Raw genomic sequence first — 57671 nt, forward strand, 5'->3', positions numbered from 1 at the left:
TTTTAATTTTTTAGTTTTATAAATAGAATAGATTATTCTAAACAAAGTAATTTGATGTGGTAAATGTGAAATCTGAAAATAAGAGTTCAAACAAAAAGAAATCAGAGGTTTCCATTAAAAACAAGCCAAGTTTCAATGAGATTGAAACTAAGGTTCTTGTATTGGAAACTGCAGGTTATCCTTTTAATTTTGGTCTATTGGAAGGGCCTAATTTAGAGATATCCGATAAGGTTCTTTTTGAACAGTATGCTATAGATCAATGGAGCGGAACAAATGTAAAAACAGGTTCTTTCCTTTTCGATCAAAAGATCATTCCAGATTTTGCATTTAAAATCATTACTGCATATCCTGAAGACTCTGTAATTGGGGAAAACACTTCCATTACAATAGTCACTCCTGAAAATGAAAGTCAGGATTCTGTAAAGAGAGTCAAATCCAATGTTTTCTTTGAGGATATTGTAGGTCAGGAAAATGCAAAGAAAAAGTCAAGACTAATATACAAGTATCTTCAAGACCCTGAGAAGTTTGGCAATTGGGCTCCTAAAAACGTTTTGTTCTATGGCCTTCCAGGTACCGGTAAAACTATGATGGCTAAAGCGTTATCAAATGAGTTGAACATCAATCTCTTCCTGATTAAAGCTACATCATTAATCGGAGACCATGTTGGAGATGCAGCAAGCAAGATTCATGATTTATATGAAACCGCTTCAAAATCAGCTCCTTCTTTAATATTCATTGATGAAATTGATGCAATTGCATTGCATAGGTCTTTCCAATCATTGAGAGGGGATGTTTCTGAAATTGTAAACTCCCTTTTAACTGAAATGGATGGTATCAATCCAAATGAAGGTGTTGTAACAATTGCAGCAACCAATAACCCATCTTCAATTGACTATGCAATCAGAAGCCGTTTTGAAGAGGAAATTGAATTCAAATTGCCAAATGATGAGGAAAGAAAGGAAATTTTCAACTTGTACCTGAATACTTTCCCAATCGCTTATGATTTGGACATTGAAAAATTAGTAAAGCTTTCCAAAAGAATGTCTCCAAGGGACATTAAGGAAAAGATATTGAAAACAGCTCTTCATAATGCAATTATTAATGATAAGGAAAAAGTAACAATGGATGATGTTTATTTTGCATTAGAGCTTAATAAATATGAAAAAGAAGAAGTTAAAGGAATGTTTGAATAAAAACATTCTCTTTTTAACATAATTTTATTTATTTTTTATTTAAATCTATTATTATTTAAATTATTATTTTTAATTAATTTAATCTATTTTTTAATTTAATCTCTTTTTAAAATAGCTTCACACATTTTTATGGCATCTTCCTCGTTGTCTTTTGCTGATTTTTTAATGCCTTCAGAAATGTCATAAAATATTTTATTGACTATGGACTGAGTCATCTTATCTATGACTTTTATGTCCTTTGCATCTACCGCATTTAGTTTAACTATGCCCTTTTGACTCTCACGTTGTCTTATCTCTTCCATAGACTCTCTTAAACTACCGAGTAATGAATTTATTTCAATTAAATTAAAGGATTCTTTAAGCAAATCAAACTCACTTTCGATGATCTTTTCTGCTTCGATGACTTCTCTTTCACGAAGCTTTTTATTTTTTTCTGCAATTCCTCTCAAGTCATCGATGTTAAATAGGTCAATGCCGATTTCCTTTACATCTTCTGCAATGTCTCTTGGATTTGCAATATCAATGAAAATCATTTTATTTGGTATATTCTCATCAAATACTCTTAATAATCTTTCTTTATTGATGATTGCGTGTGGCGCTCCAGTGGAACTAATCACTAAATCTGCATTGAGCAATTTCTCTTCTAAGTTGTCAAAGAGAATCGCTTCACCTTCAAGTTCCTCTGCCAATTTGATTGCTTTGTAGTAAGTTCTGTTTGCAACAAAAATAGCTTTCAAGTTCTTTTCAGCTAATGCCTTTGCAACGAGAGTTCCCATTTTACCTGCACCAATAACGAGAACATGCTTGTCCTGCAAGTCTCCAAGATGCTCTTCTGTAAGGTCAACAGCTGCTGAACCGATTGAAATTGAACCTTGATTGATTTTGGTCTTGTTTCTTACAACTTGGCCTACATGGATTGCCTTAGTGAAAACAGCATCTAATTTCTTTCCGCAATGGCCTTCCCTTTCACTTTTCCTTTTGGCATCCTTTACTTGGCCTAAAATTTGGTCTTCTCCAATGATCATGGATTCCAAACCTGAAGTCATTCTGAATAAATGCAACACTGCTTCATCATTGTATTGAATTATTACATACTTGTTTTCACAGTCTAAATCAAGTTTATTGTAATCATCAGTATAAAGGAAATATTCATATCTGTTGCATGTATTGATTTCAATATATTCTTTAATGTCTATATTTTCTTTTAATGTGGAAAATAATTCTTTTAAGTCTTTTGATACATTTTCCATAGTTTCTATGTCTGCAAGAGTGTGGTCTACACGTATATTGATTATCAATTTTGATTCTCCTTTATATTATGATAATTTTATGATAATTTAGAGTTAATAATATTCTCTACAAGTTCTTTAGCTTCATCCAATTTATTTTCCTTTAGGCAATTCCTTATTTCCTCATCTGCTAAAATCTTCTCAAGATATTCTCTTCTATCCTTTTGGCTATCTATTTTTTCCTTTAGTATTTTTCTTGCATGGTCTTGAATCTTTATTTCGAGAATATCCTCTTCTGTAATGATGGATTGGATTTTTTTTCTAAGTTCTCTTGCCATTAAAGGGCTTTGTCCATTTGTATAAATGGATATTTCTATATCATCTATCAAGAAACTTGTAGGTGCGATTATATTGCCTTTTTCTGGTTTATCTGCCCTATTTATTAATTTTCCTTGACTGATGGATGCTATGTATTCACATAATTCCTCATCACCACTTGCAGTGATTACTATATCACTCCATTTAACCATTTCATCAAGGTCTTTTAACGGGGTTAAAATAGCTCCTTTTTCAGTCAATTCCTCATCAATTGAATTTCCTGCCAAAATAACATTTGCACCTTTGTCTAAAAAGCGATGAGCTCTTCTTGTAGCTACTTCTCCAGTGCCTAAAATAAAAACATTCTTGTTTTCCACTTCAAAAAAGAGAGAAGTCAATCCCATAGTATCACGTTATTCTGCTTCAATTGATAAATTTTGATAAATAGAATATTTTGCAATATTTATTTTTCTTCCAATTGTTTAAGTTTTAATAATTTAACTGCCATTCTTAAATCATTGTTACAGTCTGCAAGTACCTTTTCAGCTTCAGCTTCGCTGATGTCAAATGTTTGTGAAAGTGCAAATACCGCTTCATTTGATGTTGGTGGGGTGCCTGCATTTAAGATTACTTCAGATAATTCCTTTTTAAGGTCCATGTATTCTTCTTCAGTCATTCCTATTTGATTTAATGTCATGTCCCTTAAAGGACAAGGTTTTGAAGTCTTGCAGCACCATACTAGTGAACCGAAACAGGTTGCTGGGCCTTCCCCTAATCTGGTTTCCCTTGCAAATTTTTGTTTGATGTCCAAGAATTCCTGAGGAGTCAAGCCCACTTCCCTTAAAGCTCCCATAATAGGGCAAGGCTTTACAGGGGGACAACAGAATGCGAGTCCTCTCACATCTCCTCCTCTACAAATATGTGACGGTGAATTTTCCCATACCATAGTTTTTCCTCTAATCTCTAAATAATAAATATAAAATATGTTTTAATTTTATTTAATTAATATTATAACATAAATAATTTTGTTTGTTTATATTAATATAAGTTTTTAATTATATTTGAAAATCTTTATAAAAATAGTTTATTAAATCTAAAATTTTCTTTAAATCTTAAAGAATTATTAATAGAAAAATAGTTAAAAAAGTAAAAAAAAAAATAAAAAAGAAAAGAAAAAGACCTAATGGTCTTTAATCATGTCAGCTTTTTCTTCACCAGTCAATTCTGCAACGATTTCTTCTGGAGTTCCAGTACTGAGGAGTTTTCCTCCTCTCATTAGGCTTGCCTTGTCACAGACATCCAATACGAAATCCATATCGTGAGAAATGATTACAAAGGTTTGATCCAATTCGTCTCTTGCCTTCAAGATGGAATTGGTTACAATGATTCTTGTAACTGGGTCCATTGTACCTGTAGGTTCGTCCAATACGACAATATTCGGCTCTTTAATGAGAACTTGTGCAAGAGCGACCCTGTGTCTTTCCCCTCCACTTAACTCATCTTGCCATTTGCTTAATATGCTCATGGATTTGTCTTTCTCGAATCCTACAGTTTCAAGAATGTGAGCCGCCTTGATTTTTGCAAATTCTGCAGGCAAGTTCAAGCTGATAGCATCGGTTAAGTTTCCTAATATGTCTCTGTGTGGGTATAATGAGTATTCTTGGTGCAACAATCCTAAGTATGGAGTTACACGGCCTCTGTTTAATGGGCCTGGCTTTTTCATGTCAATCCATTGGTCACCTAATCTTATTTCAAGTTCTCCGGCACTTGGTTCAGTGAGTCCAATCATCATTCTGGTCAAGGTAGTCTTTCCGGATCCACTAAGACCTACAATACCGTAAATCTCTCCTTGGTTGATTGTTAAGCTTACGCCGTCTACAGCTTTTACCACTCCTCTTTCAATGGAATAGTAATGCTTTTTAATGTCTTGAACTCTAATTATCTCTTCGGTGTGTTCAACTTTTTCAACCTGTTCAGCTTGTGGGACAGTTTCAAGGAATTTTGGAACAATAACGTCAGGGTGGCCATGTTCAATGATTTCTCCATGGTCCAACCAGATTGCATCATCAGCCAAGTGATTCATAACTTCAGGCCAGTGGGAAGTGATTACCATACTGATTCCTTCATCCTTTACACCTTCAATCAGGGTTTGGTGAAGCTTTTCAGCGGTTTGTGGGTCTAATGTACCTGTTGGTTCGTCTGCTAAAAGCAACATAGGGTTTTTAGCCAATTGTCTTGCAAGCACTACCCTTTGCTTTTCTCCTCCACTTAAGTCACGTGCAACGTGAGTTACCCTGTGGCTCATTTGAACCATTTCCAATAAGTCAATAGCATTGTAGATATTCTCTTCTTCGTATCTTCCTTCGTCACCCATTGCATTCAATACGTTGTCAATTACAGTCTGTTCATCGTATAATGCAAAGTTCCTTTGGAGCATAATGGAAATTCTTCTTCTGATTGCAGCTTTTTCCAACCTTCCTGCATTCCAGAAGTCAATTTCTTGAGGTTTTAATTCAGCTCCACATTCCGGACATTTTCCGCCGGCCTTTGAAGCAGGTTCAACATGCAAACATTTTTTGTTCTCACAGATTGCCAAGTCAAAGATAACTTGCCCGCTGTCTGGAGCATATTCCTTAGTACCTCTTAGCATGTTGATTAAAACAGATTTTCCACTACCACTTCTACCGAGAATACCTAAAGTGGAACCTTCCTCTATAGTTAAGTTAATATCTTTGAGGACCGGTTCCCCATTAAATGACTTATTAATATTTTTTAAAGTTATGAAAGACATAAGCCCACCTTGATAATTAGTTGATTATTATTAATTTTATTTTTTAGATTGTTATTATTGATATTTAATTGAATTCAATATCAAAAATTAATTTATTAAATTATATGTATATTATTTATAAACGATATTATTAATATAAATTTTGATATTTTTTTATATTCTTATTACTTTTTTCTTTTTGAATAATTGGATTTTTTTTAATTCTTATGTTTGGATCCACATAGGGGAGTTCCGCATTCGGGACATTTGATGTTTCTGCATGGGAAACCTCTAATCTTCGGTGCTATGTAACCGCAATTAGGACATTCGCATGCTTTTGATGGTCCCCTGCCGCTTCCGGGACCTCCGAATGATTTCCTTTCATTCAATGGAACATCTTCCTCTCCAATATCGCAAATTTGAGTTTTTGATGATTTGATTTGCGCATTCTTATTCAAATCAAGATCATTCAAATTTTTAATTATTTCAATATTTTCAGATTTGCAGTCTGGACAGTTAGTGTATTCCTTTTTTGGATTGTTCCATTGGAATCCACAGTTCTTGCAGATATAAATCTTATCTTCGCTATAAAAATTTTCATTGTTTATTTCAATTTTCTTACCTTCTATCAAAGACATTGCTGTCTTCTTTCTTGCAGAATTGATTATTCTATGGAATGTCGGCTGTGAGATTCCCATTAATTCCGCAGCTTCCTTTTGCTTTATATTGTGATAATCACCTAATCTGATTGCTTCAAACTCATCAAGATTCATCTTTATGGCTTCAAAATCATCTTCCCTTGAGATGTCCCCATGTTGAAGGCAAGTATAGTCAGGTTTCTTCACAATTCTTCTTTCAATCTTTGGCCTAACCATTTATTCTCTCCTTATTTCTTTGGAATTTCCTTAATTTGATATATTGATAATGATTTCATTATGAATATATATTTATTATGAATATATATTCATAACATTTAATATATAGTTTGTCTTTTGAAAATGTGCGATCCATCCCTAAAGCAAAATTTTATTAACTAAAAATACAAATTTAAAATAAATAGATTTCTAGGATAAAATATTAAAAATCAATTTTTTTCAAACAATTTTTTGAGGGATTTGAATGGGTGAACTATCTAAACTGCCAAATATTGGTAAAGTAGTGGAAAAGCAATTAAATGATGTTGGAATAGATACTGTTGATGAATTGATTGATCTTGGCAGTAAAGAGGCATGGTTAATAATTAAGGAAATAGATGATAACGCATGTCTAAATAGATTGATGGCATTGGAAGGAGCCATACAAAATATTCGTTGGCATAGCTTATCTGATGAAGATAAGGATGATTTAAGGTATTTTTATAATTCCCAAAAGTAAATAGTTGAATTTAAAATAATAATCTTGGTAAAAACACTTTGAGAATTTATAAAAAAGAGAAAAATAATTAAAAATAGTAAAAATGAGAATAATTAGATTCTAATCTCATTTAAATCAAAATTCAATTTTCCACCAATGGCTGCTCTAGCTATTGAAATTCCATTTGCTCCGGCTTTTAACATTTTTTCTGCTTGTGCAATGGAATTAATTGAGTTGTTTCCAATGATGAAGATATTGGCATTTTCTGATATTTGTTTTATCAAATCAAAATCAGCATCCCTTACACCTTTTTTCATGGCATCTATGTGCAAGTAGTCCACTCCACAATCCTCTGCTAGTTTAGCTATTTCAAGGTTGTCCACTCCTTCGACATTGGCTCTCATTTTCATGGATACTTGGGACTGGGATCTTTTGACAACTTCCTTGATGTAGTCTTCCAGATCTGCTCTTAAAAGCATTGCTTGTCCGCAACCGGCTTCAACAAGTTCCTCTTGTCTGCAATGGCAATTGATTTCAATGATGTCAAGATTCGGTATTTTGCTGATTTCGATAAGAGGGTCTGGAGTGCTTCCTCTTAAGTTGGCGCTTACGCTTACATCAAAATTGTCTTTTATGGTGTTAACTTCGTTTTCAATTACATTATAGATTTCATCTTTAGGGTAATTGAACTCTTTCCTGCCTCTGGCTATGATTCTTTCACAGGCGTCTATTGATTCGTTGTCAGTATTGTATCCTCCAATAGTGACTGTGTCAAATCCGTAAGGTATAAGTTTCATTGCAAATTCCGCATTTGTAATTCCTGCCATCGGTGCAAGCACTTTAATGTTAACACTTCCTTATTGATATCATTATTCTAAAAATAGTTAAAAAAATTGAAAATAGAAAATAAAAAGGAAATAAAAAAGGTATTAAGTGAAAATAAGATTTGTTTAAAGTTCATCAATTACGTGTATCCATTCCTTATTATTTCCTGCACGGATTATTTCAAGTCCGATGTCTGCCATATAAGCGGCATCTTCCATATTGTCCGCTCTGCCGATTCCCGCTTTAAGGCCAATTCCTATTTCATCATAGATTTCCTTAAGTATTTGAGTAATGTCCTCTTCACTTAAGCCATTGCATGGGGACATGAAATTGTCTCCGCCGATGAAGAACAATAATGCTCCTTTTTCTCTGAGTTTAGTCATCAAGTAATGTTGTGCCTTATTTACCATAAAGCTTGTATCGAAAGCAGATTCGATATCAGTCAATGTTTCGGTAACGCTGTTGATATCAATGTGTGCAGCTTGTACGAAACTGTCTTCCGGGTCTTCAATGAGGTTGTTGATTGCTAAAATTTCTTTTCTGCCAGAAGATTGAGCTCCACCTTCCTTTTGAAGTGCGATTGTTGCGAGTCTTTGAGCTTCGTGTGCAGTTTCTGCTGCCCCTACACCCATACTGATTGTGATTGGGTATCTGTTTCTAATAGATCTTTGAATTCTCATGTGGTCCTCTTCGTTAAGACCGTTTGTTACTGCGAGTAAGTTATCAAATCTTGTAAAGAACACTAAACCTTTTTTAGCAGCTATTAATCTTTGCACATCTGCAAAAAGCTCTGCTTGTAAGATTTGAAGGTCAGATTCTGTACGTGGTCTTGGAGTTACTGTCCATGGACCATAATTGTCGATTTGTATCAAAGTCATTTGTATCATATATTTTCACCTAATATTAATATATTTAGTTATAACTAAATTAGTATTTAAACTTTAAGCATTTAATTATTGATTTTTTAAATATTTTATAGTTTTTAATAATTATTTTTGGTTTTTTATTAATTATTTTTTAATATGAAGTATTTTGTAATAATTTTTTTTTAAAAAGTTTTGTAAAGCTAAAATTAACTATTCTAAAACAACTTTGGCAAGATTGATCTTATCTTCAATTGTTTTCATGAATGTGTTGGTTACAATGACATTTGGAATGATCTCTTCAATTTCCTCTTTAAATTCTGCATCCTGATTATCAATGACAAATTTGCTTAAGAAAGGCTTGTAAATCTCTGCCACACCGATTGAAGAGCTTTCATAGCCAAAGGCATTCATGAATTGTCCTGCAGGGCCACTGAATGCAGATTTTCCTACAAATGGTGAAACTGCAATGACCTCTTTCTCTTTTAAAGCCTCCACAACACCATCTAGGGAGACAATCGGTCTTATTGATGTGATTGGATTTGAAGGGCCAATGATAACCTTGTCAGATTCATTGATTGCCTCAATGAGTTTTGGACTAGGCTTTACATTGCCATATTTCACTTCAAGAACTTCACACTTGCATTGGTATTTGATTAAAAAGTCATGGAACTCGATTTCACCATATTCTTTTGTGACGATTGTTATTTCAGACTCTTCATCGCTCATAGGAATGATGGTTGCCTTTACACCTAACTTTTCTTTTTGAAGTTCCACAATTTCAGACAGTGTCCAGCCTTCATCTAAAAGAATTGCCTTTTGAAGTTTGGTTGCCCTGTCCCTATCTCCCAATTTAAGCAGTTCAGTGGTTCCCATTTCAATTAGCTGTTCTCTAACTATGAATGTGTCTCCCTTAATTCCGTACCAGAATTCATCGTCTATCATATCTGCAAAGGTATACATTACAGTATCAATGTCTGCTGCAATGTATCCTCCGGACATGTAAAGGTTTTCCACGGTATTCACTATAACGTTGATTTCCTCTTCAGGATAGATTTCCTTTATTCCTTGGATAAGTTTTGGAGTTCCAGTGCCTCCAGAAAGTATGGTTATCATGTTAACACTCTTGCCAGTATTTTTATTTTTTCATTATTTGCATCGTTTATAAGTTTTAGAAATAATTTCGATAAGTATTTTTAATTTTTAACTTTAAAATTCTTCTTTTAATGGAGCTCCACATTCAGGACATGGAGTCTTTTCAGAAATTACTAAAGACATTTCACCATTGCAGTTAGGGCAATTGTTATTTTCAAGAATCTTTCGTCTGTCCTTGTAAAATGTCTTTTTAAAATCAAAAAACAGTATTTTGTAATTATGATTATTTATGGAAATTTCTTTAGTCAATATATCTTCAATTTCATCCTGATTAAATAGTTCATTGTCTTCTGGAACATAGGTTTTAATTAATTTTTTACAATTCGGACAATAGTTTTCATAAAGGAATCCTGAAATCAGTGATTTGGTCATCTTATCTGAATTTTCCTTGTTGTGGCTGTCTTCAATAAGATTCAGATAATGGGATTTTGAATCATCTTCATCATTTGAATAAAAATTTAAGATTGATTCCAAATCATCCAAATCAGTATCCAAATAGAAAATCAGATTCTTATCTAAAAATGAGAAATCACAGCTTTCACATTTAAAATTAATTTCAACCATGTTACCCTCTGGATTATTGTAATTATTTTTTGAATAGAATTATGAATTAAGAAAATAATAATTATTGATTTATGATTTGATTGATTATTTTCTGAACACATCAAACTCTTTTGGTCTAAGCAATGGCTTGATTCCAGTTTCAGTGTCTCTTAAGTGATCAAATGCTGCAAATCCTCTGATTAGGACTATTGGGATTCCTTCATTTGCCTGTCCCATCAATAGGGATGCGGCAGCTGCAAGCTCATCCGCTGTAGCGACTTCAGTTGTTTCAAGAGCTCTGCCGAAGAGGTCTTCCTCACCGATTCTAACCCAAATGGGATTGATTCCAGAGCAGCCAATTGCTGTTCCGATTGCACCTACTCTAAATGCCCTTCCTTGTGTGTCTGTAATAATCACTGCAATCTTCTTGCCGGTTTTCTCTTCCAGATATTCCCTTATGTTCTTAGCGGATTCGTCAGGATTTTCAGGTATAGGTGTTGCAAGTCCCGCTTCAACATTGGATTCATCAATACCTGAATTTGCACAGACAAAGCCATGCTTGGTTTCGGTAACAATGAAATTAGGTCCCACTGCAACAATTTCATTTGATTGGCGAAGTACGATTTCCACAATCTTAGGGTCCTTCTTACATTTTGCTGCAACTTCAATGGCTTCTTCGGAAGGAACGATATCATCGATTTTTATGATGTTTCCTTCTGCCTTTGAAATCAATGTTTCAGCAATGAGAAGAATGTCTCCATCTTCAAGGCTCATCTTTTCCTTTTCCAAATCCTCTTCAATAATCTTGGCTATATTGTCTCCCTTTTGAACTAAAGGAATTTCTTTCAATCCATATAATTTTAAAGTCATAATTAAATGTTGTAATAATAAAATATAAAAAACTATTGATATAAGTTTTAGAAAATTATTATCTGCTTTAATAATTAACTTATTTTAAAAAATGTGATTTCATTTGAATTTTTATTAAAAAATTAAAATAATGCTTTATTTTTTCTATTTTTTCTTAAAAATTAACAATATGCTTTTATATTAAAAATAACAAAAATTATATTAATATTAATTAATAATTGATGATTTTTTCATGAAAAAAACTTAAATCATTATTCTATTATTTAATCATTGAATTAATTTCTTAAGAGGATACTATGATTATAGAAATGCTTACTAGTGGATTTGACATGATTATGGAGATGCTCCAAAGTGGGGGAATCATTACCTACATCATTCTCTTGCTTGGTATCTACGGTCTGTTGATATCCATAAGAAAGATATTTTACCTTAGAAAAATAAGTAAAATCGACGCTACAGAGATTATGGGGACAATCACCTCATCCATGGAACAGGGAGGAGCCATTGAAGCTTTGAAAAACATCAGTCACTATAAGAACCCTGTTTCAAGAATCATGTCTGAAGCATTGAAAATCGGTTATAAAAACAAGATTGAAGTAGAAGAAAGTATGGAGCAGATCTTCATTGTCGAGCTTAGTAAAATGACCAATGGTATCAGCGCTTTGAAAACCATCATTGAGCTTGCTCCATTTTTAGGATTGATCGGTACTGTATTGGGTATTTGGATGACCTTTAAGAACTTAGGTGTAAATCCTGATGCTGCGGCAATGGCTGAAGGTATCTATTTGGCTCTTATCACTACCATTGCAGGGTTGACAGTAGCTATTGTTCTCATGCCTTTGTATACTTACATCAAAGGTTTGATTGACCAAGAGATGGATAAGATTGAATTGGCTACTAAAATGACCAATTGGAGCTATGCTGTAATCAAGATAAGAGTTTATGAAAAATTGCCTTGTGTGATTGAAGCTCTTCAAGAGGCAGAAGGTATTGTTAGCGTAAAGGAAATCTCTGACCCTTATTCTAATATTCAAATTTCATTCAAGCCAAGTATGCTTGAAAAGAGTATCAGCAATATCATATTGGAAAAATGTGATGTGAAATCTGAAATTACAGAAAGTAAGTTAAGACAATAATCAAGGGGCTGTTAAATTGGCAATTGACATCAAGCGTCATAAAGAGAAGATGAATCGGGATGAACCTGAGATCAAGCTTGTTCCTTTTATTGACATCTTATTTACTTTGCTTATCTTTTTAGTGGTCACCAGTACTTTTGGTGCTGCTGCAGTGGATAGCGATGATACCGGAACCGGTACCGGAAAGCCGAACATGACTGACTCCACTGGAGATGCGGAATATTATCTGATTCCGGTTGCAGGCTTGCAGAAAGTTGTTGTGAATGGTGTGGACATGTCTTCCGAGATAAAAGGAAACGCTATCGGTGTTCATGCAAGAGTGCTTGATCAAGGGGACGTTCAGATTAAAACGAGCGAACATGCGATATATATTGAAGCGCCACCGGGAATGCTTCCTCAACAGGCAGTTCATAGTCCGGATTGATTTTAAATTTAATTATTTTTATTTTTTTAATTTTTTCAAATATTTTAAAATATTTTTTAATGGTCTTTAAATTTTTTTATTAAAATTTCAATTCTTTCTTATAAGAAATATTTTAATTTTTTCAAATAGTTAATTGGGGTAAAAAGAATGTATTTAGGCAGAATTATTTCAGCAGGAAAAACAGAAGATGGAAAACCATATGTTGCTTATAGGGTTTCAAGCAGATCCTTCCCAAACAGGCAAGTGAAGGTTCTTGAAAATGAAGCGGCTATCATTCCAAAGGAAGGATTTGAAAAGGATATTTTCAAAAACTCCTACATCGCTTATGACTGTGTAAAGACTGTAGGGGACATTGCAATCATTTCAAACGGTTCCCAAACCAATCCGATTGCAGACAAGATATCCATTGGCATGAACATTAGGGATGCAATGGTATACTCCTTAACCACTTTGGATTATGAAAAGGATGATTATAACACTCCAAGAATTGCTGCAGTTGTGAAAGGTGGTGAAGATTACGAAGCTTACATCGGTATTGTAACTGACAGTAAAGTATTGGTTGAAAAAATAGAAGATGGAAATGCTCAATTCATTTCCACTTATGAGAAGAATACACCTGAAGATGTGATTTATTCTGCAGACACTCCAGATGATGCATGCAAGTTTATTTTCGATGAAGGTGCATTTGCTGAATTTGAAAACCCTGTATGTTCAGTGGCAGCTATTTTTGATGGAAAATGGAATATTTCTGGTTTAAATCCGGAATAATTCTATTTTATTTTTTTCTTTTTTTATTGTTTCTTATTCTTTTTATAGATTTCACTGCTTTTTTCACTGATTTTAAGGGTTAAAAAAATAATTTTTATTCAAACTTTTCAGCCTCTTCGGCCTCTTTTATTTTCTGGACTGTTCCCCAGCTTCTTCTGACAAAGTCAGGCATTTCATCATATCTGTATTTCTTCAGGAAGTTCTTGGTTTTCGGATCACTTGGGTAACCTGAGCCAATTCCATCCCTATCCTTTGTGGCTCTGATATACTCCTTATTGATTTCACTGATAATCCTATCCCTTTCTGTTTTGGCAATGATTGAAGCGGCTCCAACAGCCAAATATTTGTCGTCTGCCTTATGTTCTGCAATTACTTCACAACTATGGCCTACATATTCTGCCATTTCCTCTTGAAGTCTTCCTTCCTTAACGTCCAAGGCATCTATAATGATTCTATCCGCTCGAAGATTGTTTATGATTTTCTTCATTGCCAGTTTTTCAATCTGGTTAAGATTGATTCCTTTTGCCCTTAAGTTGTCAATGTCCTGTGCGGTGATAACCACAGTTTCGTAATCGAACATCTTGGTTAATTTGCGATATAGGACAGCTCTTCTGTTTGGAGTCAATCTTTTAGAGTCCTTCACTCCCATTCGTTCAATGATCTTTTCTTTATTTTCAGGTATGACAACTCCAGCCATTACCATCGGGCCTAGAACAGGACCTCTTCCAGCTTCATCTAATCCTAGTGTATCCATATTATTAAATCCGGTTTTATTATTTTTTTATTCAATAATTTTTTTAATTATTTTCAATAATTTTTTCAATAATTTTTTCAATAATAAGTTTGTAATTATTTATTTATAATCATTTTTAAAATAAGTTTAAGATTTTGAAAAATAGTAAAGAGTTTAATGGTGTATAGGTTATGGTGTCAAAAGGAATATTATGGATTGTAAAGACAATCCATAGTATTTATACGTATAAATAACGCTTGAAATTGCTTAAATTTATTTCATAGCTTTTAAACGTACTTCCGGTTCTAAAGCTAATGGTTCAGCAGCTACGATTGCAGTTCCTTTTGCGACTACAGTCATAGGGTCATCAGAAATTTGGATAGGAATATCTGATTCGTCGAAGATTCTTTCTTTAAGGCCTCTTAATCTGGAACTTCCTCCCACTGCTACAGTATTTTTGTAGACTCCCATCATCAATTCTGCTGGCAATCTTTCCAAGATGAGGTTTAATCCGCCAACAACTGCTTGGATGATTGGCTCTACTGCATCTGCAACTAACATTGAATCAATTACAACTTGTTTAGGCCTGTTGGTTTCCAATGATTTACCAATAACTTCATAGCTTAAGTTTTCAAATTCTTGACTGCAATGTACCATACCGACTTCAATCTTTGCAGCTTCTGCATCGTGAATGCTGATTGCGACATTGTATTTTTCTGCAACCAATTCAACGATTCTATTGTCGATGTCGTCTCCACCGACTCTTACGGTTTCGATATCGTTGATACCACCAAGTGAAATGACCACTAAATCAGTGGATCCTGCACCGATGTCAATTACCATGGTTCCATTAGGTTCTGCAATAGGCAATCCTGCACCGATAGCAGCAGCCAATCCTTCGCTGACTACCAATACGTATTCAGCACCGGCTTTTCTACCTATTTCTTCAGCAGCGTTTTTCTCCACTTCAGAAGCGTCTCCAGGAATTCCAATGACAATTCTTCCTACGGTTTCTCCTTCGTTAATACCAATTTCCATTGCTCTGATGAGTAATGCTTGTGCTTGTGCAACGTTTTCGATTACTCCCTTCTTAAGTGGTCTTACTGCAACGATGTCTTCTGGAGTTCTGCCTAACATCTTTTTGGCTTCTTCTCCAACAGCAAGGACTGCAGAAGGGTCATCCTTTTTAACAGCAACTACAGAAGGAATTTGGTATAAGTCAAATTTGTCTCCTGATGGTTTTGCGATTACGGTGTTTAAGGTACCTAAGTCAATACCTAAACTGTTTTTCACGACTCTAGTTGGTTCAATTTCAATAGCGTCTTCATTTCCGAAAATACTCAAAGTTATTCCTCCATAATAAAAATAAATTAATATTTAATTGATTTATTGTTTGTTTAATTAATTTTATTTGTGGAATCATTTTTTTAAATTCATAATTCTTCAAATATAATTAATTAATAGTTTATAACAATAATTATTTATAATTTTTATTAATAATAAGTTTTTGTATAAAAATATGAAAAATTATTGATAATCATGTAAAAATAGCTTGATAATTTGGTTTTAAAAATAATCTGTGGTGAAAAAGTTAAATTATTTTGGTGTATCTGGTGTGTTTTATGAAGATTCCTTTTCTTACTTTTCTTCCTCTTCAGGAGCAGGCTCTTCTTCAGGTTTTTCTTCTTCTTTTTCTACTATATGTTTTTCTTCTGCAGGTTTTTCTATAGTTTTCTCTACAGTTTCGTCCCCTACATCTTCTTTTATTCTTTGTTTTTCCTTATCTTGGATTGTTTTCTTCAAGTCAATTCCGAATAAGCTATTGCTCTGGCTGATCTGCTTTACTTTCTCAATATTTTCCTCATCCATTACAGAAACGAGGATTGCAGATAAGACAACATCACTCATATCAAGTATCGGTGTCATTGTATTTCTTAGGAATGATGGCAATTTTATTCTTGTGTTGAGTTCCGCTTTAATGAAACTGCTTGTATGATCTTCTGATAAGACATTGATTTCAGCGTTTTGCCTGTTGGTCTCTCCATTGAATGATTTCATATACTCTTCAGGTCCGACAATCACCAATAAGTTAGGCATCTTCTGTATATGCACATTGGTGATTTCCACAGATGCCCCTCCTTTCTCATTGCACCTGTTTCTAAGCTCACTGATTTTCAGTGTTTCCCCTTTAAGCATGATGCAGTCAAATCTTTTTGAAGTGTATTTGTCTAAAATCTTGATGGATTCCCTGAATAAGATCTGGACTCTATCCTTGGCGGTAATTGCATTGTATGCTATATCATCAACCAGTTTCTCATTACCTGCGATGACACACCATACATGTTCCCCATTCTCTCTTGTGGAAACCTTTGCAGCTCGTCTGAGAATTTGTATTCTGTCTTCAATCATATAATCACTAATAGAGTTCCATTTTTCATTCTTTTTAATAATACTCTCAATAAGTTTATAATTTTGTATTACTATCTTTCAGTTAAAGCCAAGAATTTTAATACTATGATAATTTAATATATTGCCTTATTATAATATAAAATTTTGTTTTTAAAGAAAAGATTTTGCTTTTGAATGAAGGATTTTAGAATATTTTGATTTGATTTGAGAAATACTATTGTTTTTTTTAACAATATTCAAATTCAGTTAAAAGAAATTTTATTGTTCATTTATCAATATTCAAAAACAGTTAAATAGAAGTTAATAGAATATATTAAATACTAATTGAGTAATATATAAATAATGGATTTAAAATAATATTAGTATATCATTGTTTATTTTCTAATGTGAATATTATAGTAAAACTGTAAAATTGATTTTATATTGAAGATTTCATTCTCATTGGGAAATTCATTTCCAATGAAAAAATTGATGCCATATTAAAAAATTTACTTTATTTAAAATATTTTATTTTAGTTAAAAATGATAGTTTAAGTTTATTTTTTTAAAATCAGTTAAATTTTTTAATTAAATGGTTTTTTACTATTATATTGTAATTTTATATTGATTTAGAAAACGATTAGTCGTTTTTAGAAAAAATTAATAAGGGAGTTTATTTAAAATAATATTTGGAGTCAAATTATGAGAATAAAAAGTGTAGGAATGGGATATTTTTTAGCTATTCCTGATGTCATTTCAATATTGAATTTGGTATTTGGATTTTTAGCTATTTTAATGGTTATGGCTAATCATTTGACATATGCATCATTGTGCATACTTGTTGCAGTTGTTTTTGACTCTGTAGACGGATGGGTTTCAAGAAAACTTAATCGTGATGATCAATTTGGTTTTGGTAAAAACATTGATTCCTTAGCAGATATTGTATCTTTCGGTGTGGCTCCTTCAGTCCTTTTATATTATATGGGATTAGGAATATCTGAATGGGCGGCTTACTTGATGGGTATTGTAGCTGTCTTAACACTTGTTTGCGGTATGTTAAGGCTTACCCGTTACAATGTGATTTCAGATAAGATCAATTACCATGGATTTGTCGGTTTCCCAATACCAGGTACAGCAATTATCATAGCAACTTATTACCTAAGCGGTTTGTTCAATGTTGGTGTTGCTGCCATATTAATGTTATTTGCAGCTTACTTGATGATCAGTACAATCAGATACCCTAAAGTTGACAATTATTATGTAATTGGATTTGGAGCATTAATGATACTCTTATTGCTTTTACCTATCAACACATCCATTGGTGCTGTAAGTCTTCCAGCTTTGGCATTGTTTGTATTGTCATTAGTCTATATGTTCATGACATTTTTGGAATTCTTCATCGATACTGAGGAAGCTTTAACTGCAGAAAATGTAAATAAGAATATAGTTCAAGTTAGAGAAATCACTGCCAACAAATTCAGTGGTTCCTTAAGTTCTGCAAGGGAAGCTGCAAAATCAATGAGAGAAAACATTAACAGAGTGTCTTCTGGTGAAATCATTGGTGAAAAGTCAGCATCAGAAAAGGAAGAAAAGAAAGAGGAAGAAGAAAAATTATTGGAAATTAGCACAGGTGAAGTGGAAAGCGAATAGTTTTATTAAATAATTCTTTAAAATTCATTCTTTCACTTTTTCAATTTTTATTTTTTCTTCAAATTTTTAATTTCAATCTTCTTTTTTTAATTTTTTTATTTTTTATCAAGCTATTTTTGTCATTTTAAATTTTTTTTAAACCTATTTTTTCTACTTATTCTATCTCATTCCGTTTTAGGTTTGATAACTATGACTAATCGAAAGGATCGATTTAATTTCTTTAGGAATGATAAATTTAATTTAAGGAATTTTGGAGATAAAAATAAGTTAAAATCAGATAAGACGAAAAATAAGGAGACGGATTCCTCACATTTTCCAAGTTTTGAATCGATTATTCCTGAAAATTCCCCATTAAAGAACAATCCCAGTTCCAGTTCCGGATTCTATAATGATGAAATTGGTTTTAGGGACAGTTCAAAGAATAATTCAAAGAATAATTCAAAGAATAATTCTAAGGATAATTCTAAGAATAATTCAAGGGATTATCGGAGTAATAATTCCAATAAGGAAAATGATTTGGAAGGTGTTGATGAAAAATACGCCAAATATATTTATTCTTCAGGTCCAAATGATTCAGTTGATTTTGAAAATGAGGAAAATGAAGATTCGAAGGGCTTAAATTCCTTTGAAGATAATTTTCTTAAAAGTCCAAATAATAAAAATCTTAAAGGCAATCTATTAGACTTCAAGAAGAACTTATTGAATAAAAATGATTCCTCAAAATCATTGTTTGGCAAAGTGACAATTCTATTAATTCTTTTAGTATTGATTTCATCTGCATTTTACTTTTTTGTCTATCAGCCATTTCAGAGTGAATTGAATCTGGAAAGAAATTCAAAGCTGAATGAACTGAATGCCTTGTACAAAGGCCCTTTGGAACTAAATGAAAATGCATATACCTTGGAAAACAGAATCAATCAGGCTTTTGATATTGAAGAGATAAAGTCCATAGATGTCTTAAGGTCTGCCACCCACGATTGGAGAATTTATCATAGCTCCCGAATCGTATCCTGCAAGGATGATTTCGGCAGGGTAATGATGTCCTATGATGAGAATAAGAATATCATAATGTCTGTTAAGGATGCAAACGATTTTGTAAAGGGCAATGATGCCAAGATTCTATCTAATGTCCAATTTGAGAAAGTCAACACAGTCATTGTTCCAGTTTCCCTTTCACGACTTCAGGCCACAGCGGGATTGATTTCCGTCGGTTCGGTTGTTGACATCTATTCCTTGAATGACAATTCTTCTGACTATTCTGGTGAATATGAGGATATGGGTGATAACTCCAGTTCCCTCCAATTGAATGAAACCCCTATCAACGATAGTTTGGAAAAGGGAGATGAAGACCCGATTGTTAGCGGAGCAACTGTTTTGGCGATATTGCGTTCCAAGGATAGCGGTTTGGTCGACAGTACAGTTTCCAAATCAAGGACCATAATCAAGGGAAATGAAACAAAACCATTTGAGAACACCAGTTCATATTCAAGTGATGTTGAAGAGCTTCTCAAGGCAGCGGTTTTAAATTCAAATAGTGATAATGATGCTTTGGATTCCTATTTAAGGAATTATGGTGTCCGATTATCAAATTTTGAGAGAATGTCCAATTTAGGGGACTTGGACTGCGAATACATCATCCTTTTGGAAGTTCCGCAATCTGATGTGAATTTTGTGATAAACAATATGGATAACCTGATTCTGACAATTCCTACAGGTTTTGCACCGAATTGGGTAGTGGATGAACTGAATGAAACATATTATGAGAATTTATATCAGGACCAATCTTTGGATTTCCTATAATTTCTTAATTTTTTATAATTTTCCAATAATCTCAATAATTTCCTATAAAATATTAAAAACTTATTAAATATGAAAAATAGAATAAGAAATATAAAATAAATTATAAAATAATTAAAAAATATTTTTAATTTGAAATTAACTTAATTTGTTGATGATTTTTATGGATATAAAGAATTATATAAGGCCCACAACAATTATTTTAATAATTGCCTTTTTGATTATAGGGTTATATGCCTTGACTGAAGTCAATTATTATTCATATAAGAATGTGGCCGAATCTAAGGATATCAATGCATCTGTTCTGATTATTCCATCCATTGGAGTTTTTGAAAAGATCAACAATGTTTCAATATCCCAAGGGGTTTACATAGATGAGAGTTCCAATATTCCAACTAAAGGGGATACTGTTTTATATGGACATAGAACCTTGCAGGGATCTCCATTCTTAAGGCTGGATGCCCTTAAGAAAGGGGATGTTGTGACTTTGGAATGGCCAGGCATAGGTGAAGTGAATTATACAGTTAGGGAATCCAAGATTATCTTGCCTTACAAGGACTTGGAATTAAATGAAAGTCATCAAACTGGAGACATACATAATCAGGATTTGATTTTGGTTACCTGTCACCCAATAGGCTCAACTGCCCAAAGATTATTAGTGATTGCAGATTTGAATTCAACAAGTTCCATTAATGAGACCGCTTTGGAACAGAATCCTCAAGCTCATTGGGCTTGGCTGATCACTGCAGGATTTTTGATTTTAGGATTGATAATAAGCTATTTCACCAAAGGTGAAGAGAGAAAAGTTATTTTGGCGGTTGTAATAGCCATTACACTTGTTCTCATTTATTTCTGCATTTTCCCGGTATCTTCACAGATATGGGCGGATAAGGTAGGATGGCTGAATAGTCTGATGGGAGTAAGCTAATGAATTCTGTTTAAGATCATCATATTTATAGGGGTATTTTATGGACGCTAAAGAAGAATATTTTTCCAATATTTCAAATAGGGAAAGGGCAATATTCGAAGGAGCCATCAGTATGGGGGCATTGTTCCATCAATTTGTAGGAACTCCTTTCAATAAGACAAATATTGCAAGTTTGGAAAAGGCTATGGAGGAATCCTTTGCTTTGCAGCCATGCATTGATAAGGTGGAAGTTTCCATTGATTTGGATAGATTGGATAAGGCAATGACGGAATTTGAATACACTTCCCTCAGTGGAGACATGCTTGACGTCAAGATCTATTCCAAAGTGGATGATGTTTTAGCCATTATTAGAATCAAGTTCATTGAGGAACTCAATTATCCTTTGATGTTTGTTGAGGAGATAATCGAGTAAACTCTTTTCTTTTTTATTCTCATTTATTTTTTTAATATTTTTCCTATTTTTCTTATTTCTAATTATTTTCCATTTTTTATTATTTCTAATTATTTTCCATTTTTTATTATTTCTAATTATTTTTACCCATCTCTTATTTTATTTTCTTTTTTAAAAATCTAAATAATTTGGTTAATTATACTAAATTATTTAAATAAACAACACCATATATATTATTATTATGATTTATATCTTGGAATCATTATAGTATTTAAGGTATATTCAATTTTAAAATAATTATTTCATTATTTAATTAGAGAATGTGAGTTGATTAAATGATTATTATAGATTCTAAGCTTTGTAAGGGATGCGATATTTGCATAGCTACCTGTCCTAAAAAAGTTTATTCAAAATCTGATAAGGTAAACACAAAGAATGTCTATCTTCCTTTCCCGGAAAATGAAGAGGCATGCACTAGATGTGGCTTATGTGAATTGTCATGTCCTGATCAAGCTATATATGTTGAAAAAGAGGTGGAATAAATGGCAGAAGAGCGTTTTGTTCAAGGAAATGAAGCTTGTGCATTAGGTGCAATAGCTGCAAACTGCAGATTCTTCGCAGGCTATCCAATTACTCCATCTACTGAAATTGCAGAACAGATGTCCATATTGCTTCCAAAGCATGGAGGCTCATTTGTTCAAATGGAAGATGAAATCGCATCTGCAGGAGCTATCATCGGAGCTTCCTGGAGTGGTATGAAAGCAATGACCGCCACTTCAGGTCCGGGTATTTCCCTAATGCAGGAAAATATCGGTTATGGATTCATTACAGAAACTCCTATTGTAATTATCAATGTTCAAAGAGGTTCCCCTTCAACCGGTCAGCCTACCATGTCTGCACAGGCAGATATGATGCAGGCTCGCTGGGGTTCCCATGGGGATTATGAGCCTATCGCTTTAGCCCCTTCATCCGTTCAGGAATTCTTTGATTTCACTGTCAAGGCATTCAATTTGGCTGAAGAGTACAGAGTGCCTGTAACTGTTCTTGCCGATGAGGTTGTCGGGCATATGAGAGAAAAATTGGTAATTCCTGATAAGGTTGATATCGTTGCCCGTAAAAGACCTGAAAAGGTTGATGGCCAATACTTGCCATTCGATGCTCCTGAAGATGGAACCACCCCTATGCCTGCATTTGGTGACGGATTCAATATTCACGTTACCGGTCTCACTCACGATGAGAGAGGTTATCCTGATACCAACGATCCGGACACCCATCATAAATTGGTGGAAAGATTATGCAATAAGGTATTGATGCACAGAGATGAAATCTGTTCCGTCAAAAAGGAATTATGTGATGATGCGGATATTGTAGTTGTTTCCTGCGGTTCTCCATACCGTTCTGTTGGAGCTGCAATGAAAAAGGCAAGGGAAGAAGGCATTAAGGTAGGATCCCTTAAGATTGACACTCCATGGCCTTTCCCAGAAGAAGAGATTTATGAGATTGCCAAAACCGCAAAGGACATCATTGTTCCTGAAATGAATTTAGGTCAAATGGTTCATGAAGTTGAAAGGGCTTCCAAAGGAGAAGCCAATGTTCATTTGATTGGCAAGATTGGAGGAACCCTCCATAAACCTGATGAAATTTACGATAAGATTAAGGAGATCAATGAATAGGTGGTAAAATGGTAGAAAAGGAAAGCCCATATAAAAAATATCTCAGAGAAGAAAGATTGCCACATATATTCTGTCCAGGTTGTGGAAACGGTACTGTAATGAGCACTTTCTTTAAAGGTTTGGAAGGAACAGACATCGATTTTGATAATGTTGCGATGGTTTCAGGTATCGGATGCTCTTCAAGAATTCCAGGTTATGCTAAATGTGATTCCCTTCACACCACACACGGAAGAGCATTGAGCTTTGCAACAGGATTGAAGGTAGGAAATCCTGACTTGGATGTTGTTGTATTCACTGGTGACGGGGATGCGGCATCCATTGGAGGAAATCATTTGATTCATGCTGCAAGAAGAAACATCAATTTAACTGTTATCTGTATCAACAATAACATTTATGGTATGACCGGTGGTCAAATCAGCCCTACTTCCCCTAAAGGAAGTTTCGGTACCACTGCACCTTACGGTTCAAGGGATATGCCGTTTGACTTGGCTGAGCTTGTAAGTGCAGCTGGCGCATCATATGTTGCCAGATGGACTACCACTCATCCGATGCAATTGTCCAAGGCAATTCAAAAAGGTTTGGAAAATGATGGTTTCTCATTCATTGAAGTTGTTTCCCAATGTCCAACTTACTTCGGACGTAAGAACAAGATGAAGACTCCATTGCAAATGTTTGAATACATCAAGGAAAACAGCGTCAATAAGAGAAGAGCTGAAAAGATGGATGAAGCGGAATTGGAAGGAAAAATCATCGTTGGAGAATTTACCAACAATCCACATGATGAATTGACTGACAATGTCAAGAAATTGGTTGAAGAGAATTCAGATAAGCCATTGGCTATCAAATCTGCATTTGAGGAGTTGGATTAAAATGAGAACAGAAGTTCGTATAGCTGGTTTTGGTGGTCAGGGAGTTATCATGGCAGGAGTCATCATTGGTAAGGCCGCTTCTCTCTTTGACAATAAGAATGCAGTTCAAACCCAATCCTACGGTCCTGAAGCTCGTGGTGGAGCTTCCAGAACTGAGATTGTAATCAGCGATGAGGAAATTGACTATCCGAAAGTTTCAAGCCCAGACATTCTTGTTGCAATGTCCCATGAGGCTTTAATCAAATATATGGGTGACTTGAAAGACGAAGGTGTCTTGATCATTGACCCAGATATGATTGTTGAAGAGGAGATAGTCGATTTTGTGAAGGAACATAAGATCAAGCTTTATCGTGCACCTGCAACCAAGACAGCAACTGAGGATGTGGGCCTCAGGATTGTGGCAAACATTGTCATGATTGGTGCAATTGTTAAGGTTACAAATCTTGTTTCCGTTGATGCTGCAAAACAAGCTATTTTAGACAGTGTTCCAAAAGGAACCGAAGATAAAAACATTCAAGCATTTGAAGCAGGATACGCTTTACTCTAGAATCTTTTATCTTTTTCTTTTTTTTATTTTTTTAATTTATTCTATTTTTTAATATTCTATTTTTCAGTATTTTATTTTAATTTATTCTATTTTCCACTATTCCATTTTTTAATCTTGATTTTTTTCAATTTATTTCAAATTTTTATAAATAATTTTAATAATAAGGAAATACATATAAATTAATGATTTAAAATAAATAGTTCTATTAAAAGGATTATAAAGAATGATTCATGGGACAATTTATTGATTTTTATAGTATTTTATTTTTATTCATAAGTATTTTTAAAATTATACGTATCTTTAAAATTTAATTTTTATAATTTTCATGCTTATTAGTTAGAGTGAGAAAAATGAAGTTTTTTGAACATAGTGCAAAAAAAGTATTTGAAAGTGAAGGAATTAAAATTTTAGAAGGGCATGTTGTATACTCTCCTGAAGAGGCAATGGAAGTGGCCACTGAATTCGGCAGACCTATTGTACTCAAATCTCAAGTGCTTGTTGGTGGAAGAGGCAAGGCAGGAGGTATCAAGTTTGCAGACAACCCTGGTGAAGCATATGAAATAGCTAAAGAGCTATTGACACTTGAAATTAAAGGTGAAGAAGTAAAACATTTGCTCATTGAAGAAAAGGCAAACATTCAAAGGGAATTCTTCTTAAGTGTTTCAAATGACAGAGCCAACAGAACTCCAATCATCATGGCAAGTGCTGAAGGTGGAGTGGAAATCGAGGAATTGGCTAAGACATCACCTGAAAAGATCATCAGGTATAATGTAAACCCACTCAAAGAGTTCTTGCCTTATGAAGCTCGTGAAATAGCTCGTAAAATGGGTGTTGGTTCTGAATTGATGTCTCAAATCGGAGCCATCATTTGGAAACTGTATAATGTTTATGATAAGTATGATGCTGAAATTGCTGAAATCAACCCTCTTATCTTAACTGATGACGGATTGATTGCAGCTGACGCTAAACTTGAAATTGAAAATGATGCCTTGTTCCGTCACCAAGATCAGGTAAAGCAAAACAGGTTCAAGCAAAAGGACTTTGCTTTTGTAAAGCTTGATGGAGACATTGCAGTAATCGGAAACGGTGCTGGATTAACCTTGACCGGTATGGATATGGTTACATTGTTCGGCGGAAAACCTGCAACTTTCCTTGATATCGGTGGAGGAGCCTCTGATGAATCCATCAAAAAGGCTTTGAACTTGGTTTTAAACTATCCTCCTGTTAAAGTAGTATTCCTTAACGTTTTAGGTGGTATTACAAGAGCGGATGATGTTGCAAGAGGTGTGATTGCAGCATTGGAAGACAATAAATGGGATGTTAACATTGTAACCAGACTTACAGGTACCAATGAAGAGGAAGGTCAAAGACTATTGGATGAAGCAGGCATTCCTTATGAGATCTCATTGGAAGAAGCTGCTAAAAAAGCAGTTGAAATGTGCAATGAAATAAAAGCAAAAGAAGCAGGTAAATAATTCTTTTCTTTTATTTTTTCTATTTTTTATTTTCTCTTTTTTTCTTTAATCAGAATTTTTTCTTATTCTAAACTTTTTTTTACAATTTTTCAAAATCATATTTAAATAAAATTAGATTAGGGTAAAATTAGATTAGGGTAAAATTAGATTAGGGTAAAATTAGACTTAATATTTATTATTCTAACAAGACAACTCTGCTGACTTCAGACTCTTTTGTTAGTTCCCTTCCTGTCTTGTCAGCTATTTCCTGTGCGAAATCACGGACATCCTGGTGTGATGGCATATTGTCAAGGCTTAAGCGTTTTCTGGAAGATCCTACGAACATATATGCTTTCACTTCAACATATGTAGGGTTTGCTTTGTTGATTAGATTTGCATAACCTTCGGTGTTAATCATGTTTTTGCCCTTAACTGAGGTAATTCGTATAGCTGTATTATTCTCAAAACTGTTCATCAATTCAAGAGTATTGTTTAAATTGTTCCAAGCATTGTTTATTTGAGGGTTGCAAAGCTCTTTATACACTTTTTCGTTAGGTGCATCCAAGGAAACATATAGTTGTGTCGGTTCGTTGTCAAGGTTTCCAAGCTTTTCCCAATACATTCCATTGCTCACTAGGAAAGTTGTGAAATCCTGTCTGTGAAACTCTCCAATAAGCTCATCGATTTCAGGGTATAATGTCGGTTCCCCTGCAAGGGAGATTGCAGCGTTTGTTGGCTTTTTGGATTCCTCAAGCTTTTTCCTGTCTACTTTTTTGTTTCCACCAAATCCGCATAGAAGATTGTTCTGTGCCTTGATGGCTCCTTCAATGATTGTTTTCGGATCATCATATTCTCCCTCCCATTCAACTCTAGTTTGGCTTAAGTCTCTCCAACAGAATGAGCATTTTTGATTGCAGAATGGTACGGCTGGAGACATCTGGAGGCATCTATGTGATTTGACACCATAGAATTGCTCTTTATAGCATACTCCTTCATTCACCATGCTTTTTCTGGTCCAATGGCATGTCTTTACAGCGGCATGTCCATGCTCTCCTACAAATCTATAGCCGCTGTATTCCAATTTTGCCTGTTCTTCTTTAGTAAATGTCATGATAATCCTTTAGTATTTTTTTCTTGAATTTGAATAATTTAAAATAATTTAAATATAATCAATTATATATATTTTATTAAAAGAATCAATAATTTTTAGAATAATTTATACTAATAATTTTTTTGATTATTCTATTTATTATTTATCATGATAAGAAGTAAATAATCTATTAATTATAGTCGTTAAGGAGGATTTGATTTGAGTCTTAAAACACCTGTTGTTATATTGAATTTTAAAACTTATTTGGAATCCAGCGGTAAAAAAGCTTTGGAATTGGCTGAAGCTTTAGAAAGTGCTGGAGAGGAATCTGGAATTACTATGGTTGCTGTGCCACAGGCTATTGACATTTATAGAATCAAGGATGAAACCAATATCCCTGTATTGTCCCAGCATATAGATGCTGTGTCTCCAGGCGGTCACACCGGAAGCAATTTGTTTGAAAGTTTTGTAGCAAGCGGTATTGACGGAACCTTATTGAATCACTCTGAATGCAGAATGACTTTAGCGGATATTGCTGAAATTGTCAAAAAGACTAAAGAGGCAGAACTCATTTCCTGTGTCTGTACCAACAATATTGAAACAAGCGTTGCAGCTGCCACATTCTCTCCTGATTATGTTGCAGTGGAACCTCCTGAACTTATCGGTACTGGAATACCTGTTTCAAAGGCAGACCCTGAAGTTGTGGAAGGCAGCGTATCTAAGGTTAAGGCCATCAATAAGGATGTGAAGGTCTTATGCGGTGCAGGCATTTCCACTGGCGAGGATATGGCGGCAGCTATTGAATTAGGTGCTGAAGGAGTTCTATTGGCTTCTGGAATCATTAAGGCGGAAAGCCCTAAGGATGCATTATTGGATTTGGTAAGTAAGATTTAATTGAATAATTTTGAGTGAAAGTATGGCTAATTTTAATACTATCGATGATTTTGATGTAAACGGCAAGACAGTTTTGGTCAGAATTGACATCAATTCTCCTGTTGATCCTAATTCCGGAATTATTTTAGATGACACTCGTATGAAATTGCACGCTGAAACCATTAAGGAATTGTCCTTGAAAGGTGCTAAAACTGTTATTCTCGCTCACCAAAGTCGTCCGGGTAAAAATGACTTTACCACATTGGAACAACATGCCACCGTTCTATCAAAAGCTCTCGGTTTGGAAGTTAAATATGTTGACTCATTGTTTTCATCTGCAGCAAGAGAGGCTATCATTGCCTTGGAGCCAGGTCAGATATTGCTTCTTGAAAATGTCAGATTCTTCTCAGAAGAGCAATTGAAACGTTCTCCTGAAGAGGAAGCCACTTCTGTGCTTGTCAAGACTTTAACTCCATTGGTTGACTATTTTGTCAATGATGCTTTCGCAGCGGCCCACAGGTCTCAAACCTCATTAGTTGGCTTTACAAGAACTGTCCCATCTGCAGCAGGCAGAGTGATGGAGAGAGAATTGACCATAATAGGGGATGCATTGGAAAATGTGCAGCATCCTTGCGTCTTTGCATTAGGAGGTATGAAGGCTGATGATTCAATTATGGTAACTGAAAATGTATTGGAAAACGGTACAGCAGATTATGTTCTTGTATCCGGTCTGGTTGCAAATATATTCATTTGGGCAGCAGGATATGATATAAAATCCACTAATAAGAACTTCATTGAAGCTAGAGGATACCTGGACATGGTAGATAAATGTAAGGACCTCATTGAAAGGTTTGGTGATAAAATAGTTTATCCTACTGATGTTGCAGTCAGTGTTCAAGGTGACAGGGCTGATGTGCCTGTAGACAATATCCCTGATGCTTCCATTTTTGACATTGGCAGAGAATCATTGATTACCTATTCCAAGATAATCCGTGAAGCGAAAACCATTTTTGCAAACGGTCCTGCCGGTGTGTTTGAAGACCCTAAGTTTGCAATAGGTACTGAGGACATCATAAATGCAATCGCTTCTTCAAAAGGATTTTCAATCATTGGTGGCGGACATATTGCAGCAGCTACTGTCAATTTGGGATATGGCGATAAGATGGATCATATCAGCAGTGGTGGTGGAGCTTCCATTGATATGTTGGCAGGCAATCCATTACCTGCAGTTGTAGCTCTTGAAGAGTCTAAGGATTTGTTTGATAATCAATAATTCATTCCTTTTTATTTATTTAAATTCAATAAATTATCTTTATTTTTTTTATTCTTTTTTATATTTTTATATTCTTTTTTATTATTCCCTTTCTTTATTTCATTAACACTTATTTTCATAAAGAATTTATAATGAATAATCATGATAAATTACAACAAACTTTATAAATATTGAAGTAAAATATTAGTATGTTGTAAAAAAAATTTAAGATTTTAAGGTTATAGAATGACAGATGAAATTATAATTAAAGACAATGAAAATGTAAAAAATATATTAAATGGATTTCCAGATGCTTTAAATAATGTTAAGGAGATTTCTCCTTTGACTTTTTGCATAACAAATTTTGTGACAGTTACCGATTGCGCTAATGCGGCATTGGCCATTGGAGCATCACCAATCATGTCAAATGGTGCTGAAGAGGGCGGAGAGATAGTGAATATTGCCAATGCTCTTGTAATAAATATTGGAACATTAAGCAAAAGTCAAAATGAATTGATGAGAAACAGTGCAGACAAGGCAAAAGAAATAGGCAAACCTATCATATTCGATCCTGTAGGGGCTGGAGTAAGTTCCCTCAGAAATGACATGACAAAGGAAATTGTTGAGAATTATCCTCTTGCATTGGTTAGAGGAAACATGTCTGAAATCAAAGCCATTGCAAAATTAATTGCACTTGATGAGAATAATGATTCTGCAGGAAAGGGAGTTGATGTTGCAGAAAGTGACATCATTTCCAAGGACACCTTAGAGTCTAACGCTTCTATCGTAAAGAGTTTGGCTAAAGAGTTAGATGCAGTAGTCATCGCAAGCGGGCCAATCGACATTATATCAGATGGAGATCTAACCTTTGGTCTTGAAAATGGTGATGAGATGATGCCCCTCATTACAGGAAGTGGCTGTATGCTGACTACAATCATCGGTTCATATGTAGGTGCGAATGACCCATTGATTGGAGGAATCACAGCTTGTGCCTTAATGGCAGTTGCAGGGGAAAACGCTGCTGAATATGTAAGGGCAAATGATTTGGGAACAGGCAGTTTCAGAACATTATTAATGGATAACTTATATAAATTAGATGCTGAAGACTTAGTGGAAAGAGCTAATTTATTTGAAATAAGTGTTTAAATAATTTCTAAATAATTTCTAAATTTTTTAAATTATTTTTTTAAAATTTTACAAGATGATTAAATGATAAAAAAAGATATTAATTATTCAGTATATTTGGTTACAGACCATAGGGATAAAACCGATGAGGAATTCCTGAATATTATAGGGGAAGCCATTAAGGGAGGGACCACTGTTGTTCAGCTTCGTGAGAAAACCGCTTCCACCAAGGATTTCTATGATTTGGCATTGAAGGTTAAGGAAATCACCAGCAAATATGATGTTCCATTGTTGATCAATGATAGGATTGACATAGCTATTGCAGTGGATAGCGAGGGGGTTCATATTGGTCAGGATGACATGCCTGCAGATATTGCTCGAAGGATTATTGGTGAGGATAAGATTTTGGGAGTTTCCGCTTCAACAGTTGAAGAGGCTAAAAAGGCAGAGGCTGACGGTGCAGACTATATTGGCTCCGGTGCGGTATTTCCTACAGCCACCAAAGATGATGCGGATTCGGTCTCAAAAGAGGAATTGAAGGAAATCGTTGATTCGATTGACATTCCTGTGGTGGCCATTGGAGGCATTACTTTAGAGAATGCAGATACATTGAAGGATACTGGAATTGCGGGATTTTCTGTAGTCAGTGCTATCATGAACGCTGAAGATCCAAAAGATGCTTCCAAAAAATTAAGAGAGATTTATTTCTCTTAATTCTTTTTAATTCTATTCAATAGTAAACTATTTAAATGATATTTTACTAATTACTATTGTTGAATATCTTTTAATATTCAAGTTTTATTTTTCTAAACTTATTTTTATTTTAATTTTCAATTGCCTCGGTGGCTCAGTCTGGTAGAGCGCGAGACTTGTAATCTCGTGGTCGCGGGTTCAATTCCCGTCCGGGGCTCTATAAATCTTAATTTTTATTAGATTTTTTTGCATATTTTTTAGAAAAATTGCTTTACCAAAACATTTATATATTATGGTAATATAAAATAATTATGTTGCACAATAATTTTGTGGGACCATAGGGTAGCTTGGTCGATCCTTTGGGCTTTGGGAGCCTGAGACTCCGGTTCAAATCCGGGTGGTCCCACTCGTATCTATCCCGTCTTAGCTCAATTGGCAGAGCGTTGGACTGTAGATCCAAATGTTGCTGGTTCAAGTCCGGCAGACGGGATTTTTATTATTATATTTTCCACTATTTTAATTTCATGAATTTTTTAATTCATTTTTCCAATGATTAAAATGGATATGTGGAAACATTTATATATAATAATAAATATATTATTTTAATGAGTATAACTTACTCGCATAGTTTGCCCTGGTGGTGTAGGGGCTATCATGTGGGCCTGTCGAGCCCGCGACTCGGGTTCAAATCCCGGCCAGGGCGCTTAACTATAAGTTAAGTACGATAGCCATATGAAATTCATTTGTTTAATCAGGGCCCGTAGCTCAGTCTGGCAGAGCGCTTGGCTTTTAACCAAGCGGCCGCGGGTTCAATTCCCGTCGGGCCCGCTCTGATTTTTTTTATTTATAGCTTTACTAAATTTAAATTTTTAAATTAACATTTTTTCAAGGTTTTTTAATTGTTAATGTCTTATTTAAATCATATTTAAATTTATATTGTATTTGAATTTAGAATTTATTCTACTGGAATTGGGTGATTTATTGGTATATTAAAGGGGGAAAATGGTTTTTATTTGTAATATGACGATTTTATCTATTTTTACATTTTTCTAATTTTTATTATGAATAAGATCACATTCCGTTTTAATTATTGATTAAATCGATTCTATGATGGTGAAGAAGTAAGGGATTATAAAAAATAGTGAAAATATTAAATTTTATATTTAAAGTTTATGCTATGTTTAATAATTAAAAATTCTATTTAGAAAAAGTTATTTCATTATATATTGTTTAAAAATATTGTTTAAAAAGTTTTATCGGAGGAATATTTTGGCATTTAATATATTAAACCATAGTGCTGTTCCTAAGCACGAAATTTTGTCTGATGATGAAATTGAAGAAATTTTTGCAGATGTTGATTATGACATCAGTCAACTTCCAAAAATTAAAGTAAATGATCCTGTTTCTAAAGCAATTGGTGCTGAAGAAGGTCAAGTTTTAAAAATAACTCGTAAAAGTGAAACTGCAGGCATATTTGTCACATATAGGCTTGTCAGTGGAGAAAACAATCAAAAATAGACTTTTTATAAATTATTTTTAAAATGAATTATTCTAAAAAATTATAAACTAAAAAATTTTCATGTAGATTTTTAAACTGATTGTATTATTTTGGAGATATTAAATGAAAAATAAGACATGGGGTTTAGTAGATTCATTTTTTGATAAATATGATATTGTAGACCATCATATTAAATCTTATAATGATTTTGTAGAAAATCGTATACAAAACATTATTGATATCACTGAACCAATTACTATAGAAAACGAAAAGGGAAATTATACCTTAAGAACCGGTAAGATCAAAATTGAAAAGCCATTCACTAAAGAGGCAGACGGTTCCAAAAGCATGATTTATCCTACTGAAGCAAGACTTAGAAACTTAAACTATTCTGCTCACATGTACTTGGAAATGGCATTGCATGACAATAACAGTGATGAAGAGGAAGAATTGGAAGAGGTTTACATCGGTGAATTGCCTCTCATGCTCAAATCCAGCATCTGCCATTTGCATGGACTTACTGATAAGGAATTGATGGAAAAAGGGGAAGACCCTAAAGACCCAGGAGGCTACTTCATTGTAAACGGTTCTGAAAGAGCTGTTGTAACCATGGAAGAGATCGCTCCTAACAAGATTATCCTTGAGAGAATTGATGAGCCTGAAGATAGGCACGCTAAAGCTATTGTAACTTCAATCAAAAGTGGTTTCAGAGCAAGAATTACCTTAGAATATAAGAAACCACGTAAAAGCGGAGTTTTCTTAAGAATCTCTTTCCCATATGTTCCTGGAGAAATTCCTTTAGTAATCTTGCTTAGAGCATTAGGATTATCAACTGATCAAGAAATCATTACAAAAATTTCTGAAGATTTCGACTTCCAGATGTATATTGCAGATGACCTTCAAGTATCTGAAAAGGACTTGAAATTGGATTCAGATCTAATGGCAGACATGACCCAAGAGGAAAGAAAGGAATATATGAGAATGGCTGCTATCAAGTACATCGGTAATAGAGTGGCTAAAGGAATGACTGAAGAGTACAGAATCAAGCGTGCTGAAGACGTCATTGACAGATACCTATTGCCTCACATGGGAATTGAATCTGACAAACGTTATGACAAGGCTATTTACTTGGCAGAAATGACTGAAATGTTGCTTCAAGTAATTGAAGGTCAAAGAGAACCTCACGACAAGGACCATTACACCAATAAGAGATTAAGAGTCTCCGGTGACTTGATGGAAGACTTGTTCAGAGTGGCATTCTCTTCCTTGACAAGAGACATGAGCTACCAACTTGAAAGAAGCTTGTCCAGAGGAAAGGAACTTTCAATCAAGCAAGCTGTCCGTTCCGATGTTTTGACTGAAAACATCAAGCATGCAATCGCTACCGGTAATTGGGTTGGCGGAAGAGCTGGGGTAAGCCAGCTTTTAGACAGAGTAAGTTACATGGCAACACTTTCCCACTTAAGAAGGGTTGTATCCCCTCTTACAAGAAGTCAGCCTCACTTTGAAGCTAGGGACTTGCACCCTACTCAATTCGGTAAGATATGTCCTAACGAAACTCCGGAAGGACCAAACTGTGGATTAGTAAAGAATTTAGCTCTAATGTGTAAAATTTCTGAAGGTTTCGATGTTGAAGAAGACCAGAAACTTGTAAACATCATTAGAGACATGGATGTAGAGATGATAGATTAGTCGGAGGAATTTTATGGTAAGAGCTAAAATTTATATCAACGGTAAACTTACTGGTTATTGCGACAATCCTGAAGAGTTCACCAATGAAATGCGTGATAAAAGAAGAAAAGGTCAGATCAATAATGAGATGAACATTACCTATTATGATGATAATCACGAAATCTACATTTTCACTGACCCTGGTAGGGCAAGAAGACCTTTAATCCTTGTTTATGATGGCCAGCCAGCACTTACAGATGAGCATATGGAAGCCATTGCAAACGGTGAATTGAAATGGGATGAATTATTCGAAAAAGGCATCTTGGAATACTTGGATGCTGAAGAGGAGGAAAATTCCTATATTGCAATGAATTTAAGCCAATTGAATGAAGATCACACTCATTTGGAAATTGACCCTTCAACCATGTTAGGTATTTGTGCAGGAATCATTCCATTTTCAGACCATAACTCCTCTCCAAGGAACACTATGGAAGCAGGGATGACCAAACAGGCATTAGGATTATATGTATCAAATTATGCATTGCGTACCGATACCCGTGCACACTTATTGCACCATCCTCAAACTCCTATAGTAAAGACAAGAATCATTGATGCCATCAATTATGATTCAAGGCCATCCGGTCAGAACTTGGTTGTAGCCCTCATGTCTTACGAAGGATATAACATGGAAGACGCAATGATTCTAAACAAATCATCTCTTGAAAGAGGTATGGGAAGATCAAGTTTCTTCAGATCTTACGAAGCTTCTGAAAGAAGATATCCTGGTGGACAAGAGGACAAGTTTGAAGTTCCGGAAAAAGGAGTTAAAGGATACCGCAGTGAAGAATCCTACAGAAACTTGGATGAAGACGGTATTGTCAATCCGGAATCACATGTTGAATCAGGTGATGTGTTAATCGGTAAGACCTCCCCTCCAAGATTCTTGGGAGAAATCGACGAGTTCGGTACAGTTGCAGAAAAAAGAAGAGAAACTTCCGTCACTGTAAGACATGGTGAAAAGGGTATTGTCGATGCAGTGCTTTTAACCGAAACTGTCGAAGGAAGCAAATTGACTAAAATAAGAGTAAGAGACACAAGACAACCTGAATTCGGTGACAAATTTGCATCAAGACACGGTCAGAAAGGGGTTGTAGGTCTTATCTTATCTCAAGATGACATTCCATTTACAGAAGATGGTGTAGTGCCTGATATCATTGTAAACCCACACGCGATTCCTTCAAGGATGTCTGTCGGACAGGTATTGGAAATGGTAGCAGGTAAGGCAGGATGTATGGAAGGACATCGTATGGACGGTACTCCATTCAATGAGACTGTTGAAGGTGAAATCAAACGTGCCCTTAAGGAAAATGGCTTCGAATCAGCAGGATGCGAATCATTATACAATGGTGTTACTGGTGAACGTATTGAAGCTGAAATCTTTGTAGGTGTTGCATATTACCAAAAACTTCACCACATGACAACCGATAAGGTTTATGCTCGTTCCACTGGTCCTGTACAAGTGCTTACAAGACAGCCAACTGAAGGTAGAGCACGTGAAGGTGGTTTAAGATTCGGTGAAATGGAAAGGGACTGTCTTATTGCACATGGTGCAGCTCTCGCATTGAAAGAAAGATTATTGGATGAATCCGACAAATATGAAGCGGTTGTCTGTAATGAATGTGGAATGCTGGCAGTATATGACAAGAATAAGCGTAAGATGTACTGCCCAATATGTGGAGACAGCGAAACTTACCCTGTTGAAATTTCATATGCATTCAAATTATTATTAGATGAACTTAAAAGTTTATGTATTTTCCCTAAATTAGTTCTTGGGGACAAAGCTTAAGAAATAAGGTGTTGAAATAAAAATAAATTTTTTAAGGAGCCAATATTTTGAAAGGAATTATTAAAAAAATTGATAGAATTAATTTTGGATTAATGTCACCGGAACAGATTAGGGAAATGTCCGTTGTTAAAATAGAAAGGCCGGACACTTACGATGAGGACGGTTATCCTATTGAATCAGGATTGATGGATTCTCGCCTTGGTGTTATTGATCCTAGTTTAAAATGCCGCACATGCGGTGAAAAAGGTGGGGAATGTCAAGGTCACTTCGGTATGATTGAGCTTGCAAGACCTGTCATCCATGTCGGTTTCGGGGATGACATTCACAAAATCCTACGGTCCACCTGCAGCGAATGTGGACGTGTGCTCTTGGATGAAGATGAAATCGAAGATTTCACCGAAAGAATGGAAGAACTCCACGAAGCAGGAGAAAGTGTGGAAGAACTTGTAAAAGAAGTATATAAAATCTGTAAGGATAAAAAGACCAAAGAGGTATGTCCTCACTGTGGTGCAGAACAGGAAGACATCAAGATTGTCAAGCCAATCGATATCATTGAAGTTCGCAAACAATATGATGAAAATGGAGAACTCATCACTGATGACAATGGTGTTCCAGTAACAGAAGACTATGACTTAACCGCATCTGAAGTACGTGAAAAGCTTCAACGCATTCCAGATGAAGACTCCTATGTCTTAGGAGTAAACCCTGAAGTAGCACGTCCAGAATGGATGGTATTAACTGTACTTCCTGTCCCTCCTGTAACTGTAAGACCTTCAATCACCCTTGATACCGGTGAAAGATCCGAAGACGACTTAACACACAAGCTTGTTGATATCTTAAGAATCAACCAAAGATTGATTGAGAACATGGATGCCGGTGCTCCACAACTTATTGTAGAGGACCTTTGGAAATTACTTCAATACCATGTAACCACCTACTTTGACAATGAAGCAAGTGGTGTACCTCCTGCAAGACACAGAAGCGGAAGGCCATTAAAAACATTAGCTCAAAGATTAAAAGGTAAGGAAGGAAGATTCAGAAGCAACCTATCAGGTAAACGTGTAAATTTCTCAGCACGTACCGTAATCTCACCTGACCCAAACATCAGTATCAATGAAGTCGGTGTTCCTGAAATGATTGCAAAGGAAGTAACCGTACCTACCTATGTAAATGAATGGAACGTTGAAGAGCTAAAAGAAGCTATTATGAATGGTCCAAATGTCCATCCTGGAGCTAACTATGTTAAAAAGACCATCAATGGCAAAGAGATGAAGGTCAGAGTCTTAGAGGATAACAGAGAATTAGTCGCTGAAAACCTTGAATATGGTGATATCGTAATGAGACATCTTAAGGATGGAGATATTGTTTTATTCAACCGTCAGCCTTCCCTTCACAGAATGAGTATGATGGCTCACGAAGTAAGAGTATTGCCTTACAAGACATTCAGATTAAACCTTTGTGTATGTCCTCCATACAATGCGGACTTTGACGGAGACGAAATGAACATGCACGTTTTCCAAACCGACGAATCCCGTGCCGAAGCGAAATCCTTGATGAGAGTACAGGAACACATCTTGTCTCCAAGGTTTGGTGGACCGATCATCGGTGCTATTCACGACCACATCAGTGGAGCATACCTTTTAACTCGTGACGGATTCACAGTTCCAGAAGATGACGCTTTCCAAATGATTAGAAAATCACATCTTCTTAACAATGAGTATGTTGATAAGAAACACTTGAAACGTAAAAATCGTGATTGGACCGGTAAGGAATTATTCAGCTTGCTCTTACCAGATGACCTTAACATGAACTATAAGGCTGAAATCTGCAGAAAATGTGAAACCTGTCTTAAGGAAGACTGCCAATACGATGCATTCGTAGTAATCAAAGACGGTCAATTGACCCATGGTGCTATTGACGAAGCTGCATACGGTTCCTTCTCAGGTAAGATTTTGGATACAATCGTTAAGGAATATGGTCCATCCCGTGCAAAAGAGTTCTTGGACAGATCCACTGACCTTGCTATCTGCGGAATCATGAAAACAGGTATTACCACTGGTACCAACGATGAAGAGATTCCAGAAGAAGCTATTGAGGTTATTGATGCTCACTTGGATAAGGCTGAACAGGAAGTAGATAAGTTAATTGCTACCTATGAGGAAGGACTTCTCCAACCGTTACCAGGTAGAAGTGCAGAGGAAACCTTGGAAATGCGTATTGTGCAGGTTCTAGGGGAAGCTAGGGACACAGCAGGGGAAATCGCAGAAGGTTACCTTACCATGGGTAAACAATCTCCAGATGACTCCTATGATTATATGATGGCTGTTGAAAACCACTCTGTTGTTATGGCTCGTACCGGTGCAAGGGCATCCATGTTGAACCTTGCTCAGATTACCGCTTGTGTAGGACAGCAATCTGTTCGTGGTGGACGTATTACAAGAGGATACTTGGCTAGACCATTGCCTCACTTCAGAAAGCATGAGTTAGGGGCAAGAGCAAAAGGATTTGTACATTCCAGTTATAAGGAAGGATTGGATCCAGTGGAATTCTTCTTCCACGCAATGGGTGGAAGAGAAGGTCTTGTAGATACAGCTATCCGTACAGCACAATCCGGTTACATGCAAAGAAGACTTGTAAATGCACTTGAAGACTTGAATGTTGAATCAAACGGATTGGTTACCGATAACAAAGGTCAAGTTATTCAAAGTGTATTCGGTGAAGAAGGTATTGATCCGGCAAAAAGTGACTTCGGTCATGTAGCAAACCTAGACAAACTTATTGACGAAATGCGTATTAAAAATAACATGTCTAAATCAGCTAAAAATGCTGAAAAAGGAATGGAGAAAGCTTAATAATTAGGAGGCAATTTTATGGCGGATAAAAAAGAAGCAACTCAAGCAATTACTACTGTTGACGAATTGTTTAAAAAGAATAAAATTGATTTTTCTGATGATTATATTAAGAATTTCCAACAGTCTTATGATGATGGTGACTTAAGCATTGAGGAATTGGAAGATTTGGTTGATTCAATTAAAGCTGTTGAAAAGGCATTTAAAAAGAATAAAGTCAATTCATCTGAAATCTATGTTGTCAGTTTAGCACAACTCTACAGTGATGGCGAATTGGATGATGATGAATTGAACGGATTGATTTCAAAAATTGTTCTTGTAGAGGAAATATTTGAAAACAATGAATTGGATGCACCTGAAACTGCCATTATTGAATCTGCAATGACTTTCGTTAAGGAAAAATTGACTTATGAGGAATTGAATACCTTTGTCCTTGTTGAAGAAGAACTTAAAATGAAGGATATTGAATATTCTAAAGACAATTCCATCTACTTAGTCAAATCTCTTGAAGAAGAGCTTAGTGAGGACCAATATTTCGATGTGCCTGAAGCCATTTCAAAAGTTCTAGACGTTATCGTCAAGAATGAAATTAAATTCCCTCCAAGTTATATTAGAGACTTGATAAGAGTTTATATCAAAAGGGAATTAACTGATGATGAGTTAAACGAATTAGTGTTTAAAGTTGATGAGGCTTACGAAAGAGCATATATTGAAGCAGGTGAAGCAGTAGGTACTGTTGCAGCCCAATCTGTAGGGGAACCTGGTACTCAGATGACCATGCGTACTTTCCACTATGCAGGGGTAGCTGAGTTAAACGTAACTCTCGGTCTTCCAAGGTTAATTGAAATTGTAGATGCTAGGAAAAAGATTTCCACACCTACCATGGACATTTACTTTGAAGAGGAATACAAAAACGATGAGGAATTCGTAAGAAAGTTAGCTAATAAAATCGGTAAAAGTACCATCAATGATATCTTATCCGATTTCAATTTGGACTATGGTGGAATGCAAGTCATAGTAACTCTCGATGAGAGAAAAATCGAAGATAAGAGATTGGATTATGACAGCATCATTGCACAAGTCGAAAAGATATTCAAGAAAGTTGAAATCGAGGATGACTACAAGTTAACTTTCAGACCTAGAAATCCTACTATCAGAGAAATCAGACTTTTAGCTGATAAGGTTCGTGACTTGCAGATCAGTGGAACCAAAGGCATTGGTAAGGTCATTATCCGTAAAGGTGATGATGAATGGATTATCCATACTGAAGGTTCCAATCTTAAGGCAATCTTCAATGAGGAAGGTATTGACAAGGCAAGATCAACCACTAATGACATTCACGAAATCGAAACCGTTTTAGGTATTGAAGCTGCTCGTAACGCTATTGTCTACGAATTGAACCGTACCTTATCTGACCAAGGTTTGACTGTAGATATCAGACACATTATGTTGGTTGCTGACATGATGACTTCTGAAGGTGTTGTAAAATCCATTGGAAGACACGGTATCAGTGGTGAAAAATCAAGTGTTCTCGCTCGTGCGGCATTTGAAGAGACTGGTAAGCACTTGCTTCACGCAAGTATCAGGGGAGAAATGGATGATTTGACTGGCATTATTGAAAATATCATTATCGGTCAGCCAATTCCTTTAGGTACTGGTTCAGTAAGTGTTACAATGAAACCAGATGTATATTAAAATTAGAAGATTATTAAGAATTTATTAAGAATTAATTAAATATTTTTAATATTTTCTTAATTTTTATTATTTATTTATATTATAATTTTCATATTCATAGTTATTCTTAAACTTGATTTTAAGAATGATTTTATTGTAAAATATTCTATTAAAATATCAATAAATTATAAATAATAGATGTATTATAATTAAATGTAATAGTTTAATTTCATATTTGTTATTTAATTTTATTTGTTTGATAGCACATATTTTATTACTCTATGAAAATTTTATCTTGAGTAAGGTATGATTTATCCTGATGGAGTTATAATCTGCGATAAATTTCTTATCTTGAGATAGATGATTTTTTTAATTTAAAATTTAGGAGGCAGATGATGGATATAGAAAGAGGAATAAGAGTTGCAGTAGACACAGGAGATGTCACTCTCGGCTCAGAAAAATCTATTCAATCTTTAAAATTAGGTAAAGGTAGACTTGCAGTTGTTGCAGCTAACAGTCCTAAAGAAATTTTAGAAGATGTGGAATACTACGCAAATCTCTCTGAAATTCCTTTCATAGTATATGAAGGTACTAGTGTAGACTTAGGCTCTGTTTGTGGTAAACCATTTACTGTTGCTACTTTAATCATAAACGATCCAGGAGATTCTACTATCTTAGAAGCAATGGGGTAGATTTTGTGTCTATTAAATTTAATGCAAATGAAATCCGTTTCATAGCTCTCTTTGAGAGTATGACTGGTGCAATGGTTAAGGATTGCATCCTTGATGATGAAAATTCCAAAGTTACCTTTGTCGTTAAGAATGGGGATATGGGTTTAGCTATTGGTAAAGGCGGAAGCACTGTAACCAAGGTTAAAAAAGCAGTTGGAAGAGGAGTAGAAATCATTGAGCATAACGAAGATCCTGCTCAATTCATTAAGAATGTATTATCCCCTGCTGAACTCAAATCCATTAAAATAGTTGAGAAAAGTAACGATGAAAAGATAGCTATTGTCAATACAGATTCTTCCAATAAAAGAATAGCTATTGGTAAAAATGGTATCAACATCGAAAGAGCAAAATTATTAGCGAAAAGACAACATGAAATAAATAACATTATTTTAAAATAATTCTTTTAAAATATTTCTTTTAAAATAAGATTTATTCATTTTCTTTTTTTATTCTTTTTAAAAATAATTTTGTTTTGCATTATTGTTTATGATTAATTCACATAATCTAAAAATGTAAATTTAGATTATGTCAAACTTTTTTTTATTTTTTTACATAGTATATTACTATCAAAAAACCAAACATTTATTAATAAAGTTATTATAATATATTATTATAATAGGTAACATTATGTTATATTAACATTTGTGTGTAAAAAATTTTATCTTAATTTTTAATGTTAATTAATATAATTTATAAGCTATAATTTCTTTATTTCTAAAACTGATAGCTATGTGTGCGTTTTGCTATAGTTTTCTTGTATTTATTATAGTTTGCCTATATTATTTTCACATCATTGGATTCATAAATTGAATTTCAATGATTACAGCATTAATTGAATCAATCACAGACAATATTTGATTAATGCATTTAATTAGATTCTATACTTATATTCTATTTTGTATAGGAGTTTTGATTGCTATTATATGGTCATTTTATCGTATAATTTTAGTATTTTGAATCTGAATTAAGCTTAATCACCTTGGTTTGGATGTTAGTTTGAATTTTTGAATATAATAGTAAATCGCAGCGGTGGACTTCTATCTGATGGAATTAATTATTTTAATCTTATTATTTATTCAAAAAGACGTTTGTCGTAAAAAATGAAGAGGAAGAATAAATATGCCAGGACTTTTTGCAGCTAAAAAGCTTAAAAAGAATAGACAAAATTTTAAATGGAAAGACGTAGACTACAAAAGAAGAGCATTACGTTTAGATGTAAAAGCAGACCCTCTTGAAGGGGCACCTCAAGCTAGAGGAATCGTTATCGAAAAAGTAGGAATTGAAGCAAAGCAACCTAACTCTGCTATTCGTAAATGTGTTCGTGTTCAATTGATCAAAAACGGTAAACAATTAACTGCATTCGCACCAGGTGACGGTGCAATCGGTTTTATCGATGAGCACGATGAAGTTATGATTGAAGGTATCGGTGGACCATCTGGAAGATCCATGGGTGACATTCCAGGAGTTCGTTGGAAAGTAAGTAAAGTTAACAATGTTGCTTTATCCGAAATGGTAAGCGGAAAAATTGATAAACCAGTAAGATAATTGAGGTAATTTTTATGGCTAAATTATTTGATAAATGGGACCTTGATGAAGTAGAAGTGGAAGACTTAGGTTTAAAAAGATACATCTGCTTAGATGAAACCATCGTTCCTCATACTTTAGGTAGACATGTAAAAAGACAATTTGCAAAATCCAAAGTTTCCATTGTGGAAAGATTAATGAACAAGATCATGAGAACCCAAAGAAACTCTGGTAAAAAGAACAAAGCTTACAATATTGTAAAGGAAGCTTTTGAGATTATTAACAAAAGAACCAAAAAGAACCCTGTTCAAGTTTTGGTAACTGCTATAGAAAACACTTCCCCACGTGAAGAAACCACCCGTATCAAATACGGTGGTATCGGTTACCAAGTAGCTGTAGACATTTCTCCACAAAGAAGAGTTGACCTTTCTTTAGGATTCTTGACTAGAGGAACTTTACAATCCGCATTCAAAAACAGAAAATCTGTAGCTGAATGTTTGGCAAATGAATTGATCTTTGCTTCTGAAGAAGATACAAGAAGTTTCGCTATACAGAAAAAAGAAGAAAAAGAAAGAGTTGCAAAAGCAGCACACTAATTTTAGTGTTTTTAATAATTATAGAATTAATCAGAATTTTCTTTTTAATTTCTTTTTTAAATTTTTAAAAAAGTCTTTTAATCAAATTCTGTTTAATTTTTATATTTTTTATATTTTTTAATTTAAAAGACATAATATTGACTAAAATATAGACAAATAATAAACTAATGTTTATAGGTGATGATTTTGAGTAGACGAGACAAAATGATTGCAAAAATCAAAGAATTGATGTATCAACCTACAAATATCAGAAACATCGGTATTTGTGCACACATTGACCACGGAAAGACTACCTTATCCGACAACCTCTTGGCAGGTGCGGGAATGATTTCCGAAGAGCTTGCTGGAGATCAAAGATTCTTGGATTTTGACGAACAAGAACAAGCTCGTGGTATTACCATTGACGCTGCAAACGTATCTATGGTACACGAATACCATGGTGACGAATATCTTATTAACTTAATTGACACTCCTGGTCACGTTGACTTCGGTGGAGACGTAACTCGTGCAATGAGAGCTGTAGACGGTGCAGTAGTAGTTGTATGTGCAGTTGAAGGTATCATGCCTCAAACTGAAACTGTACTCAGACAAGCTTTAAGAGAAAAAGTTAAACCAGTATTGTTCATTAACAAAGTAGACAGATTAATCAACGAAGTAAAATTAGGACCAGAAGAATTGGCAAACAAATTTATCGGCATCATCAATGAAGCTAACAAATTAATCACTAAAATGGCTCCTAAAGACAAAAAGGACGAATGGCTTGTAAAAGTGGATGACGGTAGTGTAGCATTCGGTTCAGCATACCACAATTGGGCTATCAACATTCCTATGATGCAAGAAACCGGAATCAACTTCAAAGACATCATTGATTACTGTAATGATGAAAACCAAAAGGAATTAGCTAAAAAAGTACCTTTAGCTGATGTATTATTAGGTATGGTAGTAGAACACTTACCTTCTCCTGAAGTTTCCCAACAATACAGATGTCCTAACATTTGGGATGGAGACATTGAAAGTGAAGCTGGTCAAACCATGATTCACACTAGTCCTGACGGACCTTTAGCTGTAATGGTCACTAACGTATCTGTAGACAAGCACGCTGGTGAAGTAGCTACCGGTAGAGTATATGGTGGTACTGTAGAACAAGGTACTGAAGTGTTCTTGGTAGGAGGTCAAGCCAGATCAAGAGTACAGCAAGTAGGTGTTTTCTTCGGTCCTGAAAGAGTTCCTACCGAAAAGGTTCCTGCTGGTAACATTGTTTACATTACCGGTGCAAAAGGAGCTACCGCAGGTGAAACCATCTGTTCCCCTGAAAACAAGATTGTAGAGTTCGAAGGAATCGAACACATCTCCGAACCTGTAGTTACTGTAGCTGTAGAAGCTAAAAACACTAAGGACTTACCAAAACTCATTGAAGTATTAAGACAAACTGCAAAAGAAGACCCTACAATTCACGTTAACATTAACGAAGAAACCGGTGAACACTTAGTTTCCGGTATGGGGGAGCTTCACTTGGAAGTTATCGGTGTAAGAATCAACAACAAAGGTGTAGATATCAACACTTCCGAACCTATTGTTGTATACAGAGAAACCGTTGCAGGAAAAACTGCAAATCCTGTAGAAGGTAAATCCCCTAACAAGCATAACAGATTATACCTTGAAGTTGCACCTTTAGAGGATTCAATATTCGCAGCATTGCAAAACGGTGACATCAAGGAAGGTAAGATCAAAGATAAGGAAGAAGCTCAAAAATTCATTGAACATGGCCTTGACAAGGAAGAGGCTAGAAGAGTATGGGATGTTTACAACAAATCCTTATTCATCAACATGACTCGTGGTATTCAATACTTAGATGAAATCAAAGAGCTTGTCATTGAAGGTTTCGAATCTGCACTTGAAGAAGGACCGGTTGCAAACGAGATTGCAATGGGTATGAAATTCACTCTTGTAGATGCAAAACTTCACGAAGACGCAGTTCACAGAGGGCCTGCTCAAATTTTACCTGCTATCCGTAACGCTATTAAGGGTGGTATGATGATGGCTGACCCTACATTGCTTGAACCTGTTCAAAAGGTTTTCATTAACACCCCAACTGACTACATGGGATCAGTTACCAAGGAAATCTTGAATAGAAGAGGTCAAATCATCGACATGCCAACTGAAGGTGACATGGTAAACGTTGAAGCTAAAGTGCCTGTAGCTGAAATGTTTGGTTTTGCTGGTGAAATCAGATCTGCAACTCAAGGTAGATGTTTATGGTCTACTGAAAACTCTGGTTTCGAAAGATTACCAAGAGAATTGCAAAGTCAAATTATCAGACAAATCAGAGAAAGAAAAGGATTATCTCCAGAACCATTTGGTCCTGACCACTACTTAGGATAATCTAAGTAGCAATTAGGATAATCTTTTATCTTAATTTATTTGATCTGTTTTTATTTTAAACATTAGGAATTCATTTTCCTAATCTTTAATATTTTTTATTATATTTTTCATTAATTTCATTCATAATTTTTTTATAATTTTTTTAGTTATTTTCATATTAAAAAAATAGTATATATAATCATATAGTTTATATATAATAAAAAATAAAATAATATACATATAGTTGAGTATTCATATATTACATGTGATTTATTTTATATTGCATGTAATTGTTACCATGTAATTTTTACATGTAAGTTAGAATAGATCATGTTGGTATAGGTAATGAAAAATGAATTTACTTTATCTATTAATATTCAACAAATTAAATAACTTAACAAATAATAATACTTAATTATATACTTAACTTATATACAATTTATAAAAAGAGGTTTTTATAATGGCAAAAGAAAAAGAACATTTAAATTTAGCATTTATTGGACACGTTGACCACGGTAAATCCACTTTAGTAGGACACTTATTATTAAAAGCTGGTGCAATCGCTGAACAACAATTAGATGAAGGTGAAGACAAATTCAGATTTGTTATGGACAAATTAGGAGAAGAAAGAGAAAGAGGAGTAACCATTGACTTAGCTCACCAAAAATTCTCCACCAACAAATACGACTACACTGTAGTAGACTGTCCTGGACACAGAGACTTCGTTAAAAACATGATTACTGGTGCATCCCAAGCTGACGCAGCTGTATTAGTAGTAGCTGCTAACGACGGTGTAATGCCACAAACCAAAGAACACATGTTCTTATCCATGACTTTAGGTATCAAACAATTAATCATCGCAATCAACAAAATGGATATGGTTGATTACAGCGAAGACAGATACAACGAAGTAAAAGACGAAGTATCCGACTTACTCAGATCCATCGGTAGAGACCCTGCAGCAACTCCTTTCATCCCTATGTCTGCATTTGAAGGAGACAACATCAAAGAATTATCTGACAACATGTCATGGTACAAAGGTAGTCCATTAATGGATGAATTAGACAAATTAGTACCACCTGAAAAACCTGTAGACTTACCATTAAGAATTCCTATTCAAGACGTATACTCCATCACTGGTGTAGGTACCGTACCTGTAGGAAGAGTAGAAACTGGTATCATGAAACAAGGAGACAACGTTATCTTTGAACCTGCTGGAGTTTCCGGTGAAGTAAAATCTATCGAAATGCACCACGAAACTTTCCCTGAAGCTGAACCTGGTGACAACATCGGTTTCAACGTAAGAGGTGTAGGTAAAAACGATATCAGAAGAGGAGACGTAGCTGGACATGCTACTGATGCTCCAACCGTAGCTAAAGAATTTACTGCACAAGTTGTTGTATTACAACACCCTGGTGTAATCACCGTTGGATACACCCCTGTATTCCACTGTCACACCTCACAAACTGCATGTACTTTCTTAGACTTAACTTCCAAACTCGACCCTGCTACCGGTCAACCTGAAGCAACCAAACCTGACTTCATTAAAACTGGTGACGCAGCTATTGTACAAATTAAACCAACTAAACCTATGGTTATGGAAGAAGCTGCAAACATCCCTCCAATGGGAAGATTCGCTATCAGAGATATGGGTCAAACCGTAGCAGCTGGTTTATGTCTTAAAGTAACTGACAAAAAATAAGATCAATGATTAATTTTTAATTAAATTATTCATTTTTTATTTTTTTTAGTTTTATTTTTGTAAATTTATTAGGGAATGCATTTTGCTTTTTCTAATAAATCAAATCTTTATTTTTTAGGTTTTAAATAATCAATTATTTTAAATCTATAGTATGTTTTAATCTAGTAATCTAGTTTAATCATATTTTAGATTTAACTAGATTATTAACCTGTTTAAGGAGGATTAAAATGAATCAAGCTAGAATTAAACTTACAGGTACCGATCCTGAAAAAATCAATTATGTCTGTGACCAGTTAAAGAAGATTTCCGAAAGAACTGGTGTAGATATTTCTGGCCCTATTCCATTACCTACTAAAAAATTAGTCGTACCAACTAGAAAATCTCCAGACGGAGAAGGAAAAGCTACTTGGGAAAAATGGGAACTTCGTATCCACAAACGTTTAATTGGAATTGGCGCTGATGAAAGAGCTATGAGACAAATTATGAAAGTAAGCGTTCCTGATAACGTAAGTATTGAAATTGAACTTAAATAATTAAGCTTTATTTTTTAGCTTTCTTAATAATTAAGTATAATTATGATCTGAAATCTTTCAGTTCATTAAACTTTCATACTTTTTATTTTAGATTTTTATTTGATATTAAATTGGATTACCCTAAATTATTTTTATAGATTTTATAATTTTCATATGCCGAGATAGTCTAGCCTGGTAAGGCGCGGGACTTGAAATCCCGTGGGGTAATCTCCGCCTGGGTTCAAATCCCAGTCTCGGCGTTTACTACTTTTCCAAACTTTTATGATAAAAGTTTGATTAATTTTTTTATTTTTTTATTTTCTAATTTTTTGATTTCATTTTTTTGAAAAGTTTGATTTAAATTTTTTCATTATTCATTTTTCATTTTCAGATTTTTTTATTTTTAATTTTTTTATAATTGAAAAAATTTTTAAATTTTACATTTTCAGATTTTTATGAAATTTTTTCAAAATTTTCACTAAAAATACAATTTTTCAATCAAATTTTTTAAGTCAAAAATTTATCACAGTTTAATTAATTAAAACTTTCATTAAAATGATACTTATTAGAAAACTTTTAAATTAATTGTATCTACTTTTAATTTAATTAATATTATGTGTAGATTAGTATTTTTGAAAAGAGTATAGATGTATCCACTTAGTAAAATTTACTAATTTATTAAAAAAAGTTTAAAATTAATTATATTTTGATGATTCCTGGTGAGTAAAAAAAAGTATTGATGGTGGTAAATCCTGATGGATAAAATTAAATTAATTTAAAAAATTAATACTAATAATTTTTTAAATATCTAAGCTTTTTTTGCAATCAAGGTTAAAAGTGCAATGACAATAATGAAACCTACAATCATTACAATTGCAAAAGATGAAAGTCCGCTTAAAATATCTGCTACTAAATTCATAATATTCCTCCTTAAAAAAATCAATAATTAATTTAATAATTATAATTTTACTTAATAATATTTTATTTAATATACTATTTATAATTTTTTTAAAATTCATGAAGTTTTAGAAATTTAAAACTGACCGTCTACAATTCTATTGGCAATCTTATCTGTAACTAAGATCATTGCAGAAACAATGATTATCAAGATCCAATCGAAGACTCCGATAGCACAGGTCTTGAAGATTGTCTGCAGGAATGGAACATAGATAACAAGAACCTGCAATACGAATGATCCGATAAGGGACAGCCAAAGCATGGTGTTTCTAAGTTTTGAGCTTGACCTGTAATTCAATGCATTGAACAGCTGATACAGTACGAATACTGTAAATGCAACGGTAATCGCTTTGGTCTTCACATCCGCTCCACCATTCATCAATTCAAATATGAACAGTCCTAAGGTACCTATTGTCATGACAATTCCGGATATTGTTATTTTTATTAGAGTTTTCCTGTCAATCAATTCCCCTTTTTCAGGAGGCCTTCTCATTATGTCCTCTTCAGGACCTTCTAATCCTAAGGATTGTGCCGGAGGTCCATCCATGATAATATTGATCCATAAAAGTTGGATTGGAGTGAATGGAGTTGGTATGGGGAGCAATGATCCTATTGTAATGGTCAGTATTGCACCGATGTTTGTTGACAATTGGAATTTCAGGAATCTCTTTATGTTATCAAAGATGGTTCTGCCTTCCTTGATTGAAGAGACTATTGTGGCAAAGTTGTCATCTCTTATGATCATGTCTGCAGATTCCTTAGTCATATCTGTGCCGCTGCCCATAGCCACTCCTATGGAAGCCTTTTTAAGTGCTGGCGCATCGTTTACACCATCACCGGTCATTGATACGATTTCACCATGGTTTTGAAGAACTTCAATGATTCTTCTTTTCTGTTCTGGATATACTCTTGCATAGACTCTAATGTCCTTTGCAATTTCATTGTATTCCTCATCACTTAAGTCTTCCAGTTCCTGGCCTGTTAGGACCTTTTTATGTTTCTGATTATCTTCATTGCTAAAGAGTTTAGGGAGAATGCCTAATTCCTTAGCTATTGCAGTTGCAGTATCCTTATGGTCTCCTGTAATCATGACCACATTGATTCCTGCATTTTGACAGTCTGTTATAGCTTCAGATACTTCAGCTCTTGGAGGATCCATTATTCCAAGAAGTCCAGTAAATACCAAATCCTTTTCAAAGGTTTCCCCATGGTGCTTGTTTTGTGAATATGTTTTATGTGTTTGGGAATCTTCATTCTCAAATTCCCTATTGTCCAATTCTAGAATGTTCTCATATTCCTCTTTATTTATTCTCTTGTAGGCAAGAGCTATAACCCTTAATGAGGAATTTGCCATTCTATCGATTTCAGTTTGAATATCCTTTTTGGTGTAGCTGTCAAAATGGTTTTCATGGCCATAAAAGTCAATTTTTTCTGACATGTCCAAGATTAATTCAGGTGCACCTTTTGTTAGAATGTAATAGTTTTTATTTAATTCATCTTCATCTTTCTCACTGTAGATAACTGTCATTCGCTTCCTGTTGCTGTCAAAAGGTATTTCATATTCCTTTTCGAGATTTCTATTTGATATGAGGCTTTTAAAACCGTTATCCATTGCAAAGTAATGTGATGCCAAATCGGTAGGATTGCCTATCAATTCATCATCTTCGTATCTTACTCCATTACAAAGACCTGCAATTAATGTGGAATATTCTTGATTGGTTAGAAAATCTTTTCTCACACTCATCTTATTTTCGGTTAAGGTACCTGTTTTGTCTGTGCAGATGTAAGTACAAGATCCTAAAGTTTCTACAGAAGACAATCTTTTAACGATTGCATTGGATTTTGCCATCTTTTGCATTCCTAATGCCAAAGTCAATGTCAGAACTGCAGGAAGCCCTTCAGGAATAGCTGCAACAGCCAGTGAAACTGCAGTCATAAAGCTTTCAAGAATATCTGTAGCTTGGAAGAAGTTTATAAAGAATACGAAAATACAAATGATGATGGAAATTATTCCAATCTTCTTGCCTAATTTTCCCACTTTAATTGTTAAAGGAGTCTCTTCAGCATCTTCCTGAATCATTTTAGCTATTCTGCCTATGCTTGTTTCCATTCCAGTAGCTATTACAACTCCTGTTCCTTTTCCGAAAATCACATTGGAATTCATGGATAGGAGTTTGCTTTGAATGTTTTCCTCTTTAGAATATTTTTGAATATCCTTAATTTTTTCAGAAAAGTCTTTGATGTTTTCATAATTTGTGTCCTTTTTAACTAAAGTGGATTCCCCGGTCAATGAGGACTCATCCACTCCCAAGTCATAGGATTCTATTAAAATCAGATCAGCAGGGACTTTATCTCCCTCTTCAAGGATTACAATGTCTCCAATTGCAAGCCTTTCACTTGGAATCCTTTTAAGGGCGTTGTCCCTTTTGACATGCGCATCTGTATGGACCAGGCTTTTAAGCTTTTCCATAGCGTTTTCAGCACGATACTCTTGGATAAAACCGATTATTGAGTTGATTATGACAACCACAACTATAACGAATGCATCCAGATGATTTCCAATCATATAGCTTGCTATAGCTGCAATAATAAGCATGAATATTAAAACATCTAAAAATTGTGAAAAGAATAACTTTAAAGGACTATCCCTCTTTTGCTCTTTAAGCTTGTTCAGGCCATACTTTTCCAATCGAGCATTGGCCTCAGCACTATTAAGCCCTTCCTTTTGAGTGGAGTACTGTTTCAATATTTCTTCTATCAAGATAATCCCCAAGTTTCTAAATGATTAAAAATAGTTTGAATTTATATTATAAATAAAATATTAGTAAATTTATATCTTTAATTTATTTTATTTAAACATTTAACATTTAATATTTAACATTTATTGTGCATCTCTTATTTTTCGTAAATGTAGAATGAAGCCCGATTGTAGTTCTTCAGTTTCATTTTTTTGGTTTTCATATTCAAATCCTCATTGAATAAAGGCTTGATGATTAATGTTGCATCAACTTCATCCCTTATTTTCATGATTGCTTCCTGCAATTCTGCAGGAGGCCTGATTGAAAACAGTATGTCTGCATCCTTATAGGTATCCATATTCGGATTAAAGACATCATCCCTAATGATATTCTCATTTGCAGGGTCAATGTCTGTCATTATGACGTCAATCTTTTCATCCTTGCTTAAATTATTGGAGATTGTTTGGAACTTTCCCGCTCCAATTTCAACTATTTTAGTTTTCTTTCCAGTTTTCTCGCTGTTTTCAATAGCTAATTTGAGAATATATTCCTCTAGATCATTCCACATTTTTATTCCTTTTTGTTTTTGCTTTATAGATATATTTATTCTTTTATAATTTAATATCTTCTTTTTTATCTTATTCTTTTTATTATTAGAAATCTTTTTAAAAGAGAAAATTAAATAATATTAATAGTAAATTTGCAATTAAAAAAATATTATTTTTTATTTAATTTATTTTTGGGTTTTTATATGTTTATTCGTGAATTTGTCCCTTCCGATTTGGGAAGGGTCTATCAGATTGAAGTGGAGTCCTTTTCCACACCTTATGATATAAATATCCTTCACCAATTATATGAAATAGGAACCGGATTTCTTGTAGCTGTTGAAGATGGTGAAATCGTAGGATATATTATCTTTTGGGTAAAAGAAGAGGGTTTAGGGCATATAATCGCTCTTGCAGTCGATAGGAAATTCCGCCGTCAGCATATAGCTACCCGATTGCTTATGATGGCCATAAGCATATTCAAGAATATTGAAATTCATAGGATCACTTTAGAGGTAAAGTCACATAATGATGCTGCAGTCAGATTTTATCAGAAATTCGGATTTGAGATTGATAGGAAGGTCCCTAATTATTATGAGGATGGATCCGATGCTTATGTCATGTTATTCAACACAGGTAAAATAAGTAATTAAGAACAATTTGGCCATATTTTTTATTCTTTGCTTTTAGTTAAATCCAGTTTATAGTTAAGACTGTTCTCTTTTTTCTTTAGTTAAATCCAGTTTATAGCTAAGATTGTTCTCTTTTTTCAATTCATTTAACTCTTTATTGATTCTGATGTACTCCTTTTCAACTTCCAATAATGAAGTAACTAATCCTTCCCTATAGCTGTTGACCTTTTTGGTATCCAATAGGAACTTCTGTTGGGTATAAGGCTTTGAGTTGATTATATTGGAAATTTCAATATCCTCCAATTCTATATTGATTTCCAACTTATTCCTTAGCCTTTCAAGGTCTTCTACTGTTTTTGGAATATTTTCAATGTCATGGATGTAAATTAAATTTTTAGCGGATCTCAATTCATCCAAGTTCCTATCCTCATAGGCTTCCTTGGAACTGTAAAATAAGTTTTCCTCATAGATTGTAGGTTCAAGGAGCAAATCAGGATGAATTTTTCTAATGCAATCCTTATAAAGTTCATGCAATTCCTTGAAGTCCTGCTTTTTGCTTAAATTGTTCTTATGCTCTTCAATCAGAATGTTAACCTTTGCAGTCTCAGTCTGCAATTCCAAATCTTCCTCACTGAACTCATTTTCAATATGGCTTTCAATTTCACCCATATTGATTTTCGGCTTATTGATTTTGGTTTGGTTGATCTTTTTTTGATTCTCTTCCAAATCTGCAGTGTCCTTATTGAATTGATTGGCTGATTGCTTTTCAATCATCTTTTTAAGGAGTTCGATTGTTCTTTTTGTCTTTTTGATTCTGAGCTTGTAATCCTTGATTTTGTATTTGTAAACTCCAAATTTCAATGAATAGTCTGTTTCAATCTCTCTGCAAGTAAAATTGATTAGATGGTCTTCTTCAAAGAGTTTGCTGGCTAGAATCTCCTTTAAATAGCTTATCTCATCATTTAAACTATTCATATATTCCTCATTTTCCTTTGTTTTTTGAGCTTCTGTCATTTTCAAAATCCCTGATTCTAATTGCTGTTTTCACTTATCTGCGTCTTTTTTGCTGTTTGTTCAATCTCTTAGGAGGCCTGCCTTGTCTTCTTCTGCCTCTTCCTCTTTCCATCTCTCTTTCAATTTCTCTTTGCCTTCTTTTCCTGTTTCTTCTTTGTTTTCTTCTTCTAATCCTTCTTTTTATTCTTTTTATTATGCTTCTGATTATTAATAAGATTACGATTATTCCAAGGATTATGATTCCTATTGGCAATAGCTCATGGAATAGGTCGCTGTTGTATTTGTGGAATTCCATTTCAGATGGGAAATTCATATTGCTTGCACTTGTGTCATCCTGTGTAAGCAGTGCAAAATTATAGACCAGATCGTAATATCCTATGCTTGCACCTTCATAATTGATGGAATCAGGTGCCTTTCCATTCTCATTCATATAGTCTACAACAATATCCGCCATATTGTAATAGTCATTGAATGAATATTCTCCTTTGGTGAAGCTTGAATATTCTTGAGGATTGTCCGGCGCTCCAAATTCTCCAGGAACTTCCAAGCCGTATCCGCTTATGTATGAGGCGCTCATATACAATAATTGCTGTGTAGTGTAGGAACCGTATGAATCCTGCATATCCATTCCGTATCCGGCAACGATTTTCTGGGAATCTTCCGCCAAGTATTTAGGGTCTAGTTTGTGATAGACTATTAAATCAGTATCCAACTGTTTGTTGTTGTCCATTCCAGCATAAACTGATTTGATGATTTCATCTGCAATGTATTCGTTCACATTGTCGCTGTCATATGCGATTATTCCTTTGTAGCAATCGTCTGGATATTGCTGTGCTGGTTGGATTAAGGTTATTCCAGCGTCATTCAGGAATTTTCCAGGGCTTTTCACTGATGCAAATGTGTAATGGGACCAATTGTCATCATAGGATCTTCTAAGGAAATTGATATTGTACAGGTCAAGTGTCCCTGCATTCACATAGATGATTTTCTTGCTTACCTTAGTGGAGTAATCTGCAAGGTCAACTAAGTTTCCTGCGCAAGCCCCGGCTATTGTAACTGCCACATCACATCTTGCAGCCATTACCCGTGTCCCTTCTCCGGGATTTGAAGCCGAATCATCAACCACTACAATGATGTCTCCATTGGTCTTTGATTCGATTCTTTCCTTGATATCATTTAATCTGGCGAAATCCGCATCATGCTCATGCAGATTGTCTGAAGTCAGGAATACAGTGGTTGCATCTGCACTTTCAGCAAATATTGGGCTTAAGATTATCAATGATAAAAGCAATAATGGAATAATCTTTTTCATAGTCTTATCTCGTTTGATTGCAATTTAATTGTTTATAAAATAATTTTTAAATTTTAAATAAATGTTTAATAAAAGATGGATCTTGTTTAAATTTCTTCATCGTCTTCTTCAAGAACCCATTTGATGGTATCCAATCTTATGTCGTTTGTCCAGATCATTGCATGAATCTGGTTTTTTGCTTCAGCATTTCCTTCAATGGATGCCTCTTCATATCTTTCATTCAATTCTTCAGCTCTTTTTTCAAATTTTTCAAGCAAGTCACGAACTTGGCTTTCAGAGCTTACTAATGTGCTTGTCAACATGATTGATTGCAATTCGGAACCTGCAAGGATTACTTTAAGTTCATTTGTAAGGTCATCTTCCTCTGCCCTTAATCCTGCAATCTTATCATTCAGCAATTCGATTTTTTCTCCAATTTCCTCTTGTGTTTTCATTCTATAATCTCCAAAAATATGATTTTAATTTTTATGTTTTTTGTTTTAGTTGGGTAAATCTAATTTCAATCTTCTAAAAAATTATTTTTCCATATCCCAATTCACTGGTTTTTTCTTTCGTCTTCCCCATTTGGTTGTTTTCCACATTCCAGTGTTCCTATTGGTCATGCCTTCCCTTAAGTCTATTCTATCTTCAGGCAAGTCATTTGGATTTATTTCCTTTTTTTCAGTTAAATTAGCGCCGCATTGGCTGCAAAACTTAGCATTGATATCATAAAGCTTTGCCCCACATTTCGGACAAAATTGGTTCATTATTTCACCTTCAGTTATTAAATATAATTCGAATATAATACAAATATAATTAAATTATTATTTTAATCGCTTTTATAGATATCTATAAATATTAGGAAATAATATTTTATTATGTAATTGTTATTGATTATCAATGAAAGTTTATCAATAAAATCTGATTATATTTTAATGAGGGTGATAGAATGGCTGATGACATTATAGAAATTGACGATTATGAAGTGAAGGACAAGCAGATTATAGAAACTGATGATGAAGATGATTATCAAGGCCAAAATGATGGTCAAAGGGAATATGGCAATCAAGGTGGATTCAATGGGTATTATAAATCTATCTCATTAGATAACACCTCCCTATTGATTGTCGGTATGGTTGCTATAGTTTTGATGGCTATTTTCATAATGACTTTTGATTAATTATTCGTGTTTAATTATTAGATTGTTAATTATTATTTTAGTTATTGATATAAATGTTTGATTTAGCTAATTTATTTAAAAGATTTTCATTTGAGAAAAACGATAGGAGATTTAGAATCTATAATCTTATCATTTTGATTATGGCATTGTCTCTTTATCTATTGAATAATCATTTTCTCCATGATCTGAATTGGTTTTTCATGTTCCATTTCAATGACTTTCTAGCCATTGTTGTCTTGTTAAGCTTTTTGAATATTGTTTATCCATATAAGCTGACAAATCTCTGGCTGATAATTCTTGTAACCATTTTAGCATCATTCGTATGGGAATATGTGGCATTGTTCATTAAGGCAGGGGCAATATTTGACTTTGCTGATATTCTTTGCTACTTTGGATCGATGGTGATTTATCTGATCATATTGTATTTGATTGAAGGAAAAATCAATGTTTCAATTTAAGTTTATTGTTATTGTTTATTGACTGTGGTATTATGGAAAATAATTCAAGTTACTCTCCGGAATCCAGATATCTTCTTAATTTCTCTTTTTCACAAAAGAGATTAAGCTCTAAGGAGGATGATTATAGTGTGGATTCCCAAGCCTTTTCAAAGTCCTGCATGAGTTCCAATGTGATATCTGAAACCTCTTTGGAAGAGGATCATATTTTATTGAAAAGGAAATCTTTGCTCCAACGTAAATCCAAGGGTTCTTTGAAGATATTTTACTCTGAAATAATTGATTTAAAACTTAATAAATCCAATTTATCTTCACTGTATTCATCTATAGTGATTGTTTATTCAAAAAATGGTTATACAAAGCATTTGATTGCCTTAAGCAGTTCCGATGGATTTGCTGTAAGATGGTTCTATGATGAATTGGTTGTAAGATATTCCATGGTCAAATCCAATTTGAATAAGCCAGACATTATCAAATCCAATGAAGAGAATTATTTGGAGGGAAATGAAGACAATTCAAAAGGATTTGATAAATTGGATGATTTCATGAATCAGATGAATACTGAGGTTTCAGAGAAAAGAAAAAGGGAGATTTCAAAGCAAATGAAATTTGACAGATGTTCCAGTGGGGAATATTGATTGTTTTGATTAGTTTCTAATCCTAAATTTTAACTCTTTTGAAGTTGCTATTTTTCTTTATTTAATCATAATTTCTTACTCTTTTTTATCAAATTTTTAACTATTTTTTTATTAATTTTCATTCCATTTTTATTAACAATTTAACTATTTTTAAACTATTTTTTTTAAAATTATCATTTTAATAGATAAGTTAAAATATTTTGTTTAATAAACATTATATTATAATGTTTAGTTTAAATTCTATGAATTTTCTCTAAAAATTTTAATGAAAATATGATTTATAGAATAATTTAAATTAAATAAATTACATAAATAATTAAGGTAAATTAATTTAGCAAAAAGCATGA

General features: G+C 34.2%; 54 protein-coding genes and 6 tRNA genes. 40 read left to right on the forward strand and 20 right to left on the reverse strand.

The features are described from left to right. Nucleotides 1–113 precede the first annotated feature (113 nt). Nucleotides 114–1193 (forward strand): AAA family ATPase, encoded by a 1080-nt coding sequence (locus IJE13_RS01715; RefSeq protein WP_292776444.1) that lies wholly within the window; start codon nt 114–116, stop codon nt 1191–1193. 95 nt (nt 1194–1288) lie between these two features. Here the strand turns inward: IJE13_RS01715 and hemA are convergent, their stop codons facing one another. The 5 genes from hemA to IJE13_RS01740 all read right to left on the reverse strand — a co-directional run bounded on the left by hemA (nt 1289) and on the right by IJE13_RS01740 (nt 6385). Continuing rightward, nucleotides 1289–2491: a glutamyl-tRNA reductase gene (gene hemA / locus IJE13_RS01720; protein WP_292776320.1), complete on the reverse strand. Its 1203-nt coding sequence runs from the start codon at nt 2489–2491 to the stop codon at nt 1289–1291. 29 nt (nt 2492–2520) lie between these two features. Then, nucleotides 2521–3144 carry a bifunctional precorrin-2 dehydrogenase/sirohydrochlorin ferrochelatase gene (locus IJE13_RS01725; RefSeq protein ID WP_292776322.1) on the reverse strand — a complete coding sequence of 208 codons (624 nt, stop codon included), beginning with the start codon at nt 3142–3144 and terminating at the stop codon, nt 2521–2523. Between the two features lie 59 nt (nt 3145–3203). Then, nucleotides 3204–3686, reverse strand: a complete 483-nt coding sequence (locus IJE13_RS01730) for a methanogenesis marker 9 domain-containing protein (protein ID WP_292776324.1) — start codon at nt 3684–3686, stop codon at nt 3204–3206. A gap of 234 nt (nt 3687–3920) precedes the next feature. Further along, nucleotides 3921–5531: a methyl coenzyme M reductase system, component A2 gene (atwA, locus tag IJE13_RS01735; protein ID WP_292776326.1), complete on the reverse strand. Its 1611-nt coding sequence runs from the start codon at nt 5529–5531 to the stop codon at nt 3921–3923. A 197-nt stretch (nt 5532–5728) separates the two neighbouring features. Continuing rightward, complete coding sequence (locus IJE13_RS01740; protein ID WP_292776328.1) at nt 5729–6385, reverse strand: DUF134 domain-containing protein; 657 nt, start codon at nt 6383–6385, stop codon at nt 5729–5731. 244 nt (nt 6386–6629) lie between these two features. On the opposite strand from IJE13_RS01740, the gene IJE13_RS01745 reads away from it, so the two are divergent. Then, entirely contained in the window at nt 6630–6884 is a 255-nt protein-coding gene (locus tag IJE13_RS01745) for a TfoX/Sxy family protein (protein WP_292776330.1), read from the forward strand. Nucleotides 6885–6976: 92 nt separating this feature from the next. On the opposite strand, the gene IJE13_RS01750 is transcribed toward IJE13_RS01745, so the two are convergent. From IJE13_RS01750 to IJE13_RS01770, 5 genes are all read right to left on the reverse strand, one after another. Beyond that, a complete protein-coding gene (locus IJE13_RS01750) occupies nt 6977–7690 on the reverse strand; it encodes an MJ0144 family RNA dihydrouridine synthase-like protein (RefSeq protein ID WP_292776332.1) in 714 nt (237 codons plus the stop codon). A gap of 123 nt (nt 7691–7813) precedes the next feature. After that, nucleotides 7814–8575 (reverse strand): GTP cyclohydrolase III, encoded by a 762-nt coding sequence (locus IJE13_RS01755; protein WP_292776334.1) that lies wholly within the window; start codon nt 8573–8575, stop codon nt 7814–7816. A gap of 189 nt (nt 8576–8764) precedes the next feature. Next, nucleotides 8765–9667: a 2-phospho-L-lactate transferase gene (gene cofD / locus IJE13_RS01760; protein ID WP_292776336.1), complete on the reverse strand. Its 903-nt coding sequence runs from the start codon at nt 9665–9667 to the stop codon at nt 8765–8767. Between the two features lie 93 nt (nt 9668–9760). Further along, nucleotides 9761–10270 (reverse strand): hypothetical protein, encoded by a 510-nt coding sequence (locus IJE13_RS01765; protein ID WP_292776338.1) that lies wholly within the window; start codon nt 10268–10270, stop codon nt 9761–9763. Between the two features lie 84 nt (nt 10271–10354). Continuing rightward, nucleotides 10355–11119, reverse strand: coding sequence for a coenzyme F420-0:L-glutamate ligase (locus IJE13_RS01770; RefSeq protein WP_292776341.1), 765 nt, complete (start codon nt 11117–11119; stop codon nt 10355–10357). A 296-nt stretch (nt 11120–11415) separates the two neighbouring features. Here IJE13_RS01770 and IJE13_RS01775 point away from each other — a divergent pair, with 296 nt between their 5' ends. From IJE13_RS01775 to IJE13_RS01785, 3 genes are all read left to right on the forward strand, one after another. Continuing rightward, the gene (locus tag IJE13_RS01775) at nt 11416–12255 is read left to right on the forward strand and encodes a MotA/TolQ/ExbB proton channel family protein (RefSeq protein WP_292776343.1); all 840 of its coding nucleotides are present in this window, start codon (nt 11416–11418) and stop codon (nt 12253–12255) included. A gap of 16 nt (nt 12256–12271) precedes the next feature. Beyond that, nucleotides 12272–12679, forward strand: coding sequence for a biopolymer transporter ExbD (locus IJE13_RS01780; protein WP_292776346.1), 408 nt, complete (start codon nt 12272–12274; stop codon nt 12677–12679). A 147-nt stretch (nt 12680–12826) separates the two neighbouring features. Then, nucleotides 12827–13447, forward strand: a complete 621-nt coding sequence (locus IJE13_RS01785) for an IMP cyclohydrolase (protein ID WP_292776349.1) — start codon at nt 12827–12829, stop codon at nt 13445–13447. A 94-nt stretch (nt 13448–13541) separates the two neighbouring features. On the opposite strand, the gene rnhB is transcribed toward IJE13_RS01785, so the two are convergent. The 3 genes from rnhB to IJE13_RS01800 form a co-directional block, all read right to left on the reverse strand. Continuing rightward, the gene (rnhB, locus tag IJE13_RS01790; protein ID WP_292776352.1) at nt 13542–14201 is read right to left on the reverse strand and encodes a ribonuclease HII; all 660 of its coding nucleotides are present in this window, start codon (nt 14199–14201) and stop codon (nt 13542–13544) included. Nucleotides 14202–14453: 252 nt separating this feature from the next. Beyond that, entirely contained in the window at nt 14454–15524 is a 1071-nt protein-coding gene (locus IJE13_RS01795; protein WP_292776355.1) for a rod shape-determining protein, read from the reverse strand. Nucleotides 15525–15818: 294 nt separating this feature from the next. Then, the gene (locus IJE13_RS01800) at nt 15819–16589 is read right to left on the reverse strand and encodes a hypothetical protein (RefSeq protein WP_292776357.1); all 771 of its coding nucleotides are present in this window, start codon (nt 16587–16589) and stop codon (nt 15819–15821) included. A 681-nt stretch (nt 16590–17270) separates the two neighbouring features. Here IJE13_RS01800 and IJE13_RS01805 point away from each other — a divergent pair. The 9 genes from IJE13_RS01805 to sucC all read left to right on the forward strand — a co-directional run bounded on the left by IJE13_RS01805 (nt 17271) and on the right by sucC (nt 25898). Continuing rightward, a complete protein-coding gene (locus IJE13_RS01805; RefSeq protein ID WP_292776358.1) occupies nt 17271–18218 on the forward strand; it encodes an archaetidylserine synthase in 948 nt (315 codons plus the stop codon). Nucleotides 18219–18407: 189 nt separating this feature from the next. Next, nucleotides 18408–20018, forward strand: a complete 1611-nt coding sequence (locus IJE13_RS01810) for a hypothetical protein (protein WP_292776361.1) — start codon at nt 18408–18410, stop codon at nt 20016–20018. Nucleotides 20019–20178: 160 nt separating this feature from the next. Further along, nucleotides 20179–20943, forward strand: a complete 765-nt coding sequence (locus IJE13_RS01815) for a class E sortase (RefSeq protein ID WP_292776363.1) — start codon at nt 20179–20181, stop codon at nt 20941–20943. A 40-nt stretch (nt 20944–20983) separates the two neighbouring features. Beyond that, nucleotides 20984–21355, forward strand: a complete 372-nt coding sequence (locus IJE13_RS01820; protein WP_292776365.1) for a dihydroneopterin aldolase family protein — start codon at nt 20984–20986, stop codon at nt 21353–21355. A gap of 314 nt (nt 21356–21669) precedes the next feature. Beyond that, nucleotides 21670–21876: a ferredoxin family protein gene (locus tag IJE13_RS01825; protein WP_292776368.1), complete on the forward strand. Its 207-nt coding sequence runs from the start codon at nt 21670–21672 to the stop codon at nt 21874–21876. Beyond that, nucleotides 21877–23007: a 2-oxoacid:acceptor oxidoreductase subunit alpha gene (locus tag IJE13_RS01830; protein ID WP_292776371.1), complete on the forward strand. Its 1131-nt coding sequence runs from the start codon at nt 21877–21879 to the stop codon at nt 23005–23007. Nucleotides 23008–23015: 8 nt separating this feature from the next. Further along, nucleotides 23016–23876, forward strand: a complete 861-nt coding sequence (locus IJE13_RS01835; RefSeq protein WP_292776373.1) for a 2-oxoacid:ferredoxin oxidoreductase subunit beta — start codon at nt 23016–23018, stop codon at nt 23874–23876. Nucleotide 23877: 1 nt separating this feature from the next. Beyond that, entirely contained in the window at nt 23878–24423 is a 546-nt protein-coding gene (locus IJE13_RS01840) for a 2-oxoacid:ferredoxin oxidoreductase subunit gamma (RefSeq protein ID WP_292776376.1), read from the forward strand. A gap of 350 nt (nt 24424–24773) precedes the next feature. After that, nucleotides 24774–25898, forward strand: coding sequence for an ADP-forming succinate--CoA ligase subunit beta (sucC, locus tag IJE13_RS01845; RefSeq protein WP_292776379.1), 1125 nt, complete (start codon nt 24774–24776; stop codon nt 25896–25898). 175 nt (nt 25899–26073) lie between these two features. On the opposite strand, the gene twy1 is transcribed toward sucC, so the two are convergent. Next, nucleotides 26074–26988, reverse strand: a complete 915-nt coding sequence (gene twy1, locus IJE13_RS01850) for a 4-demethylwyosine synthase TYW1 (RefSeq protein WP_292776381.1) — start codon at nt 26986–26988, stop codon at nt 26074–26076. A gap of 198 nt (nt 26989–27186) precedes the next feature. Here twy1 and tpiA point away from each other — a divergent pair, with 198 nt between their 5' ends. The 22 genes from tpiA (at nt 27187) to IJE13_RS01960 (ending at nt 48134) form a co-directional block, all read left to right on the forward strand. Then, nucleotides 27187–27861, forward strand: a complete 675-nt coding sequence (gene tpiA, locus IJE13_RS01855; protein ID WP_292776383.1) for a triose-phosphate isomerase — start codon at nt 27187–27189, stop codon at nt 27859–27861. A gap of 22 nt (nt 27862–27883) precedes the next feature. Next, nucleotides 27884–29113 carry a phosphoglycerate kinase gene (locus tag IJE13_RS01860; RefSeq protein ID WP_292776385.1) on the forward strand — a complete coding sequence of 410 codons (1230 nt, stop codon included), beginning with the start codon at nt 27884–27886 and terminating at the stop codon, nt 29111–29113. A gap of 225 nt (nt 29114–29338) precedes the next feature. Continuing rightward, nucleotides 29339–30238: a hydroxyethylthiazole kinase gene (gene thiM, locus IJE13_RS01865; RefSeq protein WP_292776387.1), complete on the forward strand. Its 900-nt coding sequence runs from the start codon at nt 29339–29341 to the stop codon at nt 30236–30238. Between the two features lie 63 nt (nt 30239–30301). Beyond that, complete coding sequence (gene thiE / locus IJE13_RS01870) at nt 30302–30931, forward strand: thiamine phosphate synthase (protein ID WP_292776389.1); 630 nt, start codon at nt 30302–30304, stop codon at nt 30929–30931. Between the two features lie 122 nt (nt 30932–31053). After that, nucleotides 31054–31127: transfer RNA gene (locus IJE13_RS01875), tRNA-Thr, on the forward strand. Between the two features lie 114 nt (nt 31128–31241). Beyond that, nucleotides 31242–31316 (forward strand) — tRNA-Pro (locus IJE13_RS01880). A gap of 11 nt (nt 31317–31327) precedes the next feature. After that, a tRNA-Tyr gene (locus IJE13_RS01885) sits at nt 31328–31400 on the forward strand. A gap of 141 nt (nt 31401–31541) precedes the next feature. After that, nucleotides 31542–31613, forward strand: a tRNA-Asp gene (locus tag IJE13_RS01890). 51 nt (nt 31614–31664) lie between these two features. Then, nucleotides 31665–31738, forward strand: a tRNA-Lys gene (locus tag IJE13_RS01895). Between the two features lie 441 nt (nt 31739–32179). Continuing rightward, nucleotides 32180–32428: a DNA-directed RNA polymerase subunit H gene (locus IJE13_RS01900; RefSeq protein ID WP_292776391.1), complete on the forward strand. Its 249-nt coding sequence runs from the start codon at nt 32180–32182 to the stop codon at nt 32426–32428. Nucleotides 32429–32531: 103 nt separating this feature from the next. Next, complete coding sequence (locus IJE13_RS01905) at nt 32532–34100, forward strand: DNA-directed RNA polymerase subunit B'' (protein WP_292776393.1); 1569 nt, start codon at nt 32532–32534, stop codon at nt 34098–34100. A 13-nt stretch (nt 34101–34113) separates the two neighbouring features. Next, nucleotides 34114–35925, forward strand: a complete 1812-nt coding sequence (gene rpoB, locus IJE13_RS01910) for a DNA-directed RNA polymerase subunit B (RefSeq protein WP_292776395.1) — start codon at nt 34114–34116, stop codon at nt 35923–35925. Nucleotides 35926–35972: 47 nt separating this feature from the next. After that, entirely contained in the window at nt 35973–38777 is a 2805-nt protein-coding gene (locus IJE13_RS01915; RefSeq protein ID WP_292776398.1) for a DNA-directed RNA polymerase subunit A', read from the forward strand. A gap of 450 nt (nt 38778–39227) precedes the next feature. Next, nucleotides 39228–40469 carry a DNA-directed RNA polymerase subunit A'' gene (gene rpoA2 / locus IJE13_RS01920; RefSeq protein ID WP_292776446.1) on the forward strand — a complete coding sequence of 414 codons (1242 nt, stop codon included), beginning with the start codon at nt 39228–39230 and terminating at the stop codon, nt 40467–40469. 371 nt (nt 40470–40840) lie between these two features. Further along, complete coding sequence (locus IJE13_RS01925) at nt 40841–41140, forward strand: 50S ribosomal protein L30e (protein ID WP_292776400.1); 300 nt, start codon at nt 40841–40843, stop codon at nt 41138–41140. 5 nt (nt 41141–41145) lie between these two features. Further along, on the forward strand, nt 41146–41577 hold the full coding sequence (locus tag IJE13_RS01930; protein ID WP_292776401.1) for a NusA-like transcription termination signal-binding factor: 432 nt from the start codon (nt 41146–41148) through the stop codon (nt 41575–41577). 721 nt (nt 41578–42298) lie between these two features. Next, on the forward strand, nt 42299–42724 hold the full coding sequence (locus IJE13_RS01935) for a 30S ribosomal protein S12 (RefSeq protein WP_067147408.1): 426 nt from the start codon (nt 42299–42301) through the stop codon (nt 42722–42724). A gap of 14 nt (nt 42725–42738) precedes the next feature. Beyond that, a complete protein-coding gene (locus IJE13_RS01940; RefSeq protein ID WP_292776404.1) occupies nt 42739–43299 on the forward strand; it encodes a 30S ribosomal protein S7 in 561 nt (186 codons plus the stop codon). Between the two features lie 186 nt (nt 43300–43485). Next, nucleotides 43486–45681 (forward strand): elongation factor EF-2, encoded by a 2196-nt coding sequence (locus tag IJE13_RS01945; RefSeq protein WP_292776406.1) that lies wholly within the window; start codon nt 43486–43488, stop codon nt 45679–45681. 439 nt (nt 45682–46120) lie between these two features. Next, on the forward strand, nt 46121–47362 hold the full coding sequence (tuf, locus tag IJE13_RS01950) for a translation elongation factor EF-1 subunit alpha (RefSeq protein WP_292776408.1): 1242 nt from the start codon (nt 46121–46123) through the stop codon (nt 47360–47362). A gap of 227 nt (nt 47363–47589) precedes the next feature. Further along, nucleotides 47590–47895 (forward strand): 30S ribosomal protein S10, encoded by a 306-nt coding sequence (gene rpsJ / locus IJE13_RS01955; RefSeq protein WP_292776411.1) that lies wholly within the window; start codon nt 47590–47592, stop codon nt 47893–47895. Between the two features lie 155 nt (nt 47896–48050). Next, nucleotides 48051–48134, forward strand: a tRNA-Ser gene (locus IJE13_RS01960). Nucleotides 48135–48907: 773 nt separating this feature from the next. On the opposite strand, the gene IJE13_RS01965 is transcribed toward IJE13_RS01960, so the two are convergent. Further along, on the reverse strand, nt 48908–51589 hold the full coding sequence (locus tag IJE13_RS01965; protein WP_292776448.1) for a cation-transporting P-type ATPase: 2682 nt from the start codon (nt 51587–51589) through the stop codon (nt 48908–48910). Between the two features lie 137 nt (nt 51590–51726). Beyond that, nucleotides 51727–52137, reverse strand: a complete 411-nt coding sequence (locus tag IJE13_RS01970) for a UPF0146 family protein (protein ID WP_292776413.1) — start codon at nt 52135–52137, stop codon at nt 51727–51729. Between the two features lie 183 nt (nt 52138–52320). Between IJE13_RS01970 and rimI the strand changes: the two genes are divergently transcribed. Further along, nucleotides 52321–52767 (forward strand): ribosomal protein S18-alanine N-acetyltransferase, encoded by a 447-nt coding sequence (gene rimI, locus IJE13_RS01975; RefSeq protein WP_292776415.1) that lies wholly within the window; start codon nt 52321–52323, stop codon nt 52765–52767. 54 nt (nt 52768–52821) lie between these two features. Here the strand turns inward: rimI and IJE13_RS01980 are convergent, their stop codons facing one another. The 4 genes from IJE13_RS01980 to IJE13_RS01995 form a co-directional block, all read right to left on the reverse strand. After that, nucleotides 52822–53760 carry a hypothetical protein gene (locus IJE13_RS01980; protein ID WP_292776417.1) on the reverse strand — a complete coding sequence of 313 codons (939 nt, stop codon included), beginning with the start codon at nt 53758–53760 and terminating at the stop codon, nt 52822–52824. 34 nt (nt 53761–53794) lie between these two features. Continuing rightward, nucleotides 53795–55072, reverse strand: coding sequence for an adhesin (locus IJE13_RS01985; RefSeq protein ID WP_292776419.1), 1278 nt, complete (start codon nt 55070–55072; stop codon nt 53795–53797). An 86-nt stretch (nt 55073–55158) separates the two neighbouring features. Next, nucleotides 55159–55506, reverse strand: coding sequence for a hypothetical protein (locus IJE13_RS01990; protein WP_292776422.1), 348 nt, complete (start codon nt 55504–55506; stop codon nt 55159–55161). A gap of 81 nt (nt 55507–55587) precedes the next feature. Continuing rightward, nucleotides 55588–55818, reverse strand: coding sequence for a zinc ribbon domain-containing protein (locus IJE13_RS01995; RefSeq protein WP_292776424.1), 231 nt, complete (start codon nt 55816–55818; stop codon nt 55588–55590). A gap of 182 nt (nt 55819–56000) precedes the next feature. On the opposite strand from IJE13_RS01995, the gene IJE13_RS02000 reads away from it, so the two are divergent. From IJE13_RS02000 to IJE13_RS02010, 3 genes are read left to right on the forward strand one after another with little or no spacing between them, the layout of a single operon-like run. Further along, nucleotides 56001–56231 carry a hypothetical protein gene (locus tag IJE13_RS02000; protein WP_292776427.1) on the forward strand — a complete coding sequence of 77 codons (231 nt, stop codon included), beginning with the start codon at nt 56001–56003 and terminating at the stop codon, nt 56229–56231. Nucleotides 56232–56284: 53 nt separating this feature from the next. Next, nucleotides 56285–56689, forward strand: a complete 405-nt coding sequence (locus IJE13_RS02005; protein WP_292776429.1) for a hypothetical protein — start codon at nt 56285–56287, stop codon at nt 56687–56689. 32 nt (nt 56690–56721) lie between these two features. Next, nucleotides 56722–57324 (forward strand): hypothetical protein, encoded by a 603-nt coding sequence (locus tag IJE13_RS02010; RefSeq protein ID WP_292776432.1) that lies wholly within the window; start codon nt 56722–56724, stop codon nt 57322–57324. Nucleotides 57325–57671: the final 347 nt, after the last annotated feature.

It is taken from the genome of Methanobrevibacter sp. (assembly GCF_017410345.1).
GTDB lineage: Archaea > Methanobacteriota > Methanobacteria > Methanobacteriales > Methanobacteriaceae > Methanobrevibacter.

What these genes read in the sequence shown, in the direction of transcription:
- IJE13_RS01725 (WP_292776322.1), bottom strand. Translation starts at nt 3,144, where the DNA reads ATGGGATTGACTTCTCTCTTTTTTGAAGTGGAAAACAAGAATGTTTTT.
- IJE13_RS01730 (WP_292776324.1), bottom strand. Translation starts at nt 3,686, where the DNA reads ATGGTATGGGAAAATTCACCGTCACATATTTGTAGAGGAGGAGATGTG.
- atwA (WP_292776326.1), bottom strand. Translation starts at nt 5,531, where the DNA reads ATGTCTTTCATAACTTTAAAAAATATTAATAAGTCATTTAATGGGGAA.
- IJE13_RS01740 (WP_292776328.1), bottom strand. Translation starts at nt 6,385, where the DNA reads ATGGTTAGGCCAAAGATTGAAAGAAGAATTGTGAAGAAACCTGACTAT.
- IJE13_RS01745 (WP_292776330.1), top strand. Translation starts at nt 6,630, where the DNA reads ATGGGTGAACTATCTAAACTGCCAAATATTGGTAAAGTAGTGGAAAAG.
- IJE13_RS01750 (WP_292776332.1), bottom strand. Translation starts at nt 7,690, where the DNA reads ATGGCAGGAATTACAAATGCGGAATTTGCAATGAAACTTATACCTTAC.
- IJE13_RS01755 (WP_292776334.1), bottom strand. Translation starts at nt 8,575, where the DNA reads ATGATACAAATGACTTTGATACAAATCGACAATTATGGTCCATGGACA.
- cofD (WP_292776336.1), bottom strand. Translation starts at nt 9,667, where the DNA reads ATGATAACCATACTTTCTGGAGGCACTGGAACTCCAAAACTTATCCAA.
- IJE13_RS01765 (WP_292776338.1), bottom strand. Translation starts at nt 10,270, where the DNA reads ATGGTTGAAATTAATTTTAAATGTGAAAGCTGTGATTTCTCATTTTTA.
- IJE13_RS01770 (WP_292776341.1), bottom strand. Translation starts at nt 11,119, where the DNA reads ATGACTTTAAAATTATATGGATTGAAAGAAATTCCTTTAGTTCAAAAG.
- IJE13_RS01775 (WP_292776343.1), top strand. Translation starts at nt 11,416, where the DNA reads ATGATTATAGAAATGCTTACTAGTGGATTTGACATGATTATGGAGATG.
- IJE13_RS01785 (WP_292776349.1), top strand. Translation starts at nt 12,827, where the DNA reads ATGTATTTAGGCAGAATTATTTCAGCAGGAAAAACAGAAGATGGAAAA.
- rnhB (WP_292776352.1), bottom strand. Translation starts at nt 14,201, where the DNA reads ATGGATACACTAGGATTAGATGAAGCTGGAAGAGGTCCTGTTCTAGGC.
- IJE13_RS01800 (WP_292776357.1), bottom strand. Translation starts at nt 16,589, where the DNA reads ATGATTGAAGACAGAATACAAATTCTCAGACGAGCTGCAAAGGTTTCC.
- IJE13_RS01805 (WP_292776358.1), top strand. Translation starts at nt 17,271, where the DNA reads ATGAGAATAAAAAGTGTAGGAATGGGATATTTTTTAGCTATTCCTGAT.
- IJE13_RS01810 (WP_292776361.1), top strand. Translation starts at nt 18,408, where the DNA reads ATGACTAATCGAAAGGATCGATTTAATTTCTTTAGGAATGATAAATTT.
- IJE13_RS01815 (WP_292776363.1), top strand. Translation starts at nt 20,179, where the DNA reads ATGGATATAAAGAATTATATAAGGCCCACAACAATTATTTTAATAATT.
- IJE13_RS01820 (WP_292776365.1), top strand. Translation starts at nt 20,984, where the DNA reads ATGGACGCTAAAGAAGAATATTTTTCCAATATTTCAAATAGGGAAAGG.
- IJE13_RS01825 (WP_292776368.1), top strand. Translation starts at nt 21,670, where the DNA reads ATGATTATTATAGATTCTAAGCTTTGTAAGGGATGCGATATTTGCATA.
- IJE13_RS01830 (WP_292776371.1), top strand. Translation starts at nt 21,877, where the DNA reads ATGGCAGAAGAGCGTTTTGTTCAAGGAAATGAAGCTTGTGCATTAGGT.
- IJE13_RS01835 (WP_292776373.1), top strand. Translation starts at nt 23,016, where the DNA reads ATGGTAGAAAAGGAAAGCCCATATAAAAAATATCTCAGAGAAGAAAGA.
- IJE13_RS01840 (WP_292776376.1), top strand. Translation starts at nt 23,878, where the DNA reads ATGAGAACAGAAGTTCGTATAGCTGGTTTTGGTGGTCAGGGAGTTATC.
- sucC (WP_292776379.1), top strand. Translation starts at nt 24,774, where the DNA reads ATGAAGTTTTTTGAACATAGTGCAAAAAAAGTATTTGAAAGTGAAGGA.
- twy1 (WP_292776381.1), bottom strand. Translation starts at nt 26,988, where the DNA reads ATGACATTTACTAAAGAAGAACAGGCAAAATTGGAATACAGCGGCTAT.
- IJE13_RS01860 (WP_292776385.1), top strand. Translation starts at nt 27,884, where the DNA reads ATGGCTAATTTTAATACTATCGATGATTTTGATGTAAACGGCAAGACA.
- thiM (WP_292776387.1), top strand. Translation starts at nt 29,339, where the DNA reads ATGACAGATGAAATTATAATTAAAGACAATGAAAATGTAAAAAATATA.
- thiE (WP_292776389.1), top strand. Translation starts at nt 30,302, where the DNA reads ATGATAAAAAAAGATATTAATTATTCAGTATATTTGGTTACAGACCAT.
- IJE13_RS01905 (WP_292776393.1), top strand. Translation starts at nt 32,532, where the DNA reads ATGAAAAATAAGACATGGGGTTTAGTAGATTCATTTTTTGATAAATAT.
- rpoB (WP_292776395.1), top strand. Translation starts at nt 34,114, where the DNA reads ATGGTAAGAGCTAAAATTTATATCAACGGTAAACTTACTGGTTATTGC.
- rpoA2 (WP_292776446.1), top strand. Translation starts at nt 39,228, where the DNA reads ATGAAGGATATTGAATATTCTAAAGACAATTCCATCTACTTAGTCAAA.
- IJE13_RS01925 (WP_292776400.1), top strand. Translation starts at nt 40,841, where the DNA reads ATGATGGATATAGAAAGAGGAATAAGAGTTGCAGTAGACACAGGAGAT.
- IJE13_RS01935 (WP_067147408.1), top strand. Translation starts at nt 42,299, where the DNA reads ATGCCAGGACTTTTTGCAGCTAAAAAGCTTAAAAAGAATAGACAAAAT.
- IJE13_RS01940 (WP_292776404.1), top strand. Translation starts at nt 42,739, where the DNA reads ATGGCTAAATTATTTGATAAATGGGACCTTGATGAAGTAGAAGTGGAA.
- tuf (WP_292776408.1), top strand. Translation starts at nt 46,121, where the DNA reads ATGGCAAAAGAAAAAGAACATTTAAATTTAGCATTTATTGGACACGTT.
- rpsJ (WP_292776411.1), top strand. Translation starts at nt 47,590, where the DNA reads ATGAATCAAGCTAGAATTAAACTTACAGGTACCGATCCTGAAAAAATC.
- IJE13_RS01970 (WP_292776413.1), bottom strand. Translation starts at nt 52,137, where the DNA reads ATGTGGAATGATCTAGAGGAATATATTCTCAAATTAGCTATTGAAAAC.
- rimI (WP_292776415.1), top strand. Translation starts at nt 52,321, where the DNA reads ATGTTTATTCGTGAATTTGTCCCTTCCGATTTGGGAAGGGTCTATCAG.
- IJE13_RS01980 (WP_292776417.1), bottom strand. Translation starts at nt 53,760, where the DNA reads ATGACAGAAGCTCAAAAAACAAAGGAAAATGAGGAATATATGAATAGT.
- IJE13_RS01985 (WP_292776419.1), bottom strand. Translation starts at nt 55,072, where the DNA reads ATGAAAAAGATTATTCCATTATTGCTTTTATCATTGATAATCTTAAGC.
- IJE13_RS01990 (WP_292776422.1), bottom strand. Translation starts at nt 55,506, where the DNA reads ATGAAAACACAAGAGGAAATTGGAGAAAAAATCGAATTGCTGAATGAT.
- IJE13_RS01995 (WP_292776424.1), bottom strand. Translation starts at nt 55,818, where the DNA reads ATGAACCAATTTTGTCCGAAATGTGGGGCAAAGCTTTATGATATCAAT.
- IJE13_RS02000 (WP_292776427.1), top strand. Translation starts at nt 56,001, where the DNA reads ATGGCTGATGACATTATAGAAATTGACGATTATGAAGTGAAGGACAAG.
- IJE13_RS02005 (WP_292776429.1), top strand. Translation starts at nt 56,285, where the DNA reads ATGTTTGATTTAGCTAATTTATTTAAAAGATTTTCATTTGAGAAAAAC.
- IJE13_RS02010 (WP_292776432.1), top strand. Translation starts at nt 56,722, where the DNA reads ATGGAAAATAATTCAAGTTACTCTCCGGAATCCAGATATCTTCTTAAT.